A 47,020-nucleotide genomic window follows, 5' to 3' on the forward strand; every position below is an offset into this window, starting at 1 on the left:
TGCCCGAAATGTTCGGCACCCTGCCCAAGGCCAAGGTGGTGGTGAAGCCGGTGGAGGCCTATCGCGAGAAGGCCACGCCCAGCGCCTTTTATGAGCCGTCATCCCCCGACGGCACGCGCCCCGGCGTCTTTTATGCCAACCTGTACGACATGTCGGTGCAGACGCGCCACGATCTGGAGGCTTTGTGCCATCATGAGGGCCTGCCCGGCCACCATATGCAGATCGCCATCGCGCAGGAGGTGGAAGGCCTGCCCACCTTCCGCAAATATGCCTGGGACACCGCCTATGGCGAAGGCTGGGCCATGTATACCGAACGCATGGCCAAGGATTACGGCTTCTACAAGGAGCCTTTGTCAGAGGCCGGGCGCATCATCTCCGAACTGTTCCGCGCCGGGCGTCTGGTGCTGGATACCGGCATCCATCACAAGCGCTGGACGCGCGAACAGGCGGTTGCCTGGATGGACGAGAATACCGCCAACCCCATCGCCGATAACCGCACGGAGATCGACCGCTACTTCGTCTGGCCGGGTCAGGCTCTGGGTTACAAGATCGGCATGAACAAGATCCTGGAATTGCGGGAAAGGGCCAAGGCCGACCTGGGGCCGAAATTCGACATTCGCGGCTTCCATGACGCCGTCCTGACCAACGGCGCCGTCACCCTGCCGATCCTGGAAGAAGTGGTGCAGGCCTGGATCGACAGCCGCAAGGCAGCCGCGTGACCTGAAGCCGCAATCGGTTCCAGCCCGTCAGTCACCCCCCTGCGTGTCCAGCCATTCCAGGGTGGCGGGCAGGGGCTTTTCCAGCGCCGCCTTGCGCAGCGCGCTGGCCGTGCCGTTCCGCCCGCGCGGGTCGACACCGGCCTGCAGCAGCGTCAGGATGGTGGCGTCGTGCCCGATACCGACATGCCAATAGCCCTCCTCGTCCGGAGGCAGGCGGGGCTGCGGCCCTTCAGTCAGCAGATATCGCGCCACCATCAGGCTGGCCAGGGCCGCATGGTCGACATAGCGGTACCCGTCGGCCTCCGCCCGGTCCAGCTTGACGCCCCGGCGCAGCAGTTCCTTCGTGCATTCCAGAAGCAGCATCTCCTGCTCGCCGGTCACCTGGGTGGCGGTGGGCCGGGACAGGACGGGACATCTCTCCGCCGGGGCGGTCTTGTCGGGCTGCGTCCGTGTCGGCGGCTTGATCCCGGCGGCGACCAGCGGATTGAGGATGTCGGGGTGGCGCGGCACGAAGCGGGTGGTTATCTGTTGCAGTAACGGTGCCGGCGTCCGCTCCAGCCACCCCCTCTCCCGCAGCCGCGTGAACAGGCCGGGCAGATTGAAGCGCATGGCCGTCAGCAGCATGCCCTGGCCCAGCGTCAGGTCCCCCAAAGGGGCAGCGTTGAAATCATAGTCACTCAAATGGCTGCCTGGCATGACATGGTCCAACGGCAAGCCTTGGTCGGCAAGACCGGCCAGCACCGGTTCATTGCCGCGCCGCATCGCCTCTCTAGCGACGGAGAGCACGCCGGGGGAGCCGAAATCATATCCCTGGTCAAGCATGTAGGGCACGGTGCCGACATCGCCCTTGACCCACCGTGCTGTGCCGGCAGCCGAATCAATGGCCTTTACCAGCGCATCGAAGGCGGCGGGCTGGCCCATATTCTCACCTTCGTTGCTGAACACCCGCTTTTTGGTTTCGCCGATCTTCAACCAGAGGATCGTGAAGCTGCCATCGACGACCTTGCTGTCATACTCATCACGCATGGAAAGGAACCGAGCCTGCCTGAACCTGTCAACCAGCGCCTTGGCCGCGGACGGCTCGATCCGGTCCTTGTGTTCGCCCGGCATCAGCACGCCACGCTCCGGGCCGGGCATGAGGCTCAAGGTGCTGCCGGTGAATTGGATCTTCCCCGTCCCCGTGATGGTCACGTCATAAACCGGGCAACTGCCGAAGCAGGGGGTGCGGCGCAGCCCGACCTCCACCTCTTCCCAGCGGGTGATGGCGGGAAAGTCGGGTGGATTCTCCAGCCAATCCTCGGTCCTGACCATGGATTTCGGGAAGCAGACCGTGCCCATTGCTGCGACCGGCACACCATCCCAGGTCGCGGGCCGGAAGCGCAAGCCACGCGCCAAGGCCAGCATCCTGTCCTGATCTCTCTTCATCGCCTCGGTGAATGGCGGTGGCGGCACGCCGTCCATCCAGCGGGTGGCCGGTCTGACATCGGGCTGAACCTTGCCGTCGCGGTCGATTTCCAGCCGGACGCAAAAGGCCATGTCCGTCTCTTCAAGGGACCAGCCCTTCTCCATCAGGCCGGTCAGGGTGCCTTCGTCAATGCCCAGCCTTTGTGGCGTCCAGCCCTGGGCGGCCGAGGCGGCCAGCAGCAGGAGTACCAGAACCGATCCGGATATGATGCGCATCATGCCCCGCCACCTCTTGCCGGTGGCCAGGATGCCATGCCGGAGCCTCCGTGCAAGCGGTTGTGCCGGTCTATCCCTGTTCCCGCACGAACCGCCACACGCTGGCTGGTGGGATGTTGGCGATGGTGAAGCCGACGCGCCGTCCCTTCAGGCCCAGCGCCTTGCGCTTCACGGGGGAGCGCGCGGAATAGGTGTAGGAATAGAAGGCGCGGCCCGGCGGCATGATGTCGAAAATGGCATCGACGATGCGGCGCTGGTCCTCCTCCGGGATCAGGATCATGGGCAGGCAGACCAGTACGGTCCCCACCTTCCCCCTGACATCCTCGGGCAGCATCGATTTGATATCGGCCACATCGCCTTCCAGCACATGGATGCCGGAATAATGACGGCGCAGATAGGCGGCCAGTTCCGGGTCGCGCTCCACGCTGTACAGCTTGTCGGCCGGCACGCCCGCTTCCAGGATGGCGCGTGTAACGGCACCGGTGCCGCCGCCGAACTCCACCACCACCTCGTCGGGGCAGCGCGTGATCTGTTCGGCCATCAGGCGCGACAGGGATGGGGCGGATGGCGTGATGGACGCCATGGACAGGGGATTGGCCAGCCAGCGCTTGAAGAACAGCCAAGCAGCGCTGGCTTCCTTGTGGGTGCGAAGGGTGGCGTGGCTGTGGATCATTCTCTCAACCTGGCCGTGATGCCGGCTCCAGACATGGCATGCCGGTTATCGCATTGCAACGATGGCTCCGTGACAAGCCTGGGATGTCTCGCCGCACCCTATCGTATGTGGGCTTATACGGTGCCGGCCGCCAGCGCCGTTTCCATCTGTTCGGACAGGTCCAGCCATTCCATTTCCACCGTCTCCAGGTCACCTGAAACGGTGCCCAGCTCGATCTGCAGCTTCGTCACCTTGTCCGACGGCCCTTCATAGAGCTTGGGATCGGCCAGCTTGCCCTCGATCTCCGTCTTGCGCTTGGTCAGGGCGGCCATCTTCTTTTCGGCCGCCTCGATCTGGCGGCGCAGCGGGGCCAGTTGCTGGCGCAGTTCGGCGGCCGCACGGCGCTCCTCCTTGCGGGCGTCGCGCCCGCCGGACTTGTCGACCCCGGCACCGCCCCCCACGCCGGCGGCGGCCGCCCGCTCCGCCCGGCTTTTCTCCAGCAGAAGGCGCTTGTAATCCTCCAGATCGCCCTCGAACGGCTTGACTGTGCCCTCATTCACCAGCCAGAGGCGATCAGCGGTCAGTTCCACCAGATGCGGATCGTGGCTGATGACGATGACCGCACCCTCATACTCGTTCAGCGCCTCCACCAGCGCCTCGCGGCTGTCGATATCCAGATGGTTGGTCGGTTCGTCCAGCATCAGGATATGCGGGGCGTCCCGCGTCATCATGGCCAGCAGCAGCTTGGCCTTCTCCCCGCCGGACAGGCTTCCGATCTTGGTATCGGCCTTGGGCTGGGTGAAGCCGAACCGGCCCAGATGGGAGCGCGCCTGCCCCTCCAGCGTGCCCGTGGGCATTACCGACTGCATCTGCTGCAGGGCCGTCCAGTTCAGGTTCAACTCGTCCGACTGATGCTGTGCGAAATAGCCGACGCGCAGCTTGGACGACCGGAACATCTCCCCGCCCATGGTGCCCAGGCGGCCGGCCAGCAGCTTGACCAGGGTCGACTTGCCGTTGCCATTGGCCCCCAGCAGGGCGATGCGGTCATCGGCATCGATACGCAGGCCCAGCTTGCGCAGCACCACCCGGTCGCCATAACCCACCGACACATTATCCAGCCGGATCAGCGGTGGGGCCAGTTCGTCGGGGGAGGGGAAGTTGAAATTGACCGGCGTGTCATCAATGACCTGGATGCGCGGCCCCAGCCGTTCGATGGCCTTCAGTTTCGATTGCGCCTGAGTGGCCTTGCTGGCCTTGGCGCGGAACCGGTCCACGAAGGCCTGAAGATGGGCGCGCTGGGCGTCCTGCTTGGCGGCCTGGGCCTTGGCATGCTCCATCCGCATGGTGCGGACCTGCACGAACTGATCGTAATTGCCGCCATAGGCCGTCAGCTTCAACTGGTCCAGATGCACGATGCTGGTCGGCACCCGGTTCAGCAGGCCGCGATCATGGCTGACGATCAGCATCGTGTGCGGATAGTTGCGCAGATATTCCTCAAGCCAGAGCGTGGCTTCCAGGTCCAGATGGTTGGTCGGCTCGTCCAGCAGCAGCAGGTCGGGTTCGGCAAACAGCACACCGGCCAGGGCCACGCGCATGCGCCAGCCGCCGGAAAAGTCCGAACAGGGCCGCCGCTGCGCTTCGGCATCGAAACCCAGGCCGGACAGGATGCGCGCGGCGCGGGCTTCGGCCGAATGGGCCTGGATATCGGACAGGCGGTGATGAATTTCGGCGATGCGCAGCGGATCGGTCGCCGTCTCTGCCTCGGCCAGCAGGGCGGTGCGTTCGGTGTCGGCGGCCAGCACGGCATCGATCAGCGTGGTGTCGCTGCCCGGCGCTTCCTGCTTCACCCAGCCCATCTTCAGGCCGGTGGGCAAGGTGATGGCGCCGGCATCGGCCTGCACCTCGCCCGCGATCAGGCGCAGCAGGGTGGATTTGCCCGTGCCGTTGCGCCCCACCAGCGCCACGCGGTGCCCGGCGGGGATGGTGACGGAGGCCTGATCCAGCAACAGGCGGCCGGCGATGCGATAGGTGAGGTCTGTGATCTGCAGCATGATGCCCGCCCCATAGCATAAAGCGGGGGAGCGCAGAAGCGGGACGCATACATGGCCCGCCGGATTCGGCGTTGCGGCAGGCCTGGACCCCCTGTATAAGCCGCCGCAGTTTCAAGCCTTATGTCTTATGGAGATACCCATGGCTGTCGAACGGACGCTGTCGATCGTCAAGCCCGACGCGACCCGCCGCAACCTGACCGGCAAGATCAACGCCCGCTTCGAAGAAGCCGGCCTGCGCATCGTTGCCCAGAAGCGCGTCTGGCTGTCCAAGCAGCAGGCCGAGCAGTTCTACGACGTTCACCGCGAGCGTCCGTTCTTCGGCGAGCTGGTGTCCTTCATGATCTCCGGTCCGGTGGTCGTGCAGGTCCTGGAAGGTGAGAACGCCGTGGCCCGCAACCGCGAGATCATGGGCGCCACCAACCCGGCCAACGCCGCCGCCGGCACGATCCGCAAGGACTTCGCCGAGAGCATCGAAGCGAACTCCGTCCATGGCTCCGACAGCCTGGACAACGCCAAGATCGAGATCGCCTACTTCTTCGCCGGTACCGAGATCGTCGGCTGATCCAGCCACGGTTGACGGTTCCGACAGGAACGCTGATCACTGAAAAGCCGCCGGGGGTAACCTCGGCGGCTTTTTGTTTTCCAGGGCCTGTCACGGTGCCGCTTGTGGTGCCGGTAGCTTGGGTTTGCGCGGGGCATGGCTCCGCTGACACTCGATGCGCTGTCCCAAGCAGCGGTGGCTTAAGGCCCCGATGGTTCATGGCGCCTGGCTCTGGCGGCCTTCTGACCACCACATTGCCGGTCTTCGCTCCCCGCTGATGGCTCCCACCGGTTCCACAGGCGCATGAAAAAGGCCGGCACCCTTTCCAGGGGCCGGCCTTTTCATTTCGCATCCGTTCCCGGTTACAGGACGCGGGCGATCTCTTCCATCTCGAAGGCTTCGATGATGTCGCCTTCGCGGATGTCGTCGTAATTCTCGAAGGCCATGCCGCATTCGAAACCTTCGCGCACTTCGCGGACTTCGTCCTTCATGCGCTTCAGGGTCTTCAGCGTGCCTTCGTGGATCACGACATTGTCGCGCAGCAGGCGGACCTTGGCGCCGCGCTTGACGATGCCTTCGCTGACGCGGCAGCCCGCAACCTTGCCGACCTTGGTGATGTTGAACACCTGCAGGATGTGCGCATTGCCGAGGAAACGTTCCTTCAGCGTCGGCGCCAGCATGCCGGTCAGCATCTGCCTCACATCATCAATGATGTCATAGATGATGGAGTAGTAGCGGATTTCCACGCCGTCGCGCTTGGCCATGTCGCGCGCCTGGGGATTGGCGCGGACATTGAAGCCCACGACCAGACCCTTGGAGGCGTTGGCCAGCGTGATGTCGCTTTCCGTGATGGCGCCCACACCGGACGTCAGCACGCGTACCTTCACTTCCGTGTTCTCGGCCGTCAGCTTCTCCAGAGCACCGGAGATGGCTTCCACCGAACCCTGCACGTCGCCCTTGATGACGATGGGCAGTTCCTTGGCCTCGCCGGCCTGGATCTGCTTGAACATCTGCTCCAGGGAGCCGCGACCGGACTTGGCGCTCTCGGCTTCGCGCTTCTTGCGGGCACGGTACTCGGTGATTTCGCGGGCGCGGCTTTCGCTCTCGACCACGACCATCTCTTCACCGGCCAGCGGCACGCCGCCCAGACCCAGAACCTCCACCGGCGTGGCCGGGGTGGCATCGGGCACATTGGTGCCACGGTCATTGACCAGGGCACGGACACGGCCCCATTCGGAACCGGCCACAACGATGTCGCCCACCTTCACGGTGCCGCGCTTGACCAGCACGGTGGCAACCGGGCCACGACCCTTGTCCAGCTTGGCCTCGACCACCACGCCTTCGGCGGTGCGGTTGGGGTTGGCTTTCAGCTCCAGGATTTCGGCCTGCAGCAGGATGGCTTCTTCCAGCTTGTCCAGGTTCAGGCCGGCCTTGGCCGACACTTCCACGTCCAGGACATCGCCGCCCATGCCTTCCACGACCAGCTCGTACTGGAGCAGTTCCTGGCGGACACGATCGGGCTTGGCGGCCGGCAGGTCGCACTTGTTGATGGCGACGATGATCGGCACGCCCGCCGCCTTGGCATGGCGGATGGCCTCGATCGTCTGCGGCATGACGCCGTCATCGGCGGCCACGACCAGCACCACCACGTCGGTGACATTGGCGCCACGGGCACGCATCTCGGTAAAGGCTGCGTGGCCCGGCGTGTCGATGAAGGTGATCTTCGACCCGGACTTGAGCTGTACCTGATAGGCACCGATATGCTGGGTGATGCCACCGGCCTCGCGGGCGGCGACGTCGGTCTTGCGCAGCGCATCCAGAAGCGAGGTCTTGCCATGGTCGACGTGACCCATGACGGTGACGACCGGCGGACGGGACACCAGGTCCTCGCTGCGGTCCTGCTCGCCCTTCACACCGATCTCCACGTCGCTCTCGGCGACGCGCACCGGGCGGTGGCCCAGCTCCTGCACCACCAGTTCGGCGGTATCGGCGTCGATGGTCTGGGTGATGGTGGCCATCACGCCCATACGCATCAGCGTCTTCACGACATCGGCGCCGCGTTCGGCCATGCGGTTGGCGAGATCGCCGACCGTAATGACCTCCGGGATCACCACGTCGCGAGTCACCTTCTGCGTCTCCTGCCGGCCGAACTGACGCAGCCGCTCGCGTTCGCGGGCACGCTTGGCGGCGGCCATGGAGCGACCACGACGGCCATCCTCGTCCGACAGCGCCTGGGAAATGGTCATCTTGCCGCCGCGACGCTTGTCGTCGACCTTGGCCTTGACCGGTGCCGCCGGAACCTTGGCGGCGGTCTTGCCCGGACCGGCCACCTTGGCGCGGCGGGGACCATCCTCCTCCTCGAAATCGCCGGACGGCGCACGCGGCGCCACACCAGGCACGCGGGGAGCGGCCGTATCCTGCGTCGCGCCGGCAGGGCGCGGCGTGGCGGGACGGGCCTGACGGTCATCCTCGGACGATGCCGGGGCGGCATGGCGCGACCGGCTCGTCTCGGCGCGATTGGCCGCTTCGGCCTTGCGGGCGTCCTCGGCTTCCTTGCGCTTGCGCTCGGCCTCGGCCGTGGCGGCCTTCTCGGCCTCCTGGATGGCGCGCAGCTCTTCCAGCTCGCGACGGCGGACCGTGTCCTCGTCCAGCGGCTCCAACGCCCGGGCGGCGGCTTCGGCCTCCGCACGGGCCAGAGCTTCGGCGCGGGCATGGGCCGCAGCCTCGGCAGCCACCGCGGCTTCAGCCTCGGCAATGGCGCGGGCTTCCGCGTCGGCCGCTTCCTGAATTGCGCGCTCCTCCTCCGCCTCGGCGGCGGAGCGCAGGGCGCGGATACGGGCTTCACGCTCCGCATCGCTCAACTGACGGGGGGCATTGCCGCGTGGCTGCGGTCCACGGCCACCGGCCGCACCCTCCGCCGCGCGACGGGCGGCGGCACCACCATCGGCCACGCCGGGAACGGCGCCCTTCTCAAAGGTCCGCTTGCGCTTGACCTCGACCGCCACTTCTTTGCCGCGCCCATGCGAGAAGCTTTGGCGCACGGTGCCTGACGCGCCTGCGCCGCCACCCGCTGCCGGCTGTGCCGGGGCCGCCGGCTTCTGCTTATTGGCCCCACCCAGTCCAAGCGTCGGGCGACCACCCAAGGTCAGCACCTTCTTGTCGCGGTTCTGGTCGTTGGTATCGCTCATCCCTAATCCGACAGTAAGCCGTTGAAACCCAATACGTCCGCCCAAAGACTCAGGCGGCCGTTCCGCCGAGGGCGGAAAGCCGTGCAACTTCGCGGCGGATCTGCTTTGCCAGCGGACCCGCCGCCAGCACCACATGCACCGCCTCGTCCCGACCCAGAGTCGCCCCCAGTTCCGCCCGATCGAAGCTATCGACCAGCGGAACACCCAGCGCCTGGGCCAAGGCGTGCAACTTTGTCCGACCATCATCGGACCCGTCGCTCGCCTCCAACCACAACCCTACACTCTTTTGGCCGCCACTGCCCGCCCGGCCTATGAAACCGGAACGCAATGCAGCCTGTACCTTCTCGAAACCCGCGATGGCACCCCCGCCCTTTCGGGCAAGACCGACCAGACCCAAGGCCCTGCGCCGGATCAACCGGCATGTCAAGGCCAGCAGGTCCGGCACGGGTTTCACGCCTTGCCGTGCGGCCTTGGCGAACAGTCCCTTGGCAAGGGCCTTTTCAACCAATCCCACATCGGCCGTCAACCACAGCCCGCGACCGGGCAGGGTTTCGTCCACATCGGGAACAACCTGAAGCCCCGGACCCACGACGAAGCGGACCATGCCCGCCTTGTCCTGGACCTTTCCGCTGGCAATGCAGCGGCGCAGCGGGCTTTTGCGGCCCCCCACGGCTTCGGGTTCGTCGGCCTGGGCCTCGGCGTCGAGTTCCGGCGGATAGCCGGTCGTCGTATCAGTGCCGCTGCTCATGCCCTTGTCCCCAATACCCTATCCGGAAAGGTCGGAAGGCCTCAGCCCTCCGCCCCTTCCTCGTCGGTGAACCAATGTGCGCGGGCGGCCATGATCACCTCATTGGCCTCGTCCAGCGTCATCGCATCCTTGCCGATGATGTCCAGAAGCTCGTCGCCGGCCAGATCGGCCAGATCGTCGAGCGTCTTCACGCCCTTTTCACCCAGCTTCACCAGCATGGCGGGGGACAGCGCCTCGATATTGGCGACATCCTCCTCCACACCCAGCTCGCGACGCTTGGTGTCCAGAATCTCGTTCTGCTGTTGCAGGAAGGTGGCGGCGCGGTTCTGCAGCTCGGCGGCCACATCCTCGTCAAACGCCTCGATCCGGGTCAACTCGTCCAGGTCAACGAACGCGATTTCCTCAACCGAGGTGAAGCCTTCGTTCACCAGCAGGTGGGCGATCATGTCGTCGACGTCCAGCGCCTCCATGAACAGGGCCGACCGCGACGAGAATTCCGTCTGACGGCGCTCGCGCTCTTCGGCCTCGGTCATGATGTCGATGGTCCAGCCGGTCAACTGGCTGGCCAGACGCACATTCTGGCCACGGCGGCCGATGGCCAGCGAAAGCTGGTCGTCGGGCACCACCACCTCGATCTTGTTGCCTTCGTCATCCAGCACGACCTTGGCCACTTCGGCCGGGGCCAGCGCGTTGACAACGAAGGTGGCCGGATCGGGCTTCCAGGGGATGATGTCGATCTTCTCGCCCTGCAGCTCGCCCACCACGGCCTGAACGCGGCTGCCGCGCATACCGACGCAGGCGCCCACGGGGTCGATCGAGCTGTCCTTGGAGATCACGGCGATCTTGGCACGGGAACCCGGATCACGGGCCACCGACTTGATCTCGATGATGCCGTCATAAATCTCCGGCACCTCGGCCTTGAACAGGCCGGCCATGAACATCGGATGCGTGCGCGACAGGAAGATCTGCGGCCCGCGCGGTTCCTTGCGTACATCATAGATGTAGGCGCGGACGCGGTCGCCGGTCTTGAAATGCTCACGCGGCAGACATTCGTCACGGCGCAGCACAGCTTCGGCGCGGCCCATATCGACGGTGACATTGCCATATTCGACACGCTTGACCAGACCGTTCACGATCTCGCCCTTGCGGTCGATATATTCATTGTACTGACGCTCACGCTCGGCCTCGCGCACCTTCTGCACGATCACCTGCTTGGCGGTCTGGGCAGCGATACGGCCGAAATCGATAGGCGGCAGCGGATCGACGATGAAATCGCCGATCTGGGCGCGCGGGTTCTTGCGACGGGCCTTGGCCAGCGTCACCTGAACAGCCTCGTTCTCCACCTCTTCCACCACTTCCATGTGGCGGGTGAGCTGGATATCGCCCGTCTTGCGGTCGATGCGGGCGCGGATGTCATGCTCGTGCCCGTATTTGGAGCGGCCAGCCTTCTTGATGGCCTCCTCCATGGCTTCGAGCACATGCTCCTTGTCGATATTCTTCTCGCGGGCGACCGCGTCGGCTACTTGAAGCAGTTCCATCCTGGCGAACCCTGCCTTCTATCCTGGTCGTCAGACCGCCCCGGCGCCGGTATCGGCGTCGGAGGGGCCATCGGTGGTCACAACATCCTGCTCATCGTCACGGCCCTTGCGGGCGAAACGCCCCGGACCCTTCTTTTTGGAAACCTTGTCGGCCTTCGGTTCCGTCTGTTCGTTTTTCGGACGTTTCACGGGCCGCGCCGTATCGTCAACGTCCATCTGTCCGCCTTCGGTGCCGGCGGCAAGTCCCTGTTCGGATGCCGCCAGGCTCAGCAGGTCGTCGGTCAGTTCCAGCTTGGCCTTGGCGATCTGCACGAAGGGGATTTCCGCCACCTCCACCAGACCGGGATCGATCTCCACGGGCTTGGCCTTGGCGGACACCTTGGCCCCCGGCTTGCGCTTGGGCGGCTGTGAGCTCTTGGCGTCCAGCGCGATCAGCACATTCTCGCCCTCGACCCCGTACAGGGTCCCGCGGAAACGCTTGCGCCCATCCAGCGGCAGATCCGTTTCGATCCGGGCCTCCAGACCCTTGAACCGCTCGAAATCCTTCAGGCGGGTCAGGGGGCGGTCGATACCGGGACTGGAAACCTCCAGCGTGTAGGCCGATGTGATCGGGTCCTCCACGTCCAGCAGGGCCGAAACAGCGTGGCTGATATCGGCGCAATCATCCACCGTCATGGCCCCGCCATCGGCGCGGTCGGCCATGATCTGCAGGGTCGGCCGCTGTCCACCGGAAATCTGCAGGCGCACGATCTCATACCCCATGGCCTCGACCGAGGGGGTGATGATGCCGCCGATGCGTTCCAGCACGTCCATTCGTGTTCCAACTCCAACCGCCGAACCGGCATGTGCCGGATAAGCGAAGCCCAGATAAACAAAAAGGCGGGCCAAAGGCCCACCCGCAAAGCAGACCGCCCCGCCAACGCTGGTTGCGGGCCGGTCCGTATGGGATAAAGATGATGGGTATATAGACCCGTTCGCCGGTCATGAAAAGGGGAATCGCCATGACGGCCGCGGTTATCGCATTTGTCCGGGAATTGCCCGTTCCCACCGGATAACGCCATGGGTCCGATTCTTGACCAATGGCGCGCCCGTTTTCAGGCCTGAACGGGGCAGGGGTGTGCTGGCGCTCGCCGCGCCCGCCAACCTGCGACAGGTTTCCCGCATCGCAGGTTGGATTCTTACACCGCGTCAGGCCGCCACTGTTCCATCTGAGGGGGGAACCGGTGTGTTGAGCAATTGCTGTTCCCACATGAAGGCAATGCCGCTGCCACCACCATGGTCGACCAGCACGCCAGCCAGACCGCCGGCGGTTTCCGCCCGGGCCCAGTCGCGCTGCCATTCACAGCCGACCGCCATCCAGGTCATCGGGTTGGCTCCGGCGGCGACCAGGCGCAGCACTGCCATGTCGTGCGCCTCCTTGGTGACGCCGCCCGAGGCATCGGTGACGATGGTCACCTCATACCCCTCACCTAACGCGTGGATCACCGGCATGGCGAGGCAGATTTCCGTATAGAGTGCGGCGATGACCAGGTGCTTACGGCCCGTCGCCTTGATGGCATCGACGACGCGCTGATCCTCCCAGGTATTGATCGTGGTCCGGTCGATCGGCGTTTGTTCGGGATAGACCGCCTGAAGCTGCGGGATCAGCTTGCCGCCGCGATCCTCAAGGACGGTCGTCAACAGGGTCGGCACGTTGAACAGTTTTGCCATCTTGGCGAGGCCAACGACATTATTGATGACCATGGTCGGTTCATGGCTGTGCAGGTTGGCGAACTGGAACGCCTGATGGTCGATCAGCAGGACAAGTGAGTCTTCGGGACGCAGCAAGGCGCCAAGGCCGGTGCGGGCGGTCATGGATTGTCACCTCTGTTATATGGATGGTGAACGGGTGGCGACTGGATACCGGCCGCCACCCGTGAGGCGTCAGGCGCCGGTGGCCCCGTGGGCCGACTTCTCGGGATTGAAACCGTCAAAACTGTCGAAGACGCCCATGAAGCCGGGCACGGTCGCCTCGCGCGCCCAGTCGCGCTGGAGTTCGCAATACATCTGGACGCGGCTGATAAGCTTGACGCCGGCCTGCTCCATGCGGCGCAAGGCCGCCTCATGCGCGGCCAGCGAGGTGCCGCCGACCGCATCAACCGGCACATAGACCTCATACCCTTCCTGGATCGCGTCGAGCGCCGGGAAGGTCAGGCAGGCCTCGGTCCAAAGCGCGGTCATGATCAGCTTGCGCCGGCCCAGTGCCTTCACCGCCTGCTTGAACCCCGTATCCTCCCAACTGTTGATCGAGGTACGGTCATAGGTCGGCAGATGGCCCAGCACATCCTGCAAAGCCTGGATGGGCGGCTTGTTGCGGCCGGTCGCGACATTGACTGTCGAATGGATGATCGGGAGATTGTAATTCACCGCGGCCTTGGCGGTGCTCACGATATTGAACACCAGCTCATCGCGCGGCATCGAGCGGATCGAGGAGACCTGGATCGGCTGATAGTCGATGATGATAAAGGCCGAATTCTCAGGCGTGAGAAGCTGGTCTGTCTGGGGATTGCGGATTGCTTCGCTAGCCATAGGCAGATCTTTCATGAAGTGGAGATGCATGCGCTGAAGGGGCCAAGGCCCACGGATCAAGTGAAGGGACGAGCGCGCGACCCGTCACAGGTACGGAAGAGGCCGGGTTTGGCCCCCGGTCATCTGGCTGCGGCGAAGCGCCCGCGGGCGAAATCCTCGGTGGCCTGACGGATTTCCGCTTCGCTGTTCATCACGAACGGCCCGTGGCCCACGATCGGTTCGTCGATCGGCTCCCCGGTCAGGATCAGCAAGGTGGCGTCGCCATCGGCATGGATATCGACATCCCCGCCCTTGCGATCGAACAGCACGACCTCAGCTTCGCCGGCCGCATGGCCGTCATTGACCGTCACATGTCCGGTCAGGACCACGATCATGGCCGTGTGACCGGCCGGCAGGTCGAGCGTCAGATCCGCATCGGCCTTCAGGCTGATGTCCCAGACATTGATCGGCGTGAAGGTTCTGGCCGGCCCCTGCACACCGCGATAGGCGCCGGCAATGATACGGGCTCTGCCGGCGCCGCCGGGAAGGTTCACGACGGGGATGTCGGCCTTCAGCAGACCCTGATAGCCGGCGGGCGCCATCTTGTCCTTCGCCGGCAGATTGACCCAGAGCTGCACCATGCGGAAGGGGCCGCCCGTCCTGGCAAAGGCGGGTGAGTGGTATTCGGCGTGGATGATGCCGCTGGCGGCCGTCATCCACTGGACATCGCCGGGACCGATCACACCTCCATGGCCGGTGGAATCACGATGCTCCACCTCACCCTCGTAAACGATGGTGACCGTCTCGAAGCCCCGGTGCGGATGATCGCCGACACCGCGCCGGCGGGCCGTCGGTTCGAAACTGTGCGGCCCGGCATAGTCGAGCAGCAGGAACGGGCTGATATGGCCGCCCAGCGTATTATAGGTGAGCAGTGATCGGACGGGGAAACCATCGCCCACCCAATGCGGGCGATTATTGCCGTAGCGACCCAGAATCTGTCTGGCCATGGTTGCCCCTCGCTTCCCTGTCATCCGGTGTTCGTGACAGGAAAAAGGGGTATCATTGCAACGATGATCCAAAAAGATTGTGTGTTGGGACGCATTGTCCTATGAAAAGGACGATGCAAGACCTTAACGACCTTCGTTACTTCGCCGCCGTTGTTGACCATGGTGGCTTTTCATCGGCGGGACGGGCGCTCGGTATCCAGAAATCGAGACTGAGCCGCCGCATCCTCCTTCTGGAGGAACGGTTGGGCGTTCGCCTGCTCAACCGTTCCTCACGCCGCTTCTCCGTGACGGAAATCGGTCGTGAGTTCCATGAGCGTTGCGTTGCCATGCTCGTGGAGGCGGAAGCGGCGGAACAGATTGTTGCCGAGGTGCAGTCGGAACCGCGCGGCGTGGTACGCATGAGCTGTCCCACCGGCCTGCTGTCTTTCCAGTTCGGCGAACTGATCGCGCGCTTCATGATGCAGAATCCGGGCGTGCAGGTGCATCTGGAGAGCACCAACCGCCGCGTCGATGTGATCGCGGAAGGGTTCGATCTGGCCATCCGGGTGCGGTTTCCGCCGCTTGAGGCAACCGACCTCGTGATGCGGCGTCTGGATGACAGCGCGGTATGCCTGGTTGCGGCACCTGGCGTGGTGAACAGTGCAGCCACGCCCGCCGACCTGCCCAACCTGCCCAGCCTGGATCAGGGACCGCCGCGTCGTGACCACGCCTGGCAACTGCATCATGCCAATGGCCAAGTGGCGACCGTCCCACATTCACCGCGCCTGGTGACGGACGACCTCACGGTCCTGCGCATGGCGGCCATCGCGGGCGTCGGCGCCGTACTCTTGCCGACCATCATGATCTGGGATGATGTCCGGGCCGGCCGGCTGGTGCAGGTCTTTCCCGACTGGCGGCCAACGGCCGCCATCGTGCATGCCGTCTTCCCATCGCGCCGCGGGCTGTTGCCGTCGGTGCGTGCCCTGGTGGATTTCCTCGCCCGCGAGTGCGCGATCCAACGCGCCCAGGCCAACAAGGTTGTGCCACCCATCGAGGGGTAAGTCAGGTCTGATATCGGTTGATTTTTGAAATGGCGCGCCCGAAAGGATTCGAACCTCTGACCCCCAGATTCGTAGTCTGGTGCTCTATCCAGCTGAGCTACGGGCGCAACGCCATGATCGACCGGCATGAATAAGATCGGAATGGCGCGCCCGAAAGGATTCGAACCTCTGACCCCCAGATTCGTAGTCTGGTGCTCTATCCAGCTGAGCTACGGGCGCGCATTTTCCGATTTCCGGTACCCGGTGAGGGGTGCCGTCCGGTGAGGTGGCGCTTGTATCCGATGCGGAGGGGGATTGCAACGGGATTTTGTGCGGCTTGTGCGCAAAGCCGATCTCACATGATTGCCGTATGGCCTGGCATCGGCTATTCCTGCCCGAAACCCATGATAGCAGGCCCGCCTTGAGCAACAAGATCCAGAACCCCGACAAGAACTTCCCCGTCACCTGGGAAGAACTGCACCGCAATGCCAAGGCGCTGGCCTGGCGCCTGGCTGATCACACCCAATGGAAGGGTATCATCGCCATCACCCGCGGTGGTCTGGTCCCGGCGGCCATCATCGCCCGCGAACTGGACATCCGCGTGGTGGAGACCATTTCGGTCAAGAGCTATGACCATCAGACGCAGGGCGAAATCCGCGTGCTGAAAGCCGCCGACGCCGTCACCGATGGCGGCAAGGACTGGCTGCTGATCGATGATCTGGTCGATACCGGCAAGACGGCGGCCTATGTGCGCAAGCTGCTGCCCAACGCGCATTTCGCCACCATCTATGCCAAGCCCGCCGGCCGCCCCCTGGTCGATACTTTCATCACCGAGGTCAGCCAGGACACCTGGATCTATTTCCCCTGGGATCTGCTGCCCGTCAGCTACTTGCAGATCGAACGCTGACAGCGGTGGCCGGGAGGGGGCGGGTCCGCAAGGGCAGTTCCATCCCGGCCAGCGACAGGGCGGTGGCCAGCGCCAGCAGCGGCCCCGCCAGATCGCGCTGGCGCGCCGGTGGCACCAGATGCCCCAGCAGCCATGCCGCCGACACCCGCGCCGACGGACCCCGTTGCAGCACGGCCACCAAGGTCAGCAACGCACGTTCATCCGTGGACAGGGCTGAACGGCAGCCATTGCCGATATCGGGGCCCCCGACGGGATATTGATGCAACTGTTCCATCGCCTCTTCCCAGGCGATCAGCGCATCGGTCCAGCCACCGGGCAACAGGCGGCTAAACTCCATCTCCACCTGGTCCCAACGATACCGCCCGTGGCGCCAGCGGCGGGCCGACCAGAGCAGCAACTGTTCCCCCCGTGACAGGGTAAAGACGGTACCGCCATCCTGGAGATCGGCCAGAAGGCGCACGCGTTGATCATGCGTGTCCTCTTCCACGCAAACCGTTCGCTGTCCCGTCCCCGCTGCAAGATCGGGCCACCACAGCGCCATATCGCTCATCGCCGCCTCCAGACATCCTTGACCCTCGATATCTTCAGGGTATTGCGAATCATTCTCAATTACAAGCGTGACTTTCCTGAGCCCACCATGGACATTCACAATGGCACCGGCCCAAACAAAACACCCCGCCGAATCGCTTCGGCGGGGTGTTTCCTGTCAGCCCAGAGGCTGGAACAATCACTCGGCGATCGAGCGGCCGTTCTTCATGCCACGGCCCGTCGTGCGCTCGGCGATACGAGCGGACTTGCCGGTCAGGCCACGCAGGTAATACAGCTTGGCGCGACGGACCTGACCCTTGCGGACCAGTTCGATGCTGTCGACGCGCGGGCTGTACAGCGGGAACACGCGCTCCACACCTTCGCCGTAGGAGATCTTGCGGACGGTGAAGCTGGAATTGATGCCGGCATTCTTGCGGGCGATCACAACGCCTTCATAGGCCTGGATACGCTCACGCGTGCCTTCGGTGACCTTCACGTTCACCTTCACGGTGTCGCCGGGGGAGAAGGTCGGGATCTTCTTGCCTTCGGACAGCTTGGCGACCTGTTCGGCTTCCAGCTTCTGCAGAATGTTCATGGTACTCATCCTTCGATACTGCCACCGTTCCCGTCCGGGGTTGCGATGGTTTTGGTTGGCTCGGCCGATGCCCGACGGGCTCGACGTTTCTTCACCTTTGGGGCCGGACGGCTGGCCAGGTAGTCGGACCACAGGTCGGGCCGTCGGGCCTCCGTGATCTTTTCCGCCTGTTCGAGCCGCCAAGCCCGGACCTTCTCATGGTGACCGGACAAAAGGATCTCCGGCACCGCACGGCCATTCCAGACGGGTGGCCGCGTATAATGGGGGTACTCCAGCAACCCCCGTTCAAAACTCTCTTCCCCCGCCGTCTCGACATTGCCCATGACACCCGGCAGCAGCCGGACCACGGCGTCGATCAGACAGAGGGCCGCCGGTTCACCACCGGACAGCACAAAATCGCCCAGGGAGACCTCCTCCAGGCGATGTTCCTCGATCACCCGTTCGTCGATCCCCTCATACCGCCCGCACAGCAATGTCAGGGTCCCTTCGCTGGCGATTTCTCGTACCAGCGCCTGGTCCAACACGCGTCCACGCGGTGAAAGGTAGACGATCCGGCCCGGTTTCAAACCGGCTGCCTCCTGCCTGGCCTTTGCGTCACGGATGGCTGCATCGAGCACATCCGGGCGCATGACCATGCCGGGGCCGCCGCCGAACGGGGTATCATCCACGGAGCGGTGCTTATCGCGCGTGAACGATCGGATGTCCAGCTTTTCCAGCGTCCAGGTGCCCTTTTCCAGCGCTTTTCCCGCAAGGCTGAGCCCCAGCGGCCCGGGAAACATCTCCGGGAACAGGGTCAGCACGGTCACGTGCCAGAAAGGGGCCTGGGACAGGGTCATGGGATCAACGGCTCTCGCCGGTCTCCTCACCCTCGGACGCCTCGCCCTCAGGCGCCTCTTCCGCCGTTTCGTCGTCCAGCGTCAGCTTGCCGCCCATTTCCGCCAACTCTTCCGGGTCCGGACGGGCCGGGGTGAAGAGGTTGACGGGCGGGTCGACGACGACGCGGCCCGCCTTAACGTTCACGAGCGGGACACAGGTGCGGGAGAACGGGATGAACACCGTCTTGCCCGACACATGCACCAGTTCCAGAACGTCGCCGGCGCCGAAATCATGGATGGCCTTGATGGTGCCAAAGGCGGCATCGCCTTCCGGCCCCTCGGTGACGGTTTCCATGCCGATCAGATCGGCGTGGTAGAACTCGTCCTCATCCTCCAGCCCCGGCAGCCGGTCGCGCGGCACGAACAGCTTGACGCCCTTCAGCGCATCGGCGGCATCGCGGCCCTTCACGCCCACGGCTTCGACCAGGAAATGGTCCTTGCCCATCCCAGTCATGCGGAGCGTGAAGTTGCGGGCGCCGGCTTCATCCGTCAGCGGGTTGTAATCGAACACGGCCTCGGGATCGGCGGTGAAGCTCTTCACCCGCAGGCGGCCGTGAACCCCGTGCGATCCGATGATCTGGGCCACGCAAATGCGGTCGGTCATCTTTAAACTCCAACGATGGAGCGGCCCGGAACGAGCCGCCCCATCAAACACCAAACGCAAACCAGCGGCCATGGGACATGGCCGCTGGAGGTCGGCGACGGCCGGCCCGCGACCCCATGGTCGCGTAAGCCAAGCCGCCGGATGGCGGCGCCCGGCGCAAGAGGGCGAATTACTCCGCCGCAGCGGCCTTGGCGGCCAGCTTGGCGCGTTCCTGGGCCTTGGCCTTCGGAGCGGACTTCTTCGGGCTTTCGATGATGGCCGGGGCCTCGATCAGGTTGGCCTTGCCCAGGAACTTGGCGACGCGGTCGGTCGGCTGCGCGCCCTTGGACAGCCAGCCCTTGATGGCTTCTTCGTTCAGGGTCACGCGGGCCGGGTTGTCGCTCGGCAGCATCGGGTTGTAGGTGCCGACCTTCTGAATGAAGGCGCCATCGCGCGGGGCGCGGCTGTCGGCGACGACGATGGAGTAGAACGGACGCTTCTTCGAGCCACCGCGGGCCAGACGGATCTTAACGGACATGTTGGTCTTCCTTGCTTACAAAAGATGAAACGATCTGGGTTGAGAGATAATCGCCACGGGATCAGATCAGCCCCGGCGGCGATGTTCCTTTTGGCGGGTCATGGTTCATCCCCGCCATTCGCTGCCGCCCATTCGGACGCCAGGATTCCGTAAAGACAATTATCCACCACCTCGCCATGCAGACGGACATAGCCCTGCCGGCGGATGCCTTCGCGCACGAAGCCATTGGCTTCCAGCACGCGGGCCGATGCGGTGTTGCGCGGATCGATCTCTGCCTCTACCCGGTTCTTCTTCAGAACCGTGAAGGCATAGCGCAGCATGGCGGCGGTGGCGGCCTTGGCCAGACCCTTGCCGCGCGCGGCGGGCGTCAGGATATAGCCCAGATTGACCTGTGCCGGCGTCTCCTTCAGCAGCAGGCCCCAGCCCAGGCAGTCCCCGCCATCGGTGGTGATGGCCCAGTGCCAGCCGGCCCGTGCGCCCGACGCCATGGACAGCATCTTGTCGCGGGTCTGCTCGACGCTGTCATGGGCCTGATGCGGCATGTAACGCATGCTGTCAGGATCGCCATAGGCGGCATGCATGGCATCGGCGTCGCTGGCCTTCAGCGGGCGCAGCACGGCCGGGCCATGGCGCAGCGTGGGCAGGGGGGACGGCGGGTTCAGCCGCCGCTTTTCCCAATCGGAGGCCAGGATGCCGAAGACGCCGGTATCCAGATAGGTGCCGCCATAGACAAAGTCCTGACGCTGCGTGCCTTCCCAGGTGAAGCCCAGGCGCAGCAGCAATCCTGCGGAACGGTGGTTGCGCGGGTCGATATTGGCGGCGACACGGTGCAGGCCCCAGGCGCCGAACGCATGGTTCAGGGCGGCGGCCACCGCTTCCTCACCATACCCCTTGCCGCGCGCGGCGGGCGACAGCACGTAACCGACCCAGCCGATACCATCGCGCACGCTGAACAGCGTGACCCAGCCCAGGCAGGCATGGCCATCGGTGGTGACGGCCCAGGTGCGGACCGTATCATCCTCGACCAGCGCCTTTTCCATCGACGCCTTCGTCTCCTCGATGGAGGTGACGGGCGGATGGGACCAGTAGCGCATGGTCTCCGCATCGCTGAGGATCGCGTGCATGGCGTCGGTATCGGCCCAGGATAGCGGGCGCAGTACCAGACGCGGCGTCAGCAGCGTGGCGTGTTCGGGGGCCGTGGGGTTGCGTACCTGAATGGTCATGCCCGGTTCTTCCGTCGGGTCAGAGACAGGAACCGGTCGCGCGGCTCCCCGGTCCAGCCATTGACCCCATGATTGGGCAGCCAGACAGCGTGGAAATAGAAGACGAAGGCAGTGGATGCCGCCAGAAAGCCCAGCGCCCAGCCGCGCCCGGCCAGCACCGACAGCGCCACGGTCAGGGCGACAAAGCCGACCAGCCCGGCCAGACGGCGCAGGGCCGGGCCATCGCGGTGGACGCCCGCAAACAGCGTGCTGTTCACCCCATGCAGCAGCGCTGCCAGCGTGGCGTCGAACCACAGGCTGTCCAGCGAGAACCGCTGCATCAGGGTTTCGGCGGTGACGGACATCAGCGCATGCCCTTCGGCATCAGCGCGCCAAGGCCCTGCCGCAGCAGGCCCTTCTGGCCCATCTTCTTCATTTTCTTCATCATTTCCGACATGTCCTGATACTGTTTGATCAGGCGGTTCACGTCGGCGACGGTCACCCCGGCACCCATGGCGATGCGGCGGCGGCGCGACGCGTTCAGGATGTCGGGCTTCTTACGCTCTTTCTTGGTCATCGACAGGATGATGGCTTCCTGGCGGTCCAGGATTTTCTCGTCGATATTGGCGTTTTTGAGCTGTTCCTTGATCTTGCCCATGCCGGGCAGCAGGTTCATCATCCCGCCCATGCCGCCCAGTTTGCGGATCTGCCGCATCTGGGACAGCATGTCCTCCAGGTCGAAGCCGCCCTTTTCCAGCTTTTTGGCCAGCTTTTCGGCTTCTTCCTTGTCGATGCTCTCGGCAGCCTTTTCCACCAGGCTGACCACGTCGCCCATGCCCAGGATGCGGCCGGCGATACGGTCGGGGTGGAACGGCTCCAGCGCGTCGGTCTTCTCACCCATGCCCATCAGCTTGATGGGCTTGCCCGTCACATGGCGCATGGACAGGGCGGCACCGCCGCGCGCATCGCCGTCGATGCGCGTCATGACGATGCCGGTGATGCCGACGCGGTCGTTAAAATTGGTGGCGACGGTGACGGCGTCCTGACCGGTCATGGCGTCGACGACCAGCAGGCTTTCCACCGGCTTGGTGGCGTCGCGGATGGCCACGACCTCTGCCATCAACTCCTCGTCGATGGCGAGACGGCCGGCGGTGTCCAGGATGACGACGTCGAACCCTTCCAGGCGGCCCACTTCCATGGCGCGCCGGGCGATCTCCACCGGCTGCTGGCCAGCGATGATGGGCAGGCTGGCCACACCCGTCTGTTCACCCAGGATGCGCAACTGTTCCTGCGCGGCCGGACGGCGGGTGTCCAGCGAGGCCAGCAGCACCTTCTTCTTGTCGCGATTCTTCAGGCGGACGGCGATCTTGGCCGAGGTGGTGGTCTTGCCCGACCCCTGCAGACCCAGCATCAGGATGGGAACCGGGGGCACGGCCTCCAGGTTCAGGTCTTCGACCTGGGAACCCAGCAGTTCCACCAGATGGTCATGAACGATTTTGATGACCATCTGGCCGGGATTGATGCCGCGCAGCACCTCAGTCCCGATGGCCTTTTCCTTGACGCCGGTGACGAAGGCCTTGACCGCGGGCAGGGCGACGTCGGCTTCCAGCAGGGCAATGCGCACTTCGCGCAATGCCGCGTTGACGTCATCCTCCGACAACGCCCCGCGCTTGCGCAGGCGGTCGAAAATATCGCCAAGCCGTCCCGTCAGTCCGTCGAACATCCGTTGCCTTCCATCCCGGCGCCTTGGACGTCCCGTTTTCGCCTTTGTGAATGGGGTATGCCCAAACGCAAAAGCGCCAGTGCGCGACACTCGCGGACCGGCGGGGCACCTCGGTGCCGAATTGTTCACCCATAATGGGTTGCGGTGCTTGATACAGGGATGGCGTGTGACGAGTCAACTGCCCCGCCAGAGATGCTGGGCTGCATCCCCGGCTTGTCCGGCCACCCCTGCATTGTTCCGGCCTAATGACCGGAGCCGCGCAATTGCTGTGTCACCTCGCGCACATTGTCCGACACTTCGCCGATGTCGCGGGCGACATGGCTGACGGAAACCGCGATTTCCCGCGTGGCGGCATCCTGCTCTGCGACGGCCGATGCGATGGTGGCGGAAATGCCCTGCACGTCGTTGATGATGGCGCCGATGCTGCGGATGGCGGTGACGGCGCGGTTTGCCTCCTGTTGCACCGAGGATATTTGCTCGGCGATCTCGTCGGTGGCGCTGGCCGTCTGTTTGGCCAGGGATTTCACCTCCGTGGCGACGACGGCGAAGCCCTTGCCCGCATCACCGGCCCGCGCCGCCTCGATCGTCGCGTTCAAGGCCAGCAAGTTGGTCTGGCTGGCAATATCGTTGATCAACTTCACCACCACGCCGATCCGGTCGCTGGCCGTGACCAGGGCTTGCACGGCCCCGTTGGTCCGGGTGGTTTCGGTCGATGCATTGGCGGCGGCGGTGGCGGCCTTGGTGGCACGTTCGCTGATTTCGGCGATGGAGGCCGCCAGTTCCTCGGTGGCGGACGCCACGGTCTGGGTATTGGCGTTGGCGCGGTTGGCGGAATTCTCCACCCGTGTGGTCAGGGTGTCGGCGATGTCCAGGATGGCGCGCCGCCGGTCCCGTTCCGCGTCCTGCTGCTTCAGTTCGGCGAGTTTCTGGGCATGGATATCAATCAGCGAGCCGCAGGCCCGTAGCGGCCGGCCCTGATGATCGCGGGCCACGCCGCCGACCGCGCGGAACCAGCGATAGCTGCCATCCTTGGTCTTCATGCGGTAGGTGACGTCATAGGGTGTGCGGCCGGTCGTATCGGCCATACAGGCGCCGAAAGCGTCGAAGGTAGGACCGCTATCCTCCGGATGCAGCCGGTCCGACCAGGAATTGACCAGATCGGGGAAATCATTCTGGTCGCGGAAGCCCGCCAGATGGCGGAACTCGTTGGACCAGCGCCACCGGCTTTGCGGATGCATGGCGTCGCCATCATGCAACACCGCGTCCCAGAGGCCGACACCGGCATGCTGGTCCAGCAGATCCATGCGCTCCAACTGGCTTTTCTCGGCATGGATATCAATCAGGGAACCGCAGGCGCGCAACGGCCGGCCCTGCGCATCGCGTGTCACGCCGCCGATGGCGCGGAACCAGCGATAGGAATTGTCCTTCATCCGCAACCTGTAGGTCACGTCATAGCCTTGGCGTCCGCTGCGATCGTTCAGACAGGCGCTGAAAGCCTCGAAGGTGGGTGTGGAATCGCTCGGGTGCAGCCTGTCGGCCCAGGACCCGACAACATTGGGGAAGCCGCGCAGATCGCCATGGTCAAAGCCGACCAGGCGGCGGAATTCATCCGACCAGTGCCAACGGCTTTGCGAATGCATCGGATCGCCGTTATGCAGAACCGCGTCCCACAGACCGACGCCCGCGAATTTCCCCAGCAGATCCATCTGCTTGGTGGCCTCGCCATCGGCATCCTGCGGCGCATTCCTGTTCTTGAATAACATCTGATCCTCCTCAATCGATTACCTGCGGCTGTATTCGACCGGCTGGTAAGTTTCCTTGGAGTATCTGATAATCCGGGGTTGGGAAATTAGCGAAAGACCATCCTTTCGTATAAATTCCATACATTCGCAACCAGGATAGATCATCGCGGTGTCGTGGACGCTGGGCCCGGTCTGAAGTCGGGGACGTCTGTCAAGTCGCGGGGGGACGGGCTTCCAAGCTTTATGGATACTGAGTAAAGTTCCTGTTGAATCCCTATTGGGCGATGCCTCACATTCAGAGGCCCGGTTTTGGTGGAGGCGCGGGGAAGATGGCAGAAACGATCGGGCGGGGGCCGGACCGGTCGAAGATCACGGTCGCGGAGCTGCAGACCATCCATAGCCGCCATCAGGCCTTTGTCCGCCGTCAGGCGGGCGGCGCGCGTGCCAACCTGAAGCTGCGCGATCTGTCGCACATGGACCTGTCGCGCTTTGACCTGTCGGATGCCGACCTGTCGGGGGCCAAGCTGTTCGGCACAAGGCTGGAAGGCGCCAATCTGGCCGGCGCCACGCTCTATGCCGCCGACCTGCGTCTGGCCAATATGGAAGGGGCGGACCTGCGCAAGGCCGACCTGCGCGGCGCCTGTCTGCGCGGGGCCGTCCTGACCGAGGCGATCCTGTCCGACAGTGATCTGCGCGACGGCACCATCATGCATGTGCGCAAGAATGGCGACATCGCCGCGCATGAGTTCGAGACGGTGTCGGTGAATACCGAATTGTCGGTCGCGACCATCCGCGCCGCCGATCTGTCGCGGGCCAAGATCTCCAACGCGTTCGTCATGCAGACCGACCTGACGGACGCGATCCTGCGCGGGACCAAGTTTGTCCGTGCCAACCTGTCCAATTCCAACCTGACGGGGTGCGACCTGACCGGGGCCGACCTGCGGGAAGCCAACCTGTCGGGAGCGAAACTGTCGGGGGCCAACCTGACGGGAGCGGAACTGAACGCGACCCGTTTCCTGGGCGCCGACCTGATCGGCGTCATCATGGATGACATCACCCGCCGTGCCGCCGACCTGGACGGGGCCATCCTGTCGCGGGAACTGTCCACCGACGGCCGTTCGCTGGAACAGATCCTGGCCGATCACCGTATCTGGGTGGACAGCCAGGGGCGCGACGGGATGCGCGCCGACCTGTCGGGTGTGGATCTGTCGGGCCGTGACCTGTCAGGACAGACCCTGTCGGCCGCGCTGATGCACCGGACCATGCTGCGCGGGGCCGACCTGTCGGGTGCCACCCTGGCCATGGCCGACCTGTCGCTGGCCGATCTGCGCGGCGTGGATTTGACGGCGGCCGACCTGCGCGGGGCCAGCCTGGAACGCGCGACCTGTTCGGGCGCCATCCTGGTGCGCGCCGATCTGGGACCGGTACAGATCCAGAGCAATGCCGCCCGGCTCTGGCCCGCCAACCTGTGCCGCGCCCGGTTCGACCGCGCCGATCTGGGCAGCGCCAACCTGCGCAAGGCCAAGGCGGTGCAGGCCTTCTTCGCCGGCGCCAACCTGACCCGTGTCGATCTGGGCGGGGCGGACCTGATCAGCGCCGACCTGACGGGCGCCATCTGCACCGAACTGGCGCTGGATGGGGCCAATATCACCGATATCCGCTGCGCCGGCGCGAAGGACCTACGCCTGCCGGAGCTGGAGGATCTGTGATCCCGGCTCAGGTCCACAGATCGTAATCGTAGCGCACGAAGCCCTTACAACTGGCCACCCGGTCATAGAGCGCGCGGGCGGTGCCGTTATCTTCGTGCGTCAGCCAGTAGAGCCGGACGGCGCCGGCCTTCCGCGCCGCATCGGCCACCGCCTCGATCAAGGTGCGCCCGGCGCCCAGGCCGCGCGCCGCGTCATCCACATACAGATCCTGCAGGTAACAGACGGGGGCGTCGGCCCAGGCCGTGGCGTGGAACATGAAATGGGTGATGCCCAGCAGCCGGCCATCGGCCCCGCGCGCTACGAAACCCCGGATTGTACCGTCGGGCCGCAGCAATTCCGCCCAGTTGCGGCGGAACAGCGCCTCGTCCCGGCTGGTGCCGTAGAAGGCAAGATAGGCCGTCCACAGGCGCTGCCACTCCTCGAAATCGCCCTGCTGGGGAAGGGTGATGGTGATGCCGCTCATCGCATACCGCCATTGCTGTCCGGGAAACTGTCCGTTCTTCTCTCAAAACGCGGGTCTTTCCAATCTCCATGGGGCGATAGCAGGGGCGACATGCGTGGGACGGGGCTGTTCCCGCACGATGGCTGCCCGTACCATTCCCCACAGCCCGTTTCCCCGATACCGATATCATAACAATGACCACCGTCACCGCCCGTCCCCAGGCCCGGCAGGGAGAAGAGAATTTCCCGCTTGGCATTGCGCTCGCCTTTGTGGCCTTCGCGCTCTATAGCGGGATGGATGTCACCATCAAGCTGCTGACCAAAAGCTATTCCGTGCCGCAGATCATTGCGCTGAACAGCCTGTTCGCGCTGGGCCCCATCCTGGCCTATGCCGCCATCTTCGGCGGGTTGTACAATAATCTGCGCACGCGCCGGCCGGTCTATCATGTCATCCGCGCCACCTGCGGCCTGTTCAGCAGTTTTTTTGCCTTCTGGGCCTATTCGCGCATGCCGATCGCCGATGCCTATGCGCTGGCCTTCACGGCGCCGCTGTTCATCACGGCCCTGGCGGTACCGATCCTGAAGGAACCGGTGGGCTGGCGCCGCTGGTCGGCCATCGGTGTGGGCTTTATCGGCGTGCTGGTCATGCTGCGGCCCGGCAGCGGTCTGATCAATCTGGGCTCGCTGGCCGTGCTGGCGGGCGCGCTGTTCTATTCGGTGGGCATGCTGGTGACGCGTCTGGCCCGCAATACCGAAACCAGCGTGTCCTTTGCCTTCTATGCGACATTGGCCAGCGGCACGGTGTTCGGGGCCATGACGCCCTGGCTGGGGCGCATGCCGACGCTGCATGATCTGGGCCTGTCGGCGCTGGGCGGCACCCTGTGCGGCGTGGCCTTCGTCTGTCTGCTGACCGCATTCCGCAAGGTGCCGGCGGCCGTGGCAGCGCCCTTCCAATATACACAGATCATCTGGGGCGTGCTGTTCGGCTATCTGGTCTTCGGCGATGTGCCTGACCGGACCCTGTTCATCGGTTTGGCCATCGTGATTTCCAGCGGCCTCTACATCCTCTATCGCGAGACCGTGCTGGGCCGTCAGGTGACGGCCCCCGCCAAGCGGGAATGCACCTGATGGAAGGACGGTCGCTGGCCGGCATCGGCTTCTTTGTGCTGGCCACGCTGCTGTTCGGCATCATGGATACGCTGATCAAGTATCTGTCGGCCGATTACGGCACCTGGCAGATCATGTTTTTCCGGGCCGCCTTCTCGCTTCTGCCCATTGGCATCCTGATCGCGCGCACCGGCGGGCTGATCAGCCTGCGCACAAAAAGCGTGACCGCCCATGCCGCGCGTTCCCTGATGGGCGTGGCGGCCGCCTATGGTTTCTTCTATTCGTTCGGGGTCATGCCGCTGGCCGATGTCTATGCCATCGGATTCGCGGCGCCCTTGTTCATGACGGCCCTGTCGGTGCCGGTGCTGAAGGAAAAGGTGGGCTGGCGGCGCTGGCTGGCGGTGCTGGTCGGCTTCGGCGGCGTCATGGTGATGATGCGGCCGGGACAGGGCGTGTTCAGCCTGCTGGCGCTGATCCCGCTGGGCGCTGCCTTCTTCTATGCCCTGTCCATGCTGTTCGTCCGCGCCCTGAGCCGGACGGAAAGCAACGGGGCCATCACCTTCTATTTTGTCACCACCCTGGGTCTGGTCAGCGGCGTCTGCATGATCCCCGGCTTCCGGATACCGGATGCGGAGGGGCTGCTGCTGCTGGCCCTGGTCGGGATCGTGGGCGGGGTGGCGCAGATCGTCTTCACCCAGGCCTTCCGTCTGGCCGCCCCGTCACTGCTGGCGCCGTTCGAATATGTGGCCATGATCTGGGCCGCCGGATTCGGCTATCTGTTCTTCGCCGAAGTGCCCGATACTGCCATCTGGACCGGTTGCGCCATCGTGGCGGCATCGGGCCTGTACATCATTCACCGTGAAACCGTGCTGCACCGGCGGGCGGCGATGGCAACCGGTGCCGACGGAGAAACAATTCGTTAACAGATCGGGTCTGGCCTGTGCGCAACCTCTTGGCGCAGGCCATGCAGATTTGGCATGCTGTGATCCTGTCGATCCGGCAAGGAAGGTACCCCAGATCCCATGCGATCCACCGGCGCCGCGCGCACCATCGTCTGGCCGGGCCGCCCCGATCCTCTGGGGGCGACCTGGGACGGTCTGGGTGTCAATTTCGCCCTGTTCTCCGCGCATGCGGAAAAGGTCGAGCTTTGCCTGTTTGACAGCGATGGCAGCCGGGAGATCGAACGCATCACCCTGCCGGAATGCACCGACGATGTCTGGCATGCCTATCTGCCGGAAGCGCGGCCGGGCCTGCTCTATGGCTATCGTGTCCATGGGCCTTACGATCCGTCGCGCGGGCATCGCTTCAATGCCAACAAGCTGCTGCTGGACCCTTACGCAAAGGCGCTGGAAGGGCCGATGCGCTGGTCGGATGCGCATTTCGGCTATCGCATGGGGGCGGCACGCGAAGACCTGTCCATTGACCGTCGCGACAATGCGCGCGGCATGCCGAAATGCCGGGTGATCGACCCCGCCTTCACCTGGGGCCTGGAACGCCGTCCGCGCGTGCCCTGGACCGACACGATCATCTATGAGGCGCATGTGCGCGGCCAGACGCTGCGCCATCCCGACATTGCGCCCGGCCTGCGCGGCACCTTCACGGGCCTGGCCAGTCAGCCGATGATCGACCATCTGAAGGCGCTGGGCGTTACGGCGGTGGAATTGCTGCCTGTCCATGGCTTCACCGACGACCGGCATCTGGTGGAACGCTCGCTGCATAATTACTGGGGTTATGCCAGCATCTGCTTCTTTGCGCCCGAACCCCGCTATATGACGGGGCGGTCGACGCGGGAATTCAAGAACATGGTCGCCCGCCTGCATGATGCGGGGATCGAGGTGATCCTGGACGTGGTCTATAACCACACGGGCGAGGGCAACCATCTGGGACCCACGCTCTCCTTCCGCGGCATCGACAATGCCAGCTATTATCTGCTGCATCCGCACGACAAACGCTTCTACCAGGATCATACCGGTACCGGAAATACCCTCAACCTGGCTCACCCGCGCGTGTTGCAGATGGTGATGGACAGCCTGCGCCACTGGGTGGTCGACATGCATGTCGACGGGTTCCGTTTCGATCTGGCAACGACCCTGGCTCGCGAGGCGCATGGCTATGACAGCGGGGCGGGTTTCCTGGATGCCGTGCGTCAGGACCCGGTGCTGGCGGGGGTGAAGCTGATCGCGGAGCCCTGGGATATCGGTCCCGGCGGCTATCGCGTGGGACAGTTCCCGTCGGGCTGGAGCGAATGGAACGACCGGTACCGGGACACGGTCCGCCGTTTCTGGCGCGGGGATGAGGGCATGCTGCCGGAACTGGCGGCGCGCCTGACCGGGTCGGCCGACATTTTCGACAATGCCCGCCGCCGCCCCTGGTCCAGCGTCAATTTTGTCACCAGCCATGACGGTTTCACCCTGGCCGATCTCGTCTCCTACAACGCCAAGCACAATGAGGCGAACCAGGAGGGCAACCGTGACGGCCATGATGCCAATTTCTCCAACAATCACGGGGTCGAGGGGCCGACAGACGATCCGGTGATCAAGGCCGTCCGCCACCGGCAGGCCCGCAACATGCTGGCCACACTGCTGCTGTCGCAGGGCACGCCCATGCTGACGGCGGGTGACGAGTTGCTGCGCAGCCAGCAGGGCAACAACAACGCCTATTGCCAGGATAACGAGGTGAGCTGGATCGACTGGCCCGGCGTGGGGCAGGATGAACGGGCGATGACCCGCTTCGTGGCCCGCCTGACGGGCCTGCGGCGTACCCATCCCGTGCTGCGCCGGGGCCGCTTCCTGCACGGGCGGGAAGTGTCGCCGGACGGGCTGAAGGACATCACCTGGATCAACCCGCAAGGGGTGGAAAAGGCCGCGGAGCAGTGGCGCGACGGGCAGGCCCGTTGCCTGGGCCTGCTGTTGAACGGCCGGGCGGGGCCGCATCTGGCGGTCGACGGCACCCCCTCGCTGGATGGGGTGCTGCTTTTGATCGTCAATGCGGGGGAGGCGGCGGCCGATTTCATCCTGCCCGCCCTGCCGGGGGGCGAAGGGTGGCGCTGCCTGCTGGATACCGGCGATGAGGAGGGGCGGCCCACGGCGCTGCCCGGCGTCTGGCTTACGGCCACGGGCAGGCCCGTCTCCTTGCCCGGCCGCACATGCTGGCTATATGAACTGGTTGAAACGCAGGGGGGCGTGAGCATCCCGACGTCTTCCGGCCTGGGAGGGCCGGCCCATGCCTGACTATGATTTCCGTTCGCTGGCCGTGGTCGTCGTTGATCGCGAGGTCAACACCCGGCGCCTCCTGCGCGGCATCCTGGCGCGCCTGGGCGTTGAGAAGATCCTGGATCTGGCCGGCACCGCCGACGTGGCCACCGCCATGATCGCCATCCAGCCCGACCTGCTGTTCATCGATGCCGATGCGCCGGACCCGGAGGGGCTGAAATTTGTGCAGGGCCTTCGCCATGCGCAGGCGCCGCACAACCCCTTCATCGGCGTCATCGCCACCACATGGCAACCCACGCAGCCCTTGCTGATGCGGTTCAACGCCACCGGCGCCGATGACATCATGGTCAAGCCGTTCAGCGCCAAACAGGTGCAGGACCGGCTGATCAACCTGATCGAAGCGCGCAAGAACTTCGTCGTCACCGCCGATTATATCGGCCCCGACCGCCGCCGGCAGCCGCGCGAAGGCATCCAGATTCCGCTGTTCGAGGTGCCGAACACCCTGCGCCTGAAGGCATCGGGCCAGTTCGACCGCAACCGGGCGGCCGAGGCCATCGCCGATTCCATGGAAGCCATCAATGTCCAGAAGATCGTGCGCGCGGGTTTCCAGGTGGCGTTCCTGATCGATTTCGCCTGTCCCGGCCTGATGGTGGGGGCCGATCGCATGGCGGCTGACCATCTGGTCCGCGCCGGCGTGGCGCTGGAGGATCTGATGCGCCGGCTGCGGCCGGATAACGACCTGCGCGGGCAGGCGGAATCCTATGCGGCCACCATCCGGGCCACGCTGGACCTGTTCAAATCCGCCCCCGGCCGGCCGCTGATCGGGGTGCAACCCCTGCGCGCGGCCGCCATCGGGTTGGCCGCGCTGACTTCCCGCCGTGTCGATTTGACATTGGTGGAGAATGAGGTGCGCGGCGCCGTCACGGCCTATCGCAACCGTCTGGCCCAGATCGCCCAGGCCAAGGCGGGGCAGCAGCAGAGCGCGGACAAGGACGGCGATACGGAAAAACAGGCGGGTTGAAACAGGCGCGACGGAGAAGCCCCCACCTCTGTGGCGGGGGAGGGGGACCTCAGGGCGTATCCACCGGCTTAGGCGCCCGGGCGGCGTCCAGTTCCTTCTGCAACCGGTCGGCGCGGGCCTGATGCTGACGTGCGGCGCGGCGGTGGCTGTGGTGGCCCAGCCAGACGGTCAACCCCCCGGCGAAGAACCCGACCACCAGCGTGACCAGCACCAGGGCGAAGGCCGGCACCTCCACCGATCCGACCAGGGGCCAGAGCGCCAGTTGCACCGGCGTCAGGTTCGACACGGCGAACGAGATGGCCAGCGCCGTCAATGGCAGGGTGATGATCCAGGACAGATAGCGCACGGGTCGACCCCCTCGGTAGCGTCAGACAGAAAAACGGCCCCGGGCAATGCCAGGGGCCGTACAGGTTAGCAGAAAACTTACGGAACAGGGCAACCCGGGGCGTGGCGGCACGGAGATACCGCCCACCCCTCACATCATCGCGGCCCCAACCAACAGGGCGAGCGACAATCCCATCAGGGCCGTGGACACATATTCCAGTCGCTCCAGGCGCTGGCGCGCGCGGCGCAGGTTGCCGGCCATGTCGGCGCAGGACTCGGCATAGACGCGTCGGGGTTGGAGCATGTCTTTCGGCCTCCCATCCAATCAGCACCGCCGGTTTGGCGGGGCCAGGGTCAAAGGGGGCGGTTCGGCAACAAGAGGGCGGGGAATGCGCTGGGGGGCTGTACTGTCACCCGCTTGCCGCCGAACCGTCACAAAAGACTGCACCCAAAGGCGGTAGGGGGCAAGGGGAAAAGTACGTTTATAACCTTATGTATGGTCTATACGAAATTTCCTTAACCGCGCTGCAGCAGAAAGACGGACTGAACGCCCAGCCAGTTGGCGCGGAAACTGTCGGCGGGGGCCGGAACGGGCCGGTCATCGGCACCCAAAATCAGGCTGCGTTCGATGGTGACCCCCATGTCGCGGCACAGATCCACCATGTCGGCGATGGTGCAGAAATGGATATTGGGGGTTTCATACCATTCATGGCCCAGCCGGTCGGTTACCGGCATGCGCCCGCGGAACACAAGGTCGGCCCGCACGCGCCAATAGCCGAAATTCGGCACCGACACGATGGCATGCCGGCCGATCCGCACCAGATGGTCCAGCACCGTGCGCGGGTTGCGCGTGGCCTGGAGTGTCTGCGACAGGATCACATAATCGAACCCGTCGCTGGGATAATCCTTCAGGTCGGTGTCGGCATCGCCCTGGATCACGGCCAGGCCGCGCGCCACCGATGCCCGCACCCCGTCCATGGACAGTTCGATGCCGCGCCCGTCCACCTGCTTGCGATGCACCAGGGCGTGCAACAACTCACCGTCGCCGCAGCCGACATCCAGCACGCGGGAACCGGGTTCCACCCAGTCGACAATGCTTTCCAGATCGCTGCGGATGGTGCCGACGGGCGGCAGCAGGGAGGTCACGGCCATGTCTGTCACCCAACCTTGGCGGCGATGCCGCGCCGTGCCGCATTGCCTTCGATAAAGCCTCTCGCCACCTGATAGAATTCCGGCACATCCAGCAGGAAGGAGTCGTGGCCCTTGTCCGTCTCCACCTCGACGAAGCTGACATTGGCGGCAACGGCGTTCAGGGCGTGGACCACGGCCCGGCTTTCGCCGGTGGGGAACAGCCAGTCGCTGGAAAAGCTGATGACGCAGAACTTCACGGGCGTGCCGGTCAGCCGCCCGTCTGGCCCCTTGACGCGGAACGCGTTGGCCAGCACCCCGCCATGGTCCACCGCCAGGTCGAAATAATCCATGGCGCGCGTGATATAGAGATAGGAATTGGCGTCGAACCGCTCGACGAAGCTGATCCCCTGATAGCGCAGATAGCTTTCGACCTGGAAATCGGCGTCGAAACCGAAGGTGATGGATTTGCGGTCCTGCAGGTTGCGTCCGAATTTCCGGTGCAGGGCGGGTTCGGACAGATAGGTGATGTGCGCGGCCATGCGCGCCACCGACAGGCCCTTGGTGGGCCGCGTGCCCTGGTTCAGATAGTCGCCCATACGCCAGTCGGGATCGGCCATGATGGCCTGCCGCCCCACCTCGTGGAAGGCGATGTTCTGCGCGCTGTGCCGGGCGGCGGTGGCGATGGGCAGGCAGCAATAGACCTTGTCGGGATAGCTGACGGCCCATTGCAGCACCTGCATCCCGCCCATCGACCCGCCGATGACACAGAACAACTGGTCGATGCCCAGATGGTCGATCAGCGCCTTCTGCGCGCGCACCATGTCGGCGATGGTGATCACGGGAAAATTCAGCGCCCAGGGGGCGCCGGTCTGGGCGTCGATCTCCTTCGGTCCCTCGCTGCCCATGCAGCCGCCGATGACGTTGGAGCAGATGACGAAGAACCGGTCCGTATCCACGGGCCTGCCGGGACCCACCATCAGGTCCCACCAGCCGGGCTTGCCCGTCACGGGGTGGCGTTCGGCCACATACTGGTCGCCCGTCAGCGCATGGCAGACCAGCACGGCGTTCGACCGGTCGGCATTCAGGGTTCCATAGGTGCGATAGGCCAGCCGGAAACCGGTCAAGGCGCCACCGCCATCCAGTTCCAGCGGCTGGTCGGTTCCCAGGCGCACGGTTCCGGCCGGGTCCGAAACGGCGGCTTGGCTTGGGTCCTGGCTTGTCGCGTCGAAGGCAACGGTCATGGTTGCTGGCGGTCCCGTCCGGTCGTGCGACCCGGTATGGCGGGCCCCCAGGGGCCCTGCCGGGCTGGGGCACAACAGCTATGAAGGGGGGCGTCGGGTGTCAATGTTTTCTTTGATTTCGGGAGGGCATCCCGCCTAATACTATCCGCCTCCCGAAGGACCAAAGCCCGGCCCTGCATGTCCACCAAACCCACCCTGGATGAATTGCGCCGCCAGATCGATCTGATCGATGCGGAGATCCACACGCTGCTGATGCGCCGCGCGCAGGTGGTGGAGGTGGTGGCCAAGGTCAAACCGCCCGGCCGCCCCCATATCCGCCCCGGCCGCGAGGCGGAGATCGTGCGCAATCTGGTGGAACGGCACAGCGGCGCCTTTCCCGTGGATGCCCTTGTGCGCATCTGGCGGGAGATGATCGCCGCCCTGACCCGGATCCAGGGTCCCCTGGGCGTTGCCGTGGTCTGCCCGAACGATGTGCAAAGCCCGCTCTGGGACAATGCCCGCGACCATTTCGGCTCCACCACGCCCACCTTCGCCGTGAACACGCCCATGGCCGCCCTGCGCGCCGTGTCGGAAGGGACGGCGACGCTGGCCGTCGTGCCCTGGCCGGAGGAGGATGACAATGATCCGTGGTGGCGGTTCATCCTGTCGCCCGATCCCAAGACCCCGCGCATCATCGCGCGCCTGCCCTTCCTGCGTGTGGAAGGACAGTCCGTGGGCCGCGAAGGCGGTGACGCCCTGGTCCTGGCCGCCGTGCCGATGGAAGCCACGGGCGACGACCGCACGCTTCTGGCCGTGGAAGTGACCCAGGATGTCAGCCGCGGCCGGCTGAAGGATGTGCTGGAAGGCGCCGGATTCGCCACCTTGCAGTTGCGCACCCACCATCTGCCCGGTGGCGGCGGGGCCGTGCATCTGGTGGAGGTCGAAGGTTTCGTGCCGCTTGACGACCCCCGGCTGGCCGCCGCCCGTCAGCGACTGGGCGACAGCGCCGGCAGCGTGCTGCCCATCGGCGCCTATGCCACACCGGTGGTGCTGCCGAAGGGGTGATGGGAGGGGGGCGATGACGGATCGTTGGGACTTTTACCATCTCCGCGTCGATGACAATCCCGCCTTCATCATGCTTGACATGGGCATCGCCGCCGACGCGCCGATGCCGGATTACGCTATCATGGCCTATGTCAATGTCGCCATGCGCCAGCCCCGTGCCGACGGGCTTTCCAGCAACGAAGAATTCGCAGCGCTGAAATCCATAGAAGATGTCCTGTCGAATGCCGCCACGGCGGCTGGAGGGACTTTCTATGTGGGGCGTTGTACCACGGACGGCTATCGCGGTTTCTATTTTTATATCGCAGATGAATCCGCATTCGAGGCGTGGGCGGATAGGGCCATGCGGACTTTTCCGGATTATGACTACACGACCGGATGCCGCCCCGACCCGCAATGGGGCGTCTATTTTGATTTCCTCTATCCCAGCGCCCACGACCGGCAGCGAATGGCCAATCGTGACCTTCGGGAGCAGTTGGAAAGTCATGGCGACCACATGGATCAGCCGCGCATGGTCGACCATTTCGCCTATTTCCCGGACGCCGCTGCCCGCATTCGTTTTGCGTTGGCCGTGACGGCTCTCGGTTTCCGGGTCACCGGGCAGGAAGATGACGAGGCATTCCCCCTGCTTTTCCAGCGTCGCGACCGTCCGGACAACATGGACGATGTGTCCATCGAACTGATGGAGCTGGCCCAGGCACAGGGCGGGGATTATGACGGCTGGGGTTGCCCGGTGGTTTGAACAGCGGCGTCCCGCCCCATGATCCCCTCAATCAAACGCAAACGCATCCATGGCCAGGATGGCGCGGTCGGTGCTGCTGTGCAGCAGCCGGGCCGGCCGTTCCGGCGTGCCGGCGCCCAGGGCCGTGTAGAGTGGCCAGAGATGTTCCGGGGTGGGGTGGTTGCGCCGTGCCTCCGGCGCCAGCCGGTCCCAGGCCAGAAGGTCCGTCTGGCGGCCTTCCAGCAGCGCCTGGCGCATCCAGTCGGCAAAGGCGGTCACCCAGGTGGGTGACGGGGCCGTGGGGTCCTGGCCGCGGAATTCCATCAGATTGTGGCTGAAGCTGCCCGAGCCCAGCACCAGCACCCCTTGATCGCGCAAGGGGCGCAGGGCCGCGCCCACGGACACGTGGTGGGCGGCGTCGCGGTACGGCTGTACCGATAACTGGGTGATGGGGATGTCGGCCGCCGGCCAGGCCAGGGTCAGGGGCGTCCAGGCGCCATGGTCCAGACCGCGCGTGGTGCTGTAGGCCACCTCCAGCCCTGCCTGGGCCAGAAGCGCGCCCGCCTGCTGCGCCAGGGCCGGGGCGCCGGGGGCGGGGTATTGCATGGCGAACAGGGCGGGCGGGAAGCCCCGGAAGTCGTGGATGGTCTGCGGCCGCTCCGCCAGCGACAGGGCGGGCACTGGCGTCTCCCAATGGGCGGAGACGGCCAGGATGGCCCGGGGACGCTGCACCAGCCCCGCCAGCCCCTTCAGGAAGCGATGGGCGGGTGCCTCCGGTTCCAGCGCCAGCATGGGCGAACCGTGGGAAATGAACAGGGCGGGCATAGGGGCCATGGCGGCTGCCGATCATGCGGTTGCGACGAACAGGTGCAGCAGATAGGCACGCATCGCCCTGAAGGAAAGCCCGCCTCCTGTCGCAGGGGCGGCTGTGATGCCGGTCCAGGGTGAGCCAGAAATGCGAAAGGCCGGCGTTTCCGCCGGCCTTTTCACAGGATCGAGAAGGGATGGTGGGCGCGGGTGGAATCGAACCACCGACCTCTCGCTTATCAGGCGAGTGCTCTAACCCCTGAGCTACGCGCCCTTCTCGTGGAGCGCGGTGATAGAGAGCTGCGGGCCGGGTGTCAAGCGCTTTCGTTCGAAAAAAATCATCCCGCACCCAGGACACCGGACAGGCGGGAGCGGCCGGCGGGATTCCGGAAGCCCGTCCGGGGTGCCGCGTTGCCCGGTCCGGAACTTGGTGATAACACTGTCCCAAAGGTGGGGTGCGGGGGCGCAAGGCCCTTGCGGGGCAAGCGTTTCAGGTGGCCTCGGCATCATTCTGGACAAAGGCGGGGCAGGTGGCTTTGAAGCGGTGGCGGACGGTCGTGGCGGAGGCGGCGCATGCGGACCGCGTGCTTGTCCTTGCCCTGCTGGCCGGCGTCGCGCTCGGGTGTGTGCTGCTCTGGTCGCATGCCAGTGAGCGTATCCGGGCGTTCGAAACGGCGATGGCGGGTTCCGTCCGTGCGCGCGCCGGGGCGCTGGATATGCAGATGCGCGTCGCCATCGGCCATCTGGAGGCGCTGCGCCAGCGGGCGGAGTTCTTCTATGCTGAATTCCCGGCCCCCGACGATGTTCCCAACAGCAGCCTGCTGACGGCCTTCCTGGCCAGCAATCCGCGCGGCAGCCACCAACAGGGCTACTCGCTGGACCGGCTGCCCCCACCCTATCTGGTGGACCAGATCGGCAATGTCGTGGCCCTGCCCCTGGATGCCATCGACCGGGACCCGCTATTGTCGCGTCCCGACCAGGCGGGATGGCGGCAGGAAGCGGCCATGGCCGTGCAATTGCTGCCCCTGATGGCCGTCACGCAGAAGGTGGTGCCGGAGGCGCGCCGCCTGATCTATGCATCGCTGTCGGGCATGATGGTGATCCATCCCTGGGTCGAAAGCCGGGAAGCCGATCTTCTGCCCCAGGTCGGGTCGCTGCCCGCCTTCGTGAATGCGGCGCCGGCCGCCAACCCGGACGGGACGCCCGTTTGGACGCTGGGCGGGCCGGTGGGCGGTTCACCTGACAGCGCGGTGCTGGCCCTGCCCCTGACCCTTCAGGGCCGCTATGCCGGTGCTCTGGCCGTGGATATGCCCATCGCCGGGCTGCGCGAGGCGCTGGGCGCCGTCACGCGCGTTGATTCCCTGTTGCTGCTGGTCGATGAAAAGGGTGGGGTGATCACCGGCAGCGGCCGCCGCCCCGACCAGCCCTTGCCGCGCGATGTGTCGGCGCTGTTCACGGGCGACCGCGTGGTCGATGGCACGCTGAGCCATGGTGTCTTCGACAATCACGTCGTCATCGTGCCGCTGAAACATGCGCCCTGGCGCGTGGTCTATATCGCGCCGGCCGGTGCCTCGCTGCTGCCCATCCTGACCGACATGCTGATCTCCGTCGCGGGCTTCCTGGCGGCGTTGCTGGTGGTGGTGTTCGTCGCGCGGAGGCTGATGCTGCGGGCCCTGGCCGTGCGCGACACGGCGGCCCTGGCAGAGCGCGAGGCCCGCGACGCCGCCGAACGGGCGCTGACCGACCTGCGCGCCGCCCATGATGAGCTGGATTTCCTGAACCGGGAGAAGACGCGCTTCTTCTCCCTGATCTCGCACGACCTGCGCGGCCCCTTCAATTCCATGCTGGGCATGACCCAGGAACTGGCCGACCATGCGCCGAAGATGAAGCCGGAGGAAGTGGCGGATTTTGCCCGTACCGTGCATGAGATGGCGCGCAAGGTTTTCGAACTGCTGGAAAATCTGCTGCAATGGTCGCGGGTGCAGATGTCGGGCACGCCCTTCGCGCCCACCATCTTCCCCATGCGCGAGGTTGTGGGGGATGCCATCCGCGACGTGGCATCCGCTGCCCAGGGCAAGGAGATCACCATCCTGGACGCGGCCGGCGACCGCTGGGTCCTGGCTGACCGCACCATGATCCTGGCTGTGCTGCGCAATCTGTTGATGAATGCGGTGAAGTTCAGCCACCAGGGCGGCGTGGTGCATGTCACCAGCCGGGCCTTGGGGGACCGGCTGGAGGTGGCGGTCACCGACAAGGGCGTGGGCATGGAGCCAACGCAACTGGCCCTGGCCCTGCGCGGCGGTCCGAAGGCCAGCCGGCCGGGCACCCAGGGGGAAACGGGCACGGGTCTGGGCCTGACCCTGGTGCGCGACCTGATCCTGCGCCATGGCGGGGAACTGAAACTGGAAAGCACGCCGGGCCGGGGCACCATCGCCAGCTTCACCGTGCCCCTGTCGCACGATCCGGCGGAAACCCGGCGCCTCATGTCCCGCGCGGCGGATTGAGGCGCCAACATCCGCTGGCTGGCGTCACGCGGCACGGACCCGCGCGCAGGTGGGCTGCGCCGTACCAACGGTCACTGTTGTTGACCGTTGGTGTGGTGCCGGCAGGGGACGCCACCGCGCCCCTTGGCGCGGATATCATCGGTCAGGAATTTTGACCGAATTTATTAACCCGTCAGTTCTTCCATGGTCTGGCGGACCACGGCGACGATGGCCGCCCCGTGCTTGTGGGTGCTCTCCCCAAGGCTGGAGGCGATGACGGACAATTCGATCTCCGTCGTGGGCGCGAACCGTGCCACTTCCGCCAGCAACTGGTTGCTCAACACCTCGTCGCGACCGATCCCCTGGGACCGGGCCACGTCGACGCGCCAACTGTTGAGTGCCGCCTGGATGGCCGATTCGATCTGCGCCTGTTCTTCACGGCGGCGCAGGTCACGGTAATGAACCAGGACACGCCAGCCGCCATCGGCAAACGCCGTGTCGATCCGCTCCACCTCCACGGTGCGCAGGAAATTGGCGATGCGCTGTTCATCCTCCTCGGCGGCGGCATCCCGTATGGAGAAGGTACGAAGCTCAAGATTCATGGTGGTCATCCGCCGCTATTGACCCTGTTTCCGCCCTGACATCTGACCAGAGCCCTGTCGATGCCACTATAACCCGCTGAGACGGGACAGACATCTTTCTTCCGTATGGGTTTTTTCCGCTTGACCGGTTGGAAACCGAATATTCACACAATGCCGACAGCCGGCAGATACATAGCTGCCGGCTGTCATGTTCAGTCTTCCTGGAAAATCGCCTCGATCGGCTGTTCGAACAGCCTGGCGATGGCGAAGGCGAGCGGCAGGCTGGGGTCGTAGCGACCATTCTCCAGCGCGTTCACCGTCTGGCGGGAGACCGACAGTTTGTCGGCCAGATCGCCCTGTGACCAGCCGCGTTCGGCGCGCAGGTCCTTTAACCGGTTTTTCATCGCGTGCCCTCCGTCAACCGTAACGGCGGCAGGCCAGGACATAGCCCAGCACCCAAGTCGCATTCATCAGCGGCAGCACCACAAACATCGACAGTTTCGGCCAGCCCTGCCCTTCCAGGAAACCGTAGGAAAAGGTGATCAGCGCCGTCATGGCAAAGCCGAAGGCCAGTCCTTCGAACTGCATGCGGCGCTGCATCTCATCCAGGCGGCGGATATGGCGCATGATCACCCAGACCGTGGCCACTCCCCCCGCCATGGGCAGCAACGCCACCGGAACGGACAGCGCGTCCGGCACCCATCCCCATTGCGCAGCCTTGTTCACCCCCACCAGCAGCAGGCCATAGGCCGTGATGCTGGCCAGAAGCTCGATCACATAACGCCGCGAATTCCCCATGATGTCCTCCGTCCTTCGGGATATGTAAAGTGTGCTTTACATATGAAGGAGGGGCCTTTGGCTTGTCAAGGGTGCTTTACATGGAAAGTGAACTTTCCATCAAGCCCCCGGTTCCAGGGTCAGGGTCCAGCGGTCGGGGCCGGGCAGGAAGGGGGTGGGCCTGCCTTCCGCCCAGTCCTGATGCCCCAGCAGATAATAGGGTGACAGCGGGTGGCCGCTCTGGCTGCCGGGCATGTGGAAATAGGCGTCGGCCTCATGGCCCGGGGCGACGGCGAATCGCTGACTGGCGCCGAATCCCGGCCCCTGGACGCGCGGCATCATGCTGTCGCCCGGCAAACCCTGTTCGGGCGGATCGGTCAGCCAGCCGACCGGCGGCAGAATGCGGGCCAGGGGATGGCGTACCTCCGCCACATTGCGGGCGCCCCAGGTGAAGGACTGGACACCACCGGCCTTGTCCACCTGATCTGCCACCTCCGCCAGAGCCGATTCGATCAGCGCCTCCCAATCCTTGTAGCCGGGCGGGACCAGGGCGGCCGGGCGTTCGGACAGCAGGCGGCGCAGCGGCCCTTCCTGCTGTGCCGTGGAGCGGTTGCGGGGCAGGGGGCCGTCCAGGCCCAGATAGGCGCTGTACAGCTTCTGCGACAGCGTGGTGCGGAAGGCGCGGACCAGGCGATAGCCGACACTGTCCACCGAGGCCCGGGCGCCCCAGTCGCGGACCGGCGCGGTCAGGGCGGCCAGCCGCGTATCCGTGGTGCGCGCCGTCAGGGCGGCCAGCATCTGCTCCTGCCAGAAGGTCAGGACCAGGGCACGGTCATCCAACTGGATGGCCAGCATCTCCGCCGGGCCGAACCGGTCGCGGGCGAACAGCCCGTCACGGATCTGTCCCTGGCGTCCGCCCATGTCATAGCCGCCATCGCCCAGTTTGGCATAGGCATCGCCGCCCACGATGCGGGCATTGGCGGTCCAGATGCGGTGATGGTCGGGATTGCGGATCACCGGCACCTGATCGGGCGGCAGCATGCCGTTCCAGCCGCGTGTACCGTCTGCCCAACTGGCGGGTATGGCGCCATCCTGGCCGAATCGGGACGGTACCGCCCCGATGACGGTCCAGGCGACATTGCCGGCGGCGTCGCCCACCACAAGGTTCTGCTGCGGCTGCCGCGCGCCATGCGCGATGGTGATCGCGGTATCGACGCTGTCGGCCCGTTCCAGGCCCAGCAGCCCGGTCAGGTTGATGGCGTCCGGTTCATGCCCCGTCCAGCGCACGGCGACCTTGGTGCCATCGGCCAACGTGTCCACGACCGGGCCCCAGATGCTCTCCTCCACCACCAGATCCTGGCAATCGGCCCAGGCGGGGCAGATACGTTCCGTCACGCGGGTCAGATCCTTGGGCCCGTCGGGCGTGCGGTAACGACCGGGTGATCCTTCCACGGATTCCAGAAGCACGGCATCGGCCGTGTCGATATAGGAATTGGTGTATCCCCAGGCCACCTTGCCATTGCTGCCGGCCACCAGGGCGGGTGTGCCGGGCAGGGTGACGCCGGTGGCGTCCATGGCGTCCGGCCCGTCGGCGATGCGCAGGCGGGCGCGATACCATGTGCCGGGCACGGCGATGCCCAGATGCATGTCATCGGCTACCAGCGCCGCCCCGCTGGCCGTCAGGGCACCGCCCACGGCCCAGGCATTGCTGCCGATGGTCGGGCCGGGATCGGCATCGATCAACGCTGCCTTATCCCCCACGATGGGCACGGCGGCGGGCAGGGCGGGCTCGGGCAGGGGCACACCGTCGATGGGCGCATCCAGGCCGGTGCCGCGCGGATAGAGGAAATCCGTCATTTCCGGACCCAGCCGGGCCAGGGTCTGGCCCCGGATCCGGTCGGTCAGCGCATCCTCGTCCTGCAGGTCCAGATACATGGCATAGGCGGCCAGGATCGTATCCTGGGCCGTCCAGGGCTGGGGCGTGGCCAGCAGCAAGCCATATTCGAAGGGCCGCCCCGTAATGGCATCCAGCCCCTGATTCACCCCGTCGGCATAGGCATCCAGCAGGGATTTCTGATCGGCGGGCAGGTTGGCGACCACCTGTTCGGCCCGATGGCGCAGGCGATGGACGCGGCGTGCCCGGTCGATCTCCATCACTGGCCCGACGGGACCCAGCAGACCCGACAATTCACCCGCCGCCGACCGGCGGATCAGGTCCATCTGGAAAAACCGTTCCTGCGCATGCAGGAAACCCAGGGCGCGGGCCAGATCGATGCGCGATCCGCCCGTCAGGGTGGGCACACCCTGACCGTCCCGCGTCACGGCCACGGGCGCGGACAGTCCCTTCAGGGCCAGAGAGCCGTCCAGCACGGGTTTGGAGACCAGAAGATTGGCCGTGAAGGCCCCGGCCGCGATCAGGACCAGACCGCCGATGCCCGCCACGCCATATCCCAGCGCCCGGCCCCAGCCAAAGCCCTGTCGCCGCCCGTTCCGCCTGCGCGCCAAGATATCCCCCCGTTTGATCCGTTTTCAGCGGCACAGTTTCCCTTTCGGGAAGGGGGGCGGCAAGAAGGATCGGTGCCCGGGGACCGGAAAAGACAAAAGGCCCCGCCGTTTCCGGCGGAGCCTTTGTTTTGGTGGAGCCAAGCGGGATCGAACCGCTGACCTCTACAATGCCATTGTAGCGCTCTCCCAGCTGAGCTATGGCCCCGAAACCTGTACGCGTCGTCTGGGTGATCGTCGCGGTGGCCGGGTTTATGGACAAAGTTCGTGACGGATGCAAGCGTCTTGTTCGGCGATGCGGACAAGGCAGGCATGCTGTCACCCCGCCACCTCCCCGCCATCGGGTCCCCAGAACAGGGCCCAGCAGGTGAAATCCTCGCTGAAATCGACGAACCGGTGTTCCGCGCCGGCTTCCACAAAGATCAGGTCGCCGGGGCCGAAGGGAACCTCCACACCCGCCTTGGCGAAGGTGCCGCTGCCGGTCAGGATCACGTAAAGCTCGTCCTGCTTATGCGGCCCCTGCTCGTCCCGGTTTTGCGGGGCGTAAAGGCCGGCCTTCATGCTGCCGTGGCGGATCACATATTCGAAGCGCTGTATGCCCGCGCGGTCGCCGATGGCGGCCAGGGCGGCGGCGGGCGGGAACAGGAAGGGCTGGGTCATGGCGGGTTCCCCCGGCGGTTGGAAGCCTGATCCAGCCAACACCGCTCCCGGCCTGCCGCCAAGGGGATCAATTGTCCTCGCCACATGAAAAACCCCGCCGGTGGTGCCGGCGGGGTTTTGCGGGTCGGATGCCGATGGCGGGGATCAGCCGACCGCGCTTTCCGCCGTCGCGTCGGCCGTGGTGTCGGCCAACGGCACCGGGGCGGCGGCCTGCTCCGCCGCGGCCGGCGTGGCGACGGGGGCGCCGCCCAGCACCTGGATGGTGCCCGACAATTGCCCGCCATTTTCCACTTCCAGCGTGCCATAGCGGATATTGCCGTTGATGCGGCCCGTGGACCGCACCTTCAGCGTGTTGCGCACGGTGATGTCGCCTTCGAACCGGCCGCCGATATCGGCCTCGTCGATCTCCACCGATCCCTTGAACAGGCCCGTATCGGCGATTTCCACCACATGGCCGTCGCGCAGCTTGGCTTCCACGGTGCCTTCCACGACCAGCACGTCGCAGGCGGCGATCTCACCCGACAGGCTGATGTCGCGACCGACGATCAGCTTGCGCATTTCCGTTGCGGCGGCGGCGCTGTTGCCCTCCACGCCGGTGGGGGCGACGCGCTTGGGCGGGCTGTTGGGGATGTCGACGACGCGGCGCGGAATCTCCGTCTTCAGGGACGGGGCGGCAGAGGCAAGCGGGCCGCCGGGCGGGGTGGAGAAAGGCGTATTCATCGTCGTCCTCGGGCTGGTTTCGGAACCGGTATCGGTGCTGGGTGCGGCAGTGGCAGGGATGGATGGCGCGACCGCCGGCTCCGCCGGGCGTGACCCGGCAGGGCTTCCGCCGGCATCGACCGGCGGTGCCGACGGCACCGGCGGTACGGGCGGGGTTGGCGTGGCCGGGGCCACGGGCGGTCTCTGGCGTCGGAACATGGTGTCTTGCCCCCAATATCGCATCGGAAAAAGGCGGGGTTCGCTCAGGCCACGGCGGCCGGGATATCACGCCGCATCCCTTCCACAAGATGCGCCATGAACGCTGCCGCCAGCACGGGCACCAGCAGATTGACGAGTGGAAGCGACGAAAGAAAGGCGATAATGACGCCTGCCGCAAAAAGTCCCATCCGCTTGTCGTCGCGCAGGAATTTCACCCCGGCGGGACCCAGGCGGCGCATCGCCACCAGTTCGAAATATTCCCGCCCGATCAGGTAGCCGTTGACCAGGAACCAGACGAACAGGTTGACCACGGGCACGAAATAGAGCGGCAGGGCCAGCAGGTTGAGCAGCACCACCAGGCCCAGAAACTTCACCCCCTCCCACACCGACCGCCAGACCGGGATATGGCGCGGCGGGGGCAGGTGGGGGTAATGGCGGCGTTCCACGGCGTCGACGATCCCGTCCAGCATGGTGGATGATACGGCCACCATCACGGCGGGAAACATCAGCCAGGCCAGGGCCAGCCCCGCCACCCCGCCCAACAGGTCGATCCCCGTCTCCACCCAGCCGATATCGAACAGGTTCGTATCGGTCAGAAGCCAGCCGAATCCGGTCAGCAGGCCCGCGAACAGGACGATGGTGCCCAGGGCCGACAGGATCAGCACCCGGGTGAAGGCGGGGTCGGGCAATTGGCCCACGGCACGCGCCAGTTCCCGGATCATGCTTCCTCCCCGATGAAAGCCGCGACCCATGCGCGGCCCCTCTTCATATGGGGTTGCATGCGCACTTGCCGCAAGACGCGGCCTGCCTATACTCCGCGCCAATTCTGACTGTTGTGTGGAGGCCATTCGTGGCGGCTGTTTATGATGTGGTGGGCCTGGGCAATGCGATCGTGGACGTGATCGCCAAGGCCGACGAAGAGTTCCTGACCGCCAACGGCCTGGTGAAGAACGCCATGCGCCTGATCAGCGCGGAAGAGGCGGATGCGCTCTATGCCAAGATGGGGCCAGGCCTGGAAATGTCGGGCGGTTCGGCCGGCAACACCATGGCGGCCCTGGCGTCGCTGGGCGGCAAGGGCGCGTTCGTGGGCAAGGTCGCCCATGACCAGTTGGGCAAGGTCTATCGCCACGACATCCGGGCCGCCGGCGTCGTGTTCGACACGCCCGACCTGACGGATGGCAAGCCCACGGGGTCCTGCCTGATCCTGGTGACGCCCGACGGCCACCGCACCATGAATACCTTCCTGGGCGCCTGCCTGGACCTGACGCCCGACGATATCGACCCGGCCGTGATCCAGTCGGCCAAGGTCACCTACATGGAAGGCTACCTGTGGGACCCGCCGGCCGCGAAGCAGGCCTTCCTGAAGGCAGCATCCCTGGCGCATGCAGCCGGTCAGAAGGTGGCGCTGTCGCTGTCCGACCCGTTCTGCGTGAACCGCCACCTGGACAGTTTCCGCGATCTGGTGAAGAACCATGTCGACATCCTGTTCGCCAATGAGAGCGAGATCGTGGCCCTGTTCGGCGGCGATTTCGACAGCGCCGCCGCCGAGGCGCGGCAGAGCGTCGAAGTCGCGGTCCTGACGCGCGGCGAAGCCGGGGCCACCGTTCTGGTCGGCGACGATACCTATACGGTTTCGGCCGAAAAGGTGGCGCACGTGGTGGATACGACCGGTGCGGGCGATCTGTTCGCGGCGGGCTTCCTCTTTGGCTATACCCAGGGCCGCGATCCGGCCGACTGCGCCCGCCTGGGCGCCATCTGCGCCGGTGAGATCATCACCCATTACGGTGCGCGGTCGGAGGTCAATCTGGCCGAACTGGTGAAGTCCAAGGGGCTGTAATACCATGTGTGGACGGCCCGTTGGGAACAAGGGGTAGGCGAGATGATTTGTTCGGGTCGAATGCGTTCATGTGTCCGGCCTGTTTGAGCGGCGGATGACCGCTGGCCCAGATGGGTTCCGCCAA

General features: G+C 65.3%; 45 protein-coding genes and 4 tRNA genes (1 of these 49 running past the window's edge). 13 read left to right on the forward strand and 36 right to left on the reverse strand.

Annotation, left to right across the window (positions count from 1 at the left end; genetic code table 11):
* On the forward strand, window positions 1-719 hold the final stretch of the coding sequence (locus KBA48_RS05895; protein WP_292904165.1) for a DUF885 family protein. The gene continues 1,123 nt to the left of window position 1, outside the view; the window shows 719 of its 1,842 coding nt (coding positions 1,124-1,842); the start codon falls outside the window, past its left edge; the stop codon is at window positions 717-719.
* 27 nt (window positions 720-746) lie between these two features.
* Here the strand turns inward: KBA48_RS05895 and KBA48_RS05900 are convergent, their stop codons facing one another.
* The 3 genes from KBA48_RS05900 to KBA48_RS05910 all read right to left on the reverse strand — a co-directional run bounded on the left by KBA48_RS05900 (window position 747) and on the right by KBA48_RS05910 (window position 5,102).
* Entirely contained in the window at window positions 747-2,402 is a 1,656-nt protein-coding gene (locus KBA48_RS05900; protein ID WP_292904167.1) for a DUF6438 domain-containing protein, read from the reverse strand.
* 67 nt (window positions 2,403-2,469) lie between these two features.
* Entirely contained in the window at window positions 2,470-3,072 is a 603-nt protein-coding gene (locus KBA48_RS05905) for a phospholipid methyltransferase (protein WP_292904169.1), read from the reverse strand.
* Between the two features lie 113 nt (window positions 3,073-3,185).
* Complete coding sequence (locus KBA48_RS05910; protein ID WP_292904171.1) at window positions 3,186-5,102, reverse strand: ABC-F family ATP-binding cassette domain-containing protein; 1,917 nt, start codon at window positions 5,100-5,102, stop codon at window positions 3,186-3,188.
* A gap of 139 nt (window positions 5,103-5,241) precedes the next feature.
* Here KBA48_RS05910 and ndk point away from each other — a divergent pair, with 139 nt between their 5' ends.
* A complete protein-coding gene (ndk, locus tag KBA48_RS05915) occupies window positions 5,242-5,664 on the forward strand; it encodes a nucleoside-diphosphate kinase (RefSeq protein WP_054166643.1) in 423 nt (140 codons plus the stop codon).
* 341 nt (window positions 5,665-6,005) lie between these two features.
* On the opposite strand, the gene infB is transcribed toward ndk, so the two are convergent.
* From infB to KBA48_RS05950, 7 genes are all read right to left on the reverse strand, one after another.
* Complete coding sequence (gene infB / locus KBA48_RS05920) at window positions 6,006-8,831, reverse strand: translation initiation factor IF-2 (RefSeq protein ID WP_292904180.1); 2,826 nt, start codon at window positions 8,829-8,831, stop codon at window positions 6,006-6,008.
* Between the two features lie 49 nt (window positions 8,832-8,880).
* Window positions 8,881-9,579 (reverse strand): RNA-binding protein, encoded by a 699-nt coding sequence (locus tag KBA48_RS05925; RefSeq protein ID WP_292904182.1) that lies wholly within the window; start codon window positions 9,577-9,579, stop codon window positions 8,881-8,883.
* A 41-nt stretch (window positions 9,580-9,620) separates the two neighbouring features.
* Window positions 9,621-11,117, reverse strand: coding sequence for a transcription termination factor NusA (nusA, locus tag KBA48_RS05930; protein ID WP_292904184.1), 1,497 nt, complete (start codon window positions 11,115-11,117; stop codon window positions 9,621-9,623).
* 30 nt (window positions 11,118-11,147) lie between these two features.
* Window positions 11,148-11,930 (reverse strand): ribosome maturation factor RimP, encoded by a 783-nt coding sequence (gene rimP, locus KBA48_RS33005; protein ID WP_367273813.1) that lies wholly within the window; start codon window positions 11,928-11,930, stop codon window positions 11,148-11,150.
* Window positions 11,931-12,305: 375 nt separating this feature from the next.
* Window positions 12,306-12,971, reverse strand: coding sequence for a hydrolase (locus KBA48_RS05940; RefSeq protein ID WP_292904186.1), 666 nt, complete (start codon window positions 12,969-12,971; stop codon window positions 12,306-12,308).
* Between the two features lie 69 nt (window positions 12,972-13,040).
* Complete coding sequence (locus KBA48_RS05945) at window positions 13,041-13,685, reverse strand: hydrolase (RefSeq protein ID WP_292904188.1); 645 nt, start codon at window positions 13,683-13,685, stop codon at window positions 13,041-13,043.
* A gap of 119 nt (window positions 13,686-13,804) precedes the next feature.
* Window positions 13,805-14,671: a pirin family protein gene (locus tag KBA48_RS05950; RefSeq protein ID WP_292904190.1), complete on the reverse strand. Its 867-nt coding sequence runs from the start codon at window positions 14,669-14,671 to the stop codon at window positions 13,805-13,807.
* A gap of 113 nt (window positions 14,672-14,784) precedes the next feature.
* Here KBA48_RS05950 and KBA48_RS05955 point away from each other — a divergent pair, with 113 nt between their 5' ends.
* Window positions 14,785-15,711, forward strand: a complete 927-nt coding sequence (locus KBA48_RS05955) for a LysR substrate-binding domain-containing protein (protein ID WP_292904192.1) — start codon at window positions 14,785-14,787, stop codon at window positions 15,709-15,711.
* 30 nt (window positions 15,712-15,741) lie between these two features.
* Here the strand turns inward: KBA48_RS05955 and KBA48_RS05960 are convergent.
* Together KBA48_RS05960 and KBA48_RS05965 are read right to left on the reverse strand one after the other, a co-directional pair.
* A tRNA-Arg gene (locus tag KBA48_RS05960) sits at window positions 15,742-15,818 on the reverse strand.
* Between the two features lie 35 nt (window positions 15,819-15,853).
* A tRNA-Arg gene (locus tag KBA48_RS05965) sits at window positions 15,854-15,930 on the reverse strand.
* 181 nt (window positions 15,931-16,111) lie between these two features.
* Here KBA48_RS05965 and gpt point away from each other — a divergent pair.
* Window positions 16,112-16,597: a xanthine phosphoribosyltransferase gene (gpt, locus tag KBA48_RS05970; RefSeq protein WP_292904194.1), complete on the forward strand. Its 486-nt coding sequence runs from the start codon at window positions 16,112-16,114 to the stop codon at window positions 16,595-16,597.
* Here gpt and KBA48_RS05975 read toward each other — a convergent pair.
* The 9 genes from KBA48_RS05975 to KBA48_RS06015 form a co-directional block, all read right to left on the reverse strand.
* Window positions 16,572-17,147 carry a hypothetical protein gene (locus KBA48_RS05975; protein ID WP_292904196.1) on the reverse strand — a complete coding sequence of 192 codons (576 nt, stop codon included), beginning with the start codon at window positions 17,145-17,147 and terminating at the stop codon, window positions 16,572-16,574. The two genes, gpt and KBA48_RS05975, sit on opposite strands and share 26 nt — an antisense overlap.
* A gap of 177 nt (window positions 17,148-17,324) precedes the next feature.
* Window positions 17,325-17,720: a 50S ribosomal protein L19 gene (gene rplS, locus KBA48_RS05980; protein WP_054170536.1), complete on the reverse strand. Its 396-nt coding sequence runs from the start codon at window positions 17,718-17,720 to the stop codon at window positions 17,325-17,327.
* A gap of 5 nt (window positions 17,721-17,725) precedes the next feature.
* The gene (trmD, locus tag KBA48_RS05985; protein WP_292904200.1) at window positions 17,726-18,556 is read right to left on the reverse strand and encodes a tRNA (guanosine(37)-N1)-methyltransferase TrmD; all 831 of its coding nucleotides are present in this window, start codon (window positions 18,554-18,556) and stop codon (window positions 17,726-17,728) included.
* 4 nt (window positions 18,557-18,560) lie between these two features.
* The gene (gene rimM / locus KBA48_RS05990) at window positions 18,561-19,199 is read right to left on the reverse strand and encodes a ribosome maturation factor RimM (protein WP_292904202.1); all 639 of its coding nucleotides are present in this window, start codon (window positions 19,197-19,199) and stop codon (window positions 18,561-18,563) included.
* A gap of 169 nt (window positions 19,200-19,368) precedes the next feature.
* On the reverse strand, window positions 19,369-19,716 hold the full coding sequence (gene rpsP, locus KBA48_RS05995; RefSeq protein WP_292904204.1) for a 30S ribosomal protein S16: 348 nt from the start codon (window positions 19,714-19,716) through the stop codon (window positions 19,369-19,371).
* A 98-nt stretch (window positions 19,717-19,814) separates the two neighbouring features.
* A complete protein-coding gene (locus tag KBA48_RS06000; protein WP_292904206.1) occupies window positions 19,815-20,939 on the reverse strand; it encodes a GNAT family N-acetyltransferase in 1,125 nt (374 codons plus the stop codon).
* Window positions 20,936-21,283, reverse strand: coding sequence for a hypothetical protein (locus KBA48_RS06005; RefSeq protein ID WP_292904208.1), 348 nt, complete (start codon window positions 21,281-21,283; stop codon window positions 20,936-20,938). The genes KBA48_RS06000 and KBA48_RS06005 overlap by 4 nt, the downstream gene beginning before the upstream one ends.
* Entirely contained in the window at window positions 21,283-22,641 is a 1,359-nt protein-coding gene (gene ffh / locus KBA48_RS06010; RefSeq protein ID WP_292904210.1) for a signal recognition particle protein, read from the reverse strand. Before ffh ends, KBA48_RS06005 begins: the two co-directional genes overlap by 1 nt.
* Window positions 22,642-22,883: 242 nt before the next feature.
* Window positions 22,884-24,404 (reverse strand): PAS domain-containing protein, encoded by a 1,521-nt coding sequence (locus KBA48_RS06015; protein ID WP_292904212.1) that lies wholly within the window; start codon window positions 24,402-24,404, stop codon window positions 22,884-22,886.
* 308 nt (window positions 24,405-24,712) lie between these two features.
* On the opposite strand from KBA48_RS06015, the gene KBA48_RS06020 reads away from it, so the two are divergent.
* Window positions 24,713-26,092, forward strand: coding sequence for a pentapeptide repeat-containing protein (locus KBA48_RS06020; RefSeq protein ID WP_292904214.1), 1,380 nt, complete (start codon window positions 24,713-24,715; stop codon window positions 26,090-26,092).
* 7 nt (window positions 26,093-26,099) lie between these two features.
* On the opposite strand, the gene KBA48_RS06025 is transcribed toward KBA48_RS06020, so the two are convergent.
* On the reverse strand, window positions 26,100-26,555 hold the full coding sequence (locus tag KBA48_RS06025; RefSeq protein WP_292904216.1) for a GNAT family N-acetyltransferase: 456 nt from the start codon (window positions 26,553-26,555) through the stop codon (window positions 26,100-26,102).
* Window positions 26,556-26,728: 173 nt separating this feature from the next.
* Here KBA48_RS06025 and KBA48_RS06030 point away from each other — a divergent pair, with 173 nt between their 5' ends.
* The 4 genes from KBA48_RS06030 (at window position 26,729) to KBA48_RS06045 (ending at window position 31,873) form a co-directional block, all read left to right on the forward strand.
* Complete coding sequence (locus tag KBA48_RS06030; RefSeq protein WP_292904218.1) at window positions 26,729-27,661, forward strand: DMT family transporter; 933 nt, start codon at window positions 26,729-26,731, stop codon at window positions 27,659-27,661.
* Window positions 27,661-28,563, forward strand: coding sequence for a DMT family transporter (locus KBA48_RS06035; RefSeq protein WP_292904220.1), 903 nt, complete (start codon window positions 27,661-27,663; stop codon window positions 28,561-28,563). The genes KBA48_RS06030 and KBA48_RS06035 overlap by 1 nt, the downstream gene beginning before the upstream one ends.
* 99 nt (window positions 28,564-28,662) lie before the next feature.
* Window positions 28,663-30,870: a glycogen debranching protein GlgX gene (gene glgX, locus KBA48_RS06040; RefSeq protein WP_292904222.1), complete on the forward strand. Its 2,208-nt coding sequence runs from the start codon at window positions 28,663-28,665 to the stop codon at window positions 30,868-30,870.
* Complete coding sequence (locus KBA48_RS06045; protein WP_292904223.1) at window positions 30,863-31,873, forward strand: response regulator; 1,011 nt, start codon at window positions 30,863-30,865, stop codon at window positions 31,871-31,873. The genes glgX and KBA48_RS06045 overlap by 8 nt, the downstream gene beginning before the upstream one ends.
* A gap of 49 nt (window positions 31,874-31,922) precedes the next feature.
* On the opposite strand, the gene KBA48_RS06050 is transcribed toward KBA48_RS06045, so the two are convergent.
* From KBA48_RS06050 to KBA48_RS06065, 4 genes are all read right to left on the reverse strand, one after another.
* Window positions 31,923-32,219, reverse strand: coding sequence for a lipopolysaccharide assembly LapA domain-containing protein (locus KBA48_RS06050; RefSeq protein WP_292904224.1), 297 nt, complete (start codon window positions 32,217-32,219; stop codon window positions 31,923-31,925).
* A gap of 129 nt (window positions 32,220-32,348) precedes the next feature.
* Window positions 32,349-32,501, reverse strand: a complete 153-nt coding sequence (locus KBA48_RS06055; protein WP_292904225.1) for a hypothetical protein — start codon at window positions 32,499-32,501, stop codon at window positions 32,349-32,351.
* Between the two features lie 212 nt (window positions 32,502-32,713).
* Complete coding sequence (metW, locus tag KBA48_RS06060; RefSeq protein WP_292904226.1) at window positions 32,714-33,349, reverse strand: methionine biosynthesis protein MetW; 636 nt, start codon at window positions 33,347-33,349, stop codon at window positions 32,714-32,716.
* Between the two features lie 5 nt (window positions 33,350-33,354).
* A complete protein-coding gene (locus KBA48_RS06065) occupies window positions 33,355-34,569 on the reverse strand; it encodes a homoserine O-acetyltransferase (protein ID WP_292904227.1) in 1,215 nt (404 codons plus the stop codon).
* 177 nt (window positions 34,570-34,746) lie between these two features.
* Here KBA48_RS06065 and KBA48_RS06070 point away from each other — a divergent pair, with 177 nt between their 5' ends.
* Together KBA48_RS06070 and KBA48_RS06075 are read left to right on the forward strand one after the other, a co-directional pair.
* On the forward strand, window positions 34,747-35,613 hold the full coding sequence (locus tag KBA48_RS06070) for a chorismate mutase (protein ID WP_292904228.1): 867 nt from the start codon (window positions 34,747-34,749) through the stop codon (window positions 35,611-35,613).
* Between the two features lie 13 nt (window positions 35,614-35,626).
* Window positions 35,627-36,352 (forward strand): DUF695 domain-containing protein, encoded by a 726-nt coding sequence (locus KBA48_RS06075; protein ID WP_292904229.1) that lies wholly within the window; start codon window positions 35,627-35,629, stop codon window positions 36,350-36,352.
* 27 nt (window positions 36,353-36,379) lie between these two features.
* Here the strand turns inward: KBA48_RS06075 and KBA48_RS06080 are convergent, their stop codons facing one another.
* Together KBA48_RS06080 and KBA48_RS06085 are read right to left on the reverse strand one after the other, a co-directional pair.
* Complete coding sequence (locus KBA48_RS06080) at window positions 36,380-37,165, reverse strand: dioxygenase (RefSeq protein ID WP_292904230.1); 786 nt, start codon at window positions 37,163-37,165, stop codon at window positions 36,380-36,382.
* 171 nt (window positions 37,166-37,336) lie between these two features.
* Window positions 37,337-37,412: transfer RNA gene (locus KBA48_RS06085), tRNA-Ile, on the reverse strand.
* A gap of 256 nt (window positions 37,413-37,668) precedes the next feature.
* Here KBA48_RS06085 and KBA48_RS06090 point away from each other — a divergent pair.
* Complete coding sequence (locus KBA48_RS06090; RefSeq protein WP_292904231.1) at window positions 37,669-39,642, forward strand: HAMP domain-containing sensor histidine kinase; 1,974 nt, start codon at window positions 37,669-37,671, stop codon at window positions 39,640-39,642.
* A 164-nt stretch (window positions 39,643-39,806) separates the two neighbouring features.
* Here the strand turns inward: KBA48_RS06090 and KBA48_RS06095 are convergent, their stop codons facing one another.
* The 8 genes from KBA48_RS06095 to KBA48_RS06130 all read right to left on the reverse strand — a co-directional run bounded on the left by KBA48_RS06095 (window position 39,807) and on the right by KBA48_RS06130 (window position 45,781).
* Window positions 39,807-40,223 (reverse strand): HRDC domain-containing protein, encoded by a 417-nt coding sequence (locus KBA48_RS06095; protein ID WP_292904232.1) that lies wholly within the window; start codon window positions 40,221-40,223, stop codon window positions 39,807-39,809.
* A 191-nt stretch (window positions 40,224-40,414) separates the two neighbouring features.
* Window positions 40,415-40,606: a helix-turn-helix transcriptional regulator gene (locus KBA48_RS06100; RefSeq protein ID WP_102112422.1), complete on the reverse strand. Its 192-nt coding sequence runs from the start codon at window positions 40,604-40,606 to the stop codon at window positions 40,415-40,417.
* A 13-nt stretch (window positions 40,607-40,619) separates the two neighbouring features.
* On the reverse strand, window positions 40,620-41,000 hold the full coding sequence (locus tag KBA48_RS06105) for a hypothetical protein (protein ID WP_292904239.1): 381 nt from the start codon (window positions 40,998-41,000) through the stop codon (window positions 40,620-40,622).
* A 99-nt stretch (window positions 41,001-41,099) separates the two neighbouring features.
* Entirely contained in the window at window positions 41,100-43,484 is a 2,385-nt protein-coding gene (locus KBA48_RS06110; protein ID WP_292904241.1) for a penicillin acylase family protein, read from the reverse strand.
* Between the two features lie 129 nt (window positions 43,485-43,613).
* Window positions 43,614-43,689, reverse strand: a tRNA-Ala gene (locus KBA48_RS06115).
* Window positions 43,690-43,799: 110 nt separating this feature from the next.
* Window positions 43,800-44,141: a cupin domain-containing protein gene (locus tag KBA48_RS06120; protein WP_292904243.1), complete on the reverse strand. Its 342-nt coding sequence runs from the start codon at window positions 44,139-44,141 to the stop codon at window positions 43,800-43,802.
* 144 nt (window positions 44,142-44,285) lie between these two features.
* Window positions 44,286-45,059 carry a polymer-forming cytoskeletal protein gene (locus tag KBA48_RS06125; protein ID WP_292904245.1) on the reverse strand — a complete coding sequence of 258 codons (774 nt, stop codon included), beginning with the start codon at window positions 45,057-45,059 and terminating at the stop codon, window positions 44,286-44,288.
* A gap of 44 nt (window positions 45,060-45,103) precedes the next feature.
* The gene (locus KBA48_RS06130; RefSeq protein ID WP_292904247.1) at window positions 45,104-45,781 is read right to left on the reverse strand and encodes an EI24 domain-containing protein; all 678 of its coding nucleotides are present in this window, start codon (window positions 45,779-45,781) and stop codon (window positions 45,104-45,106) included.
* 128 nt (window positions 45,782-45,909) lie between these two features.
* On the opposite strand from KBA48_RS06130, the gene KBA48_RS06135 reads away from it, so the two are divergent.
* Window positions 45,910-46,896, forward strand: a complete 987-nt coding sequence (locus KBA48_RS06135; RefSeq protein WP_292904249.1) for an adenosine kinase — start codon at window positions 45,910-45,912, stop codon at window positions 46,894-46,896.
* The last annotated feature ends 124 nt before the right edge of the window (window positions 46,897-47,020 follow it).

Source organism: Niveispirillum sp. (assembly GCF_017996735.1).
Lineage (GTDB): Bacteria > Pseudomonadota > Alphaproteobacteria > Azospirillales > Azospirillaceae > Niveispirillum.

Coding starts and splice junctions, on each gene's coding strand:
- KBA48_RS05900 (WP_292904167.1), bottom strand. CDS start 2,402: ATGATGCGCATCATATCCGGATCGGTTCTGGTACTCCTGCTGCTGGCC.
- KBA48_RS05905 (WP_292904169.1), bottom strand. CDS start 3,072: ATGATCCACAGCCACGCCACCCTTCGCACCCACAAGGAAGCCAGCGCT.
- KBA48_RS05910 (WP_292904171.1), bottom strand. CDS start 5,102: ATGCTGCAGATCACAGACCTCACCTATCGCATCGCCGGCCGCCTGTTG.
- ndk (WP_054166643.1), top strand. CDS start 5,242: ATGGCTGTCGAACGGACGCTGTCGATCGTCAAGCCCGACGCGACCCGC.
- infB (WP_292904180.1), bottom strand. CDS start 8,831: ATGAGCGATACCAACGACCAGAACCGCGACAAGAAGGTGCTGACCTTG.
- KBA48_RS05925 (WP_292904182.1), bottom strand. CDS start 9,579: ATGAGCAGCGGCACTGATACGACGACCGGCTATCCGCCGGAACTCGAC.
- nusA (WP_292904184.1), bottom strand. CDS start 11,117: ATGGAACTGCTTCAAGTAGCCGACGCGGTCGCCCGCGAGAAGAATATC.
- rimP (WP_367273813.1), bottom strand. CDS start 11,930: ATGGACGTGCTGGAACGCATCGGCGGCATCATCACCCCCTCGGTCGAG.
- KBA48_RS05940 (WP_292904186.1), bottom strand. CDS start 12,971: ATGACCGCCCGCACCGGCCTTGGCGCCTTGCTGCGTCCCGAAGACTCA.
- KBA48_RS05945 (WP_292904188.1), bottom strand. CDS start 13,685: ATGGCTAGCGAAGCAATCCGCAATCCCCAGACAGACCAGCTTCTCACG.
- KBA48_RS05950 (WP_292904190.1), bottom strand. CDS start 14,671: ATGGCCAGACAGATTCTGGGTCGCTACGGCAATAATCGCCCGCATTGG.
- KBA48_RS05955 (WP_292904192.1), top strand. CDS start 14,785: ATGCAAGACCTTAACGACCTTCGTTACTTCGCCGCCGTTGTTGACCAT.
- KBA48_RS05975 (WP_292904196.1), bottom strand. CDS start 17,147: ATGAGCGATATGGCGCTGTGGTGGCCCGATCTTGCAGCGGGGACGGGA.
- rplS (WP_054170536.1), bottom strand. CDS start 17,720: ATGAACATTCTGCAGAAGCTGGAAGCCGAACAGGTCGCCAAGCTGTCC.
- trmD (WP_292904200.1), bottom strand. CDS start 18,556: ATGACCCTGTCCCAGGCCCCTTTCTGGCACGTGACCGTGCTGACCCTG.
- rimM (WP_292904202.1), bottom strand. CDS start 19,199: ATGACCGACCGCATTTGCGTGGCCCAGATCATCGGATCGCACGGGGTT.
- rpsP (WP_292904204.1), bottom strand. CDS start 19,716: ATGTCCGTTAAGATCCGTCTGGCCCGCGGTGGCTCGAAGAAGCGTCCG.
- KBA48_RS06000 (WP_292904206.1), bottom strand. CDS start 20,939: ATGACCATTCAGGTACGCAACCCCACGGCCCCCGAACACGCCACGCTG.
- KBA48_RS06005 (WP_292904208.1), bottom strand. CDS start 21,283: ATGTCCGTCACCGCCGAAACCCTGATGCAGCGGTTCTCGCTGGACAGC.
- ffh (WP_292904210.1), bottom strand. CDS start 22,641: ATGTTCGACGGACTGACGGGACGGCTTGGCGATATTTTCGACCGCCTG.
- KBA48_RS06015 (WP_292904212.1), bottom strand. CDS start 24,404: ATGTTATTCAAGAACAGGAATGCGCCGCAGGATGCCGATGGCGAGGCC.
- KBA48_RS06020 (WP_292904214.1), top strand. CDS start 24,713: ATGGCAGAAACGATCGGGCGGGGGCCGGACCGGTCGAAGATCACGGTC.
- KBA48_RS06025 (WP_292904216.1), bottom strand. CDS start 26,555: ATGAGCGGCATCACCATCACCCTTCCCCAGCAGGGCGATTTCGAGGAG.
- KBA48_RS06030 (WP_292904218.1), top strand. CDS start 26,729: ATGACCACCGTCACCGCCCGTCCCCAGGCCCGGCAGGGAGAAGAGAAT.
- KBA48_RS06035 (WP_292904220.1), top strand. CDS start 27,661: ATGGAAGGACGGTCGCTGGCCGGCATCGGCTTCTTTGTGCTGGCCACG.
- glgX (WP_292904222.1), top strand. CDS start 28,663: ATGCGATCCACCGGCGCCGCGCGCACCATCGTCTGGCCGGGCCGCCCC.
- KBA48_RS06045 (WP_292904223.1), top strand. CDS start 30,863: ATGCCTGACTATGATTTCCGTTCGCTGGCCGTGGTCGTCGTTGATCGC.
- KBA48_RS06055 (WP_292904225.1), bottom strand. CDS start 32,501: ATGCTCCAACCCCGACGCGTCTATGCCGAGTCCTGCGCCGACATGGCC.
- metW (WP_292904226.1), bottom strand. CDS start 33,349: ATGGCCGTGACCTCCCTGCTGCCGCCCGTCGGCACCATCCGCAGCGAT.
- KBA48_RS06065 (WP_292904227.1), bottom strand. CDS start 34,569: ATGACCGTTGCCTTCGACGCGACAAGCCAGGACCCAAGCCAAGCCGCC.
- KBA48_RS06070 (WP_292904228.1), top strand. CDS start 34,747: ATGTCCACCAAACCCACCCTGGATGAATTGCGCCGCCAGATCGATCTG.
- KBA48_RS06075 (WP_292904229.1), top strand. CDS start 35,627: ATGACGGATCGTTGGGACTTTTACCATCTCCGCGTCGATGACAATCCC.
- KBA48_RS06080 (WP_292904230.1), bottom strand. CDS start 37,165: ATGGCCCCTATGCCCGCCCTGTTCATTTCCCACGGTTCGCCCATGCTG.
- KBA48_RS06095 (WP_292904232.1), bottom strand. CDS start 40,223: ATGAATCTTGAGCTTCGTACCTTCTCCATACGGGATGCCGCCGCCGAG.
- KBA48_RS06100 (WP_102112422.1), bottom strand. CDS start 40,606: ATGAAAAACCGGTTAAAGGACCTGCGCGCCGAACGCGGCTGGTCACAG.
- KBA48_RS06105 (WP_292904239.1), bottom strand. CDS start 41,000: ATGGGGAATTCGCGGCGTTATGTGATCGAGCTTCTGGCCAGCATCACG.
- KBA48_RS06120 (WP_292904243.1), bottom strand. CDS start 44,141: ATGACCCAGCCCTTCCTGTTCCCGCCCGCCGCCGCCCTGGCCGCCATC.
- KBA48_RS06125 (WP_292904245.1), bottom strand. CDS start 45,059: ATGTTCCGACGCCAGAGACCGCCCGTGGCCCCGGCCACGCCAACCCCG.
- KBA48_RS06130 (WP_292904247.1), bottom strand. CDS start 45,781: ATGATCCGGGAACTGGCGCGTGCCGTGGGCCAATTGCCCGACCCCGCC.